This window comes from Vibrio splendidus 12E03 (genome assembly GCF_000272105.2).
GTDB lineage: Bacteria > Pseudomonadota > Gammaproteobacteria > Enterobacterales > Vibrionaceae > Vibrio > Vibrio splendidus_I.
In genome coordinates this window covers 4,029-61,699 of record NZ_AJZD02000207.1, presented here as the reverse complement: position 1 = coordinate 61,699, position 57,671 = coordinate 4,029, and the positions used below count along the sequence as shown (strand labels likewise).

Sequence of the window (57,671 nt, the reverse complement as noted above, 5' to 3'; positions counted from 1 at the left end):
ATAAAAGATGCCCAATCAACTGATTGGGCATCTTTGTATCAATTACTTAAGCTTAAAGACGCTCTTCTAGCCAAGTACGCACAGATTTAAGTGCTTCTGGCAGTGCTTCAACGTCAGTACCGCCCGCTTGAGCCATATCTGGACGACCGCCACCTTTACCGCCAACTTGCTCAGCAACCATCTTAACAAGGTCACCCGCTTTTACTTTGCCGATTAGGTCTTTGGTTACACCAGCAATCAAGCCAACTTTACCGTCTGCTACGTTTGCGATCAGGATGATGCCGCTACCTACTTGGTTTTTAGCATTATCAACCATAGTACGTAGGTTCTTGTTGTCTGCGCCTTCAATTGCAGCAACCAAAACTTTAGTACCAGAGATGTCTTCTACTTTGCCCATGATGTTTGCGCTTTCTGCAGCAGCCATCTTTTCTTTAAGCAGTTGGATTTCTTTCTCTAGAGATTTCGCTTTCTTAGCTGATTCAGCAAGCTTCTCTTCGTAAGCGTTAGCCTGAGCCTCTACTGCATCTAGAGCAGCTTCACCCGTTACCGCTTCAATACGACGAATACCCGCAGCAATACCACCTTCAGAGGTGATCTTGAATAGGCCGATATCACCCGTGTTACTTGCGTGGATACCACCACAAAGCTCAGTAGAGAAATCGCCCATAGATAGAACGCGCACTTCATCATCGTACTTCTCGCCAAACAGTGCCATTGCACCTTTTTCTTTCGCTGACTCGATATCCATGATGTTGGTTTCAATCACGTGGTTCTTACGAACTTGTGTGTTAACCAAGCGCTCTACTTCTTTAATCTGTGCCGGTGTTACCGCTTCAAGGTTAGAGAAGTCAAAACGTAGATTGTCTGGCTTAACTAAAGAACCTTTCTGAGCAACGTGCTCACCTAACACTTCGCGCAATGCAGAGTGAAGTAAGTGCGTTGCAGAGTGGTTTAGTGAAATAGCAGCACGACGCTCAGCGTCAACGGTTGCTTCTACTTTATCGCCCTTAGCAAATACACCTTCTACTAGCTCACCGTGGTGCGCAAATGCGTTACCTAGCTTTTGAGTATCTTGTACTTTGAAAAGACCTGACGCTGTTTTTAGTGTACCAGCATCACCACATTGACCGCCTGACTCAGCGTAGAATGGCGTCTCTTCAAGGATGATGATTGCTTTGTCGCCAGCCGATAGTGAAGATACTTCTTCGCCGTCAACAAATAGCGCAGAGATTTCACCAGCACCTTCAGTTGCTGTGTAACCACAGAACTCAGTGTTGGTGTCTACTTTGATTGTCGCGTTGTAATCAGTGCCGAATTGGCCAGCTTCACGTGCACGCTTACGCTGTGCTTCCATCGCCTTCTCAAAGCCTTCTTCATCGATAGTAAAGTCGCGTTCACGAGCTACATCGTTAGTAAGGTCAGCTGGGAAGCCGTATGTGTCGTAAAGTTTGAAAACTGTTTCGCCGTCAAGCTCTTTGCCTTCAAGTGCGTCTAGTGCGTCATTAAGAATAACCATGCCGCGCTCTAGAGTACGACCAAAATTCTCTTCTTCAATGCGAAGTACTTTTTCAACAAGCTCTTGCTGTTTCTTAAGTTCATCTGCCGCAGAGCCCATCACTTCAGCCAGTACACCCACAAGTTTGTGGAAGAACACGCCTTGTGCGCCAAGCTTGTTACCGTGACGAACTGCACGACGAATAATACGACGTAGAACGTAGCCACGACCTTCGTTTGAAGGCATAACGCCGTCAGCGATTAGGAATGAACAAGAACGGATGTGGTCAGCAATAACGCGTAGCGATTGGTTAGATAGATCGTCATGACCCACAACTTCCGCTGTCGCTTTGATTAGCTTTTGAAATACATCAATTTCGTAGTTAGAGTGAACGCCCTGCATGATTGCAGAAATACGCTCAATACCCATACCTGTATCTACAGCAGGCTTAGGTAGCGGTTCCATTGTACCGTCAGCGTGACGGTTGAACTGCATGAATACGTTGTTCCAGATCTCGATGAAACGGTCACCATCTTCTTCAGGTGTACCAGGACGGCCGCCCCAGATGTGCTCACCGTGATCGTAGAAGATTTCAGTACATGGACCACAAGGACCTGTGTCACCCATCGTCCAGAAGTTATCAGACTCGAACTGTTTACCGCCTTCTTTGTCGCCAATGCGAACGATACGGTCAGCAGGAACACCTACTTTTTTGTTCCAGATATCGAATGCTTCATCATCTGTCTCGTATACCGTTACCAGCAGACGGTCTTTTGGCAGTTGAAGAGTCTCAGTCAGGAATTCCCAAGCAAAGCCAATCGCTTCTTCTTTGAAGTAGTCGCCAAAGCTGAAGTTGCCTAGCATTTCGAAGAACGTGTGGTGACGAGCCGTGAAACCTACGTTTTCAAGGTCATTGTGTTTACCACCCGCACGTACACAACGCTGAGCCGTAGTTGCTCGAGTGTAGGCACGCTTTTCGGCGCCTAAGAAGCAATCTTTGAATTGGTTCATACCTGCGTTAGTAAATAGCAGGGTTGGATCGTTATGTGGAACTAACGATGAACTGTCTACGATTTGGTGTCCTTTGCTCTCAAAGAACTTAAGGAACGCGTTGCGAACCTCATCAGTGCTCATGTACATGCAGCTCTTCCTGAAAATAGTCGAGTTAGAATTTTGCCGTATTGTAGATCATGGTTAAGGCTTCGACTAGTTTTCTTGTAGAAAAGACGCCCTTGGATAGGATTTTAGTTGGAATTAGCGAAAATGAAGAATATTCCACTAGGTTGTACCAAGTAGATATGAAGAAAACCGGTGTGATGAATGTTTATGGGGGAGGCTTCAATCAACTCTGATAAGTAAGAGAACGCACTGGGTATTACTGATTATAGAAGGCTAGCGCTTAGTGCAGATATGATTGAACTCTTCACTATTATTGGCAGAGAACAGATAAAGAAAATCACCTTCCAATTCAATATCATATTGAATCGTAAAACCCTTATACAGCGCCTGATTACGATTGATCATGTCATTCGGGTGTTTATGTCTGAAGTTCACTTCATTAAATACCATCTCTAAATGATTATCTTGCAATGTGTATTTTCCGACAAACACTACCTCTGCCGTTTCGACTGCCCCCTGCTGATTCACAGTTTGAATCCTATCGCTGACAAAAAAATCTTCGTCAGAACTAAATGAGTACAGCATAAATTCATTCAACTCAGAGTACTGCGCATACGATGGCGTAACAAAACCCAAATGTTTGAGGTTACACGCCCACTGACTCCCTCTTAAAGAGATAGGTTGAATGAGTAAGACAATTGTCAGAATCAATGCACCTAACGCTGAAATCATGACAAAAATTGCAGGCTTAGATTTTATCAATGCGTGACACCTTGTATCTGATTTGATTCTCTACTTACCTATCATCCACAGCAAGCATTGGAATTATAAGCGTAGACTGAAACCTGCTTAGGTTCAGCAAAATATTGTAATCCATAAAGTTTCGCCTAATTAGCAGTGAAGCCTTGGTGCCCAAAATTCACCAAGGCCTCTCGCTATGATTAAGCTTTCAGAGCTTCAATAATAGCGTTGTAGTTTGGCTCTTCAGTCACTTCCGAAACCAGTTCGCTGTGTAAAACTACATTATTCGCATCTAGTAGGATAACTGCACGAGCTGACAAGCCAGATAGTGCATGCTCTTCAAACTGTGTACCGAATGCTTTTAACAGCTCTGGATTTTTGAATACCGATAGCTGCTCCACGCCTTCCACACCCTCGCTCTCTTGGTAACGAGCAAGCGCAAATGGTAGATCGGTTGAAACCGTGTATACATCCACTGACTCTGATTTTAGCTCTGCTAGTTCAGAGATCACCTTAGTGCTGCTTGAACATACTGGTGTATCAACGCTTGGGAACAAGTAGATCAGTTTAAAATCAGCTTGTTTTTCTGAAATCGTTAGTGGTGCTAACGATACCGATGTCATTACTGGTGTAGTAAGTACTTCACCTTTTTGTGGGAAGTCACCTGCTAGTGCGATTTTATCGCCCATAAATGTCACTGTGTTCATGTTTATTCCTTTCAATGTAATTCTAAAAATGGCTGTTGTAGCTGACTGTGTTGCTATTATCTAAAGACATTCAAATCGAACATCTCTTATCTATATGTCATTCATAATTTGCACCTGCGAAGTCAGTAAAAACGTTTATTAACCCTCGGGCGCAAATTCAACGCTTAGGCAGCTTCGATTACTTTTCGTATTTGATTGAGGATAGGAACCGCATCGTCGAAACCAACAGAAAGAGAGAAATCAATTTCTTGATCAATATGCTGCTGAGCAACCTTTAGTAAGGTCACCTTGTCGCAGTGTTCAATACTCTTATCTTTATCGGCAAAAATCTTAGTAAGAGACTGAACGACATCCAGTTGAAAGGACTCTATGGAAGTGACGTCCTTATACTCTTGCAACAGCTGATTCACCGATTGAGAGTTTTTCTGTTTAATTTCTGGCATCCTAATTACCTTTAAAACAACGATTAGAAGTCAAGCTATCACCCAAGCTCGAGGCGGCATTACGTTAGCAACCAGCCATCGCTTCCACCACAAACCATTGCCAAACAAAAACATAACCACATAGCTAAATGTAATCTTTATATAACCAATGAGATTTTACAGTTACAGACAGCCCTCCTATGCTTAAAGTACCGCCCGCCAAAATGAACTCCATTTAAATTACTGAGCCCATGAATCAAACGCGTAATATCACCTATTCCGTCACTATTGATACTGAGATAAGGACGCTGACTCACCATCCAGTGGATATCACGGTCAGCATGCGCCCTCTACCATTCAAGGTTCTGTTGTACTTGTTAAAGCACCAAGATAGATGCATTTCGCGAGAGGAGTTATTTGAAGAGTGTTGGCAAGGTGTATTGGTTACCGATCAATCTCTAACCAACACCATTAGTTATATTCGCAAAGTATTCAAAAAATTAGACACCAACGAGCTCGAGCTCAAAACAATCAGTAAGCAAGGTTACTTGTTGGTGATTTCACCAAAGCAACAAGCTCCGCAAGTTGAAGAAATTAAGCCGTTCGCTGAGGCTGAAGTGCAACTTGAATTGGCGAGTGCAGACACTGGCATTGATGACGCAAAGATAAGCCCAGATTTACAACAACCAGTCAGTAATCAAAAAACGAAAACCAAGTTTCCTCGTCAATTTACGTTAAACTTATGTGCCCTGTGGCTGGGCATCATATTAGTCGCCTACTACTCCATTCATTACAACAAAGAACGAGCGCCATTTTTAGATAAAGACAACTACCAGTCCTATGCGTTTGGTAGTGCCACGCTTTATGTTCATGACCAATCAAATACAATCACTGCACCCGAAATGACCTCATACATCAATCACCTCGAGCTATCGCAGTGCAATGTAAAAAATATCTACATTCGTATCACTAATTCAGCTTTCCGAGACAACATCATTTCAATGTATGCTTTTGTTTTTACCAACAATCGAAAGAGTCAAAATATCTTCAAACAGAAGCTAGACGGCCTCAATATTTACCCATCCATTATTAATCCCTTACTGGAGTCCTTTTACTGCAAAGGCAAACCACAGCAATAAGTGATCTTGTCGCTCAAAAAATCAGTGGCTTAGCTTTGAGGGGGTTGCAGATAGCGAACGCCGAAATGAGAAACAGAGGAAGTGCGGTGAATGTGTCTGCCAATAAAAAAGCCCCGCATACAATGCGAGGCTTCAAGTTCTTAGCTAAGAGTAACGATTTAGATTAAAACTCTTCGTTCTCTTCTTCTTTCTCTGCTTCTTTCTCTTCTAAAACAGCAGGAGTCAGTAGCAAGTCACGAAGTTTAGTATCGATCTCTAGAGCAACTTCTGGGTTTTCACGTAGGTATTTACCAGCGTTAGCTTTACCTTGGCCGATCTTATCGCCTTTGTAGCTGTACCAAGCGCCCGCTTTTTCTACTAGCTTATTCTTAACACCTAAGTCGATAAGCTCACCTTCGCGGTTAAAGCCTTTACCGTAAAGGATTTGAGTTTCAGCTTGTTTAAATGGTGCTGCAATCTTGTTCTTAACAACCTTGATACGAGTTTCGTTACCAACAACTTCATCACCATCTTTAATCGCACCAGTACGGCGAATATCAAGACGAACAGATGCGTAGAACTTAAGTGCGTTACCACCTGTTGTTGTTTCTGGGTTACCGAACATCACACCAATCTTCATACGAATTTGGTTAATGAAGATAGCCATACAGTTAGACTGCTTAAGGTTACCCGTCAGCTTACGCATTGCTTGAGAAAGCATACGAGCCTGAAGACCCATGTGGCTATCGCCCATTTCGCCTTCGATTTCTGCTTTTGGTGTTAGTGCTGCTACTGAGTCAATAACAAGAACGTCGATTGCACCTGAACGAGCCAGTGCATCACAGATTTCAAGCGCTTGCTCACCCGTATCTGGTTGAGAAACAAGAAGTGCATCGATATCAACACCAAGCTTTTGAGCATAGATAGGGTCTAGTGCGTGCTCCGCATCAACGAATGCACACGTTTTGCCCACTTTCTGTGCTGCAGCAATAAGCTCAAGCGTTAGCGTTGTTTTACCTGATGATTCAGGACCGTAAACTTCTACGATACGTCCCATCGGTAGGCCACCAGCACCTAGTGCGATATCTAGAGATAGAGAACCTGTAGAAATAGTTTCTACGTCCATTGTGCGGTTATCACCAAGACGCATGATAGAACCTTTACCAAATTGCTTTTCAATCTGACCAAGGGCTGCGGCTAACGCTTTTTGTTTATTCTCGTCCATTTCTATCTCCACATAATCGGTTGTCTCAACAAGCGATCTAGAATCTATTTCTAACCCACATAGGGGTGACTAATTGGCTTTCATTATACTGTTGATTCATACAGTGTCTATACCTGTATGAAAATAATTTGTACAAATGTTACTTACCTTCCATTGATAGGTAATCATAAATAACTTGCAGGGCATGGTGCGTGGCTTGTTGGCGTACTTGTGATCTGTCGCCTGTAAATACATGCGTTTCTACTTTATCCCAGCCATTTAGCGCTTTCCACGCGAAGCATACTGTACCAACAGGCTTATCTTTGGTCGCGCCGCCTGGGCCAGCAATACCACTGATTGATACAGAGATAGTCCCGTTTGAATGTTGCAATGCCCCGCTCGCCATTTCTATTACGACAGGCTCACTCACAGCGCCGAACTCAATTAAGGTTTTAAGTTGTACACCTATCATCTCTTGTTTGGCTTCATTGCTGTACGTAACAAAAGCGCGATCAAACCACCCAGAGCTGCCCGCAATATCGGTGACAGCTGTTGCTACACCGCCGCCAGTGCAAGATTCAGCCGTCACTAACACGTGTTTGTGTTTAGCGAGTAAATGTCCGAGCTGTTCACTAAGGTCTTGAGTCATCTGCATCATCAGCTTCCCTTTATTTACTGTCATATCATTTGGATTCGCATCTTTTCGCATCAGCCGCTTTTCGCACGAAACGCTTTCACGTATCCTAAGCCGCAATAGAAATAAACGAAAGAAGTTAACTGTGAAAGCCGATCAAAAACATACTCCTATGATGCAGCAGTACCTAAAACTGAAAGCAGAAAACCCAGAAATTCTGCTGTTCTACCGCATGGGCGATTTCTACGAGCTTTTCTACGATGATGCTAAAAAAGCTTCTCAACTCCTCGATATTTCACTGACTAAACGCGGTTCATCAAACGGTGAACCTATTCCTATGGCGGGTGTTCCTTACCATGCCGTTGAAGGGTACCTTGCAAAGTTAGTGCAACTTGGTGAATCCGTAGCAATTTGTGAACAGATTGGTAATCCAGCAACTTCAAAAGGCCCTGTTGAGCGAGCTGTTGTACGTATCGTTACACCCGGTACCGTGACCGATGAGGCATTACTTTCTGAGCGCGTTGATAACCTGATTGCTGCCATCTACCATCACAACGGTAAGTTTGGTTACGCGACATTGGATATTACCTCCGGTCGATTCCAACTTTGTGAGCCAGAAACCGAAGAAGCAATGGCCGCAGAACTGCAGAGAACCTCGCCTCGTGAGCTACTGTTCCCTGAAGATTTCGAGCCAGTCAATCTAATGGCAAGCCGTAATGGCAACCGCCGCCGCCCTATATGGGAATTTGAATTAGACACCGCTAAGCAGCAATTGAATAAGCAGTTTGGTACTCGCGATCTGGTTGGCTTTGGCGTAGAAAGCGCGAAACTGGGTCTATGTGCGGCTGGTTGTTTGATCCAATATGTGAAAGATACCCAACGTACTGCCCTTCCACATATCCGTTCTTTGACGATGGATAAGCAAGATCACTCGGTGATCCTTGATGCTGCGACTCGACGCAATCTAGAGATCACGCAAAATCTTGGTGGTGGTACTGATAACACCCTTGCCGAAGTACTTGATCACACTGCGACAGCAATGGGTAGCCGTATGCTTAAGCGCTGGTTACATCAACCAATGCGCAATATCTCTGCACTCGATCAGCGCCTAGATGCGATTGGTGAAATGAAAGATTTGGCTCTATTCACAGAGCTACAGCCAACCTTAAAGCAGATTGGTGATATTGAACGTATTCTTGCTCGGTTAGCACTTCGCTCTGCTCGTCCACGTGATATGGCGCGTCTTCGCCAAGCAATGGAATATTTGCCAGAGCTTGCTGAAACACTGACGCAACTGAAGCACCCATACCTAACTCAACTTGCTCAATATGCTTCTCCTGTGGATGAGGTTTCTGAGCTGCTTGAGCGTGCAATCAAAGAGAACCCACCGGTCGTTATCCGTGACGGTGGTGTGATTGCAGAAGGCTACAATGCCGAGTTAGACGAATGGCGCGACCTTGCAGCAGGCGCAACCGAGTTTCTTGATAAGCTTGAGCAAGAAGAGCGTGAACGTCATGGCATCGACACGCTAAAAGTTGGCTACAACAACGTACATGGTTTCTTCATTCAAGTAAGCCGTGGGCAAAGCCATCTTGTGCCGCCACACTATGTTCGTCGTCAAACGCTGAAAAATGCTGAGCGTTACATCATTCCTGAGCTAAAAGAGCACGAAGACAAAGTACTTAACTCTAAGTCGAAAGCACTCGCTATCGAGAAACAGCTGTGGGAAGAGTTGTTTGACTTACTACTGCCGTATCTAGAGCGCCTACAAAATATCGCCTCTTCAGTATCTCAGCTTGATGTTCTACAGAACTTAGCTGAACGTGCAGACACCCTTGATTACTGTCGTCCAACCATGACAGAGTCTGCTGGTGTACAAATTCAGGCGGGTCGTCACCCCGTAGTTGAACAAGTGATGGACGAACCCTTTATTGCTAACCCTATCGACCTCAACGATCAACGTAAGATGCTGATCATTACAGGCCCAAACATGGGTGGTAAGTCGACCTACATGCGTCAGACCGCACTCATTGCGCTGATGGCTCATATCGGTTGTTATGTTCCAGCAGAAAGCGCGACGATTGGTTCTATCGACCGTATCTTTACTCGTATTGGCGCATCCGATGATTTGGCTTCGGGTCGTTCAACCTTCATGGTTGAGATGACAGAAACCGCAAACATTCTGCACAACGCGACACCAAATAGCCTTGTGCTAATGGACGAAATCGGCCGTGGTACCAGTACTTACGATGGTCTATCACTGGCGTGGGCAAGCGCGGAATGGCTAGCGAATCAGATCAATGCGATGACTCTGTTTGCAACGCACTATTTTGAGCTAACTGAACTGCCGAACCAACTTCCAACGCTGGCCAACGTCCACTTAGACGCAGTAGAACACGGCGACAGCATTGCCTTTATGCACGCAGTTCAAGAAGGCGCGGCAAGTAAATCTTACGGCCTAGCAGTTGCAGGGTTAGCGGGTGTACCAAAAGCAGTGATCAAGAACGCTCGCGCGAAGCTAACACAGCTCGAGGCATTGAGTATTGAGTCTCCGACATCGAAGCCAAGTGGTGTTGATATCGCGAACCAACTTAGCCTGATCCCTGAACCGAGTGAAGTGGAGCAAGCACTAGCGAATGTTGATCCTGATGATCTAACTCCTCGCCAAGCATTAGAAGAACTTTACCGCTTGAAGAAGCTGCTTTAGTTTCTTACCAAGTAGCTTGTTATGGCCGTACTGCTATTTTCATTAGACGGCATGAAATACCAAAGCCACAAACAAAAAAACGCTGACTTAAAGTCAGCGTTTTTATTTGTCTTCTATTTAGAGAAGCATCATCCGTTCAATTAGTCGTTTTCTACGTTGAACAGGTTTTCCATGTTCAGACCTTGCTTGATCAGAATCTCACGTAGACGGCGAAGACCTTCAACTTGGATTTGACGAACTCGCTCACGAGTCAGGCTGATTTCACGGCCAACTTCTTCTAGCGTTGACGGTTCATAGCCTAGTAGTCCAAATCGACGTGCAAGCACTTCTTTCTGCTTCGGATTCAGTTCATCAAGCCAGAATATCAGTGAGTTCTTGATATCGCTATCTTGAGTTGAAACCTCAGGATCTGAATTGTTGATGTCTGGAATAATATCCAACAGTGCTTTCTCACCGTCACCACCAATTGGCGTATCAACAGAGCTCACTCGTTCGTTTAGACGAAGCATCTTACTCACATCACCAACAGGCTTATCTAGCTTAGAAGCAATTTCTTCCGCCGTTGGTTCATGATCAAGTTTTTGTGATAGCTCTCTTGCGGTACGCAGATAGATGTTCAGCTCTTTCACAACATGGATTGGCAAACGGATAGTGCGAGTCTGATTCATTAACGCACGTTCAATGGTTTGACGAATCCACCATGTCGCGTAAGTTGAGAAGCGGAAGCCACGCTCTGGATCAAACTTCTCTACGGCGCGAATTAAACCTAGGTTGCCTTCTTCGATTAGATCGAGAAGTGCAAGGCCGCGGTTGCTATAACGACGTGAAATTTTTACCACCAAACGCAGGTTACTTTCGATCATGCGTTTACGTGCTGCTTCATCACCGCGTAGAGCTCGACGTGCGTATAGCACTTCTTCTTCAGCGGTTAGTAGTGGTGAGAAACCGATTTCGCCTAAGTAGAGTTGAGTGGCATCTAAACTTTTAGACGTAACTTCAACTTCTTCTTTTGCTTCGGTTTTCTTAGTGACTGTTCGTTTTGCTTTTCCAAGAGCTTCCGGTTCCGTGGTTGCTTGGTCAAGATCGAACTCTTCTTTGGTTACTGCATTGCTTATACTCATAACGCCTCCCCCTGGCGAAATTAGCATGACATTACAACTTCATATGTCGCTAAATGACTATGTCACTCCATACAATACGTAATTTTTGCATATTGTATTTAAGGTAAATATCGTTTTGGATTAACGGATTTACCTTGGTAACGAATCTCAAAGTGCAGCCTAACACTGCTGGCTCCAGAACTTCCCATTGTTGCAATCTTCTGCCCTGGTTTCACACTTTGCCCTTCAGATACTAATAGTCGGTCGTTATGCGCGTATGCACTTAAGTAATTATCATTGTGCTTCACAATCACTAGATTGCCGTAGCCTCGTAGTGCATTACCCGAATAAACAACCGTTCCCCCTGCAGTAGATACTATTGGCTGACCTCGCTGTCCTGCTATGTCTATGCCTTTATTTCCTTGTTCGCCTACAGAGAAATTCTTGATTACTCTCCCTTTAGTTGGCCATAACCATTTGGATACTTTATCACTTGTTGGTTTGGTGGACGGTGTAACATTCTGTTTACCTTTAGAACCAACATACTCCTTTGATTTGGATTGTTCAACCTTCTTTGGTGGATCTTTTTTCACCACTTTGGTGGTAGTTTGAGCTGGAGCCGGTTTAGAGTTTTTACTCTTTTGTGGTGTGGTTTTTGGTTTACTTGCCGTAGATGACGTTGTGGATGCGGCGACAGGCGCAGCAACTGCTGCTGCCGCTACCGTTGACTTACCATACGCTGGCGCGTTGTAGCTAGGACGCCATAACTTAAGCTTCTGCCCTGGGTGGATAGTGTAAGGAGCAGACAACTTGTTATAACCGATGAGGTCTTTAACGTCTTTATTGGTGACATAAGCAATGAAGTAAAGGGTGTCGCCTTTTTTAACTTCATAGTAACTGCCACGATAACTACCACGATCAATCGATGAGTAATTCTTGTTTAGGTTTGAAACGGGCGCAGGCGAATTTGCTGCACACCCAACAAGGGCACAGCTAAGCAGTAAAGTACTTCCTTTAAACAACTTCGAACGCATCGACTCTCTATCCACCTACACCAATAGTCTTGTTATTAAGCTAGTTCACCAGGAACAAGAGGTACAAATCTCACCATTTCGATAACACTCGATAAAAATTCATCGCCGTGACGAACGATCTTCAACAGTTGTTGTTCATCATCCCCTACAGGAATCAGTAAACGACCACCATCTTTCAGCTGTTGCAGAAGCGCTTGAGGAATCGACTCTGCAGCAGCGGTAACAATAATCGCATCAAAAGGCGCCTTTGAAGACCACCCTTGCCAACCATCACCGTGCTTAGTTGAAATATTGTAGAAATCGAGTTGCTTCAACCTGCGTTTAGCATCCCATTGTAGCGACTTTATTCTTTCAACCGAATAGACATGATCAACAAGCTGAGCCAATACCGCGGTTTGGTAGCCAGAACCCGTTCCAATCTCCAAAACGCGGCTATCTTGTTGTAACTCAAGCAGCTCTGTCATTTTGGCAACAATGTATGGTTGGGAGATTGTCTGACCCTGTCCGATCGGCAGCGCATTATTGTCATAAGCTTGATGGTACATCGCCTGTGATAAAAAGCTCTCTCTCGGCAGTTGGTAAATAGCATCAAGAACCTTTTGATCTCGGATGCCATTTTCAATCAGAAAAGTAATTAAACGCTCAGCTTGCGGATTACTCACTTACTTCCCCCCTAACCATGTTGCCATCGCGCCCAACGACTCATGCGCCGTCAGATCAACCTGCAACGGTGTTACCGACACAAAGCCATGCTCAATCGCGTAAAAATCGGTGCCTTCACCGGCATCTTGCTCTTTGCCCGGAGGGCCGAGCCAATAGATATCGTGACCACGCGGGTCTTTTTGCTTGATCATATCTTCAGCGTGATGACGAGCACCTAGGCGTGTCACCTGAGTACCAGACAGTTGTTCTAAGGCTAAATCAGGAACGTTCACGTTCAACAAGCGATTGGTCGGGATTGGGTTTGCTAAATGTTGTTCGACAATACGACGAGCAATCGCTGCCGCTGTCTTAAAATGTTTTTTTCCCACCAGAGAAAACGCTACCGATTGAACACCTAGAAAATGCCCTTCCATTGCTGCTGCCACCGTGCCGGAATAAAGCACGTCATCACCCAGGTTAGCACCGTGATTAATGCCCGTTAATACCAGATCAGGCATGTCATTCTTTAGCAGTTCGTTTAACGCAAAATGCACACAGTCGGTCGGTGTTCCTTGTACCGAATAGGTATTTTCAGCAATCTCTTGAACACGCAGAGGCTGTTCTAAAGTTAATGAATTTGACGCACCCGAGCGATTACGGTCAGGGGCAACAATGATAACTTCAGCAAGATCACGTAGCTCATTTGCCAGCTCATGAATACCTTGAGCGTGCACACCATCATCATTGCTGAGTAAAATCTTCATCTTGTATCCTTTCTTTTGTTCCCATGCTAAGCCAAGCCACTTAAATTCCAATATCAAGTGACCCAGCTCCAAGCAGAATCGTTATTGCTCGTAGGTTCTTTCTACGTGTACTTCTTCAACCAACTCTCGAACGATAGCAGTTGCGAAACAACCTGCGTCTAGAGAGAACTTAAGAGTGACATTATCTTCGTTCACTTCCCAAGTTAAATCGGTTGGTTTTAACGATGCTTCACGACGGTCATGACGCATGCGGTTACCGCGAATCAGCGCCATTAGGTCAGGTTCAGAATCAAGATGTTTTTGCTCTAACGCTTGAGACTCATCAGTCGTTGGCAAAGTATTATCGCCAGCCAAAGCAACAGTAACCAATGCAGATCCATTCGCGATGTCTTGGTTTACTGCTTCGATATTGTCCGCTGTTACCGCTAGTTGAGCGCCGTCTTTCATGACAATATCGCCAACCAATGCCGATGCAAACGCATCTTGCTCAATACGGTCTGACAGGATCAGGTTGTAAATCCACGAGCGAGCCGCAGAAAGGTACAAGCTGCGCTTATTCTGGTTACGAGTACGAACGTTATCACGGCCCCAACGACGAGCTTCAGATAAGTTGTTACCTTCATTACCAAAACGCTGAGCACCGAAGTAATTTGGCACACCGACTTGAGCGACTTTTTCCAAACGTTTTACGACATCATCACAGTCTGTTACTTCAGACAAAGTCAGCTCGAATTGGTTGCCAACTAAATCACCCGGACGTAACTTTTTGTTGTGTCGTGCTGTCGCCAAGATCTCAATGCTTGGGTACTGTGCTAAGAAAGCTGAAAAGTCAGGCTCACCTTTTGGTAGGTGTACACTCAACCACTGCTCAGTCACCGCGTGACGGTCTTTTAAACCTGCCCAGCTCACGTCTTTCGACTTAACACCGCAAGCTTTAGCCAGCTCGTTTGCTACGAAGCTCGTGTTTTCACCAGTTTTACGAATACGAACCATTAGGTGCTCGCCTTCACCAGTAAACTCAAAACCCAAGTCTTCATTAACGACAAAGTGTTCGGCTTTTGCTTTTAGTTTTGCTTTCGCAGTTGGTTTACCGTTTAGATAAGCCAATGAAGATAAAATATCTGACATGCTGTTCTTTTCGTGTTGGTGCTTACGCACTTTTAGTAATTAGGACCACCGCTTCACATGCGATGCCCTCTTTGCGACCTGTAAAACCTAAACGCTCTGTGGTCGTCGCTTTTACATTCACATTGCTAATGCTGGTTTCTAGGTCTTGAGCAATAGCTTGGCACATAGAGTCTATATGAGGCGCCATCTTTGGAGCTTGCGCCATGATAGTAATATCAGCATTACCAATCACGTAACCTTGTTCTTTTACTCGACGGTAAACATCTTTCAGTAGTTCACGGCTATCCGCGCCTTTCCATTCGTCATCGGTATCAGGGAAATGACGACCAATATCACCCGCAGCAATCGCACCTAATAGAGCGTCACACAACGCATGAAGGGCTACATCACCGTCTGAGTGGGCAATAAGACCTTGCTCGTAAGGGATGCTTACACCACCAATAATTACAGGGCCTTCACCACCAAACTTATGTACATCAAAGCCATGGCCAATACGAATCATCATTATTCCTTATTCTGACTTAAATAGAACTCAGCAAGCGCTAAATCTTCAGGCTGAGTAATCTTAAAATTATCTGAGCGCCCTGCCACTAAAGCGGGCGATAAACCTTTCCATTCAAAGGCTGAGGCTTCATCAGTAATTGAAGCGCCTTGTTGCAACGCCTCACTTAATACCTTCCACAGAGGCTTTGCTCTGAACATTTGTGGAGTAAGTGCATGCCATAAATCGGCACGCTCAACGGTATGCTCAATCTGCCCTTGGGCACCGCGCTTCATCGTGTCACGCACTGGAGCCGCTAAAATAGCGCCCACATCATGGCTCATTGCACCGGAAATTAGCTTGTCGATATCACTTAGCTGAACACACGGCCTTGCCGCATCGTGAACCATTACCCAATCACTAAGCTGCTGCTCAGCGATATAGTTTAGCGCAGAGAGTACAGAGTCTGCTCGCTCGCTTCCGCCTGACACTCTGATCACTTGCGGGTTCAGGTTGAGTGCTAGATCAGGGTAGTATGGGTCATCATCGCTGATCGCAACGACAATTTGAGCGACTTGTGGGTGAGACAGTAATTTCTCAATGGTGTGCTCTAAAATTGTTTTGCCGTGAATCTTGAGATATTGCTTAGGGCGGTCTGCCTTCATTCGGCTACCGACGCCCGCCGCAGGTACAACGGCAATCACGCTTTGAAGTTGAGTCGACATTAATGGGATTCCTCACCAATGATGCGATAAAACGTTTCACCTTCTTTGACCATTCCAAGTTCATGACGTGCGCGTTCTTCTATCGCGTCTAAGCCTTGGCGTAGATCGTCAATTTCAGCAAACATTTCTGCATTTCGAATATGCAGCTTTTCATTTACTTGCTGTTGAACTTGGATTTCGTTGTTCACACCGTAGTAATCAGAGATACCATTTTTACCGAGCCACAGTGTGTGTTGTAGCCAGCCAAACACTATGAGCAGTACTAAAGCAAAAATTCGCATAACACCTTTCGCCGGTTGAAAAAGAAGGAACTAGAATAAGGCACATATATACCATAATGAGCTTATTGGTGCGAGATATGTGGTGTCAGGGAATCAATAAGTCGGGGAATTATTGTTATTCGAAATCCACAATGAGATTCCCGACTCCCTCCTCCGTCGGTCTCGAGAATGACGGGTAATACAAATCACTGCAGACAAAAAACTCAAAGAGATAGCACCTTCCCTAAGCCACATACTCTCGTCATTCCCAAGAAGGAGGAACGACTGAGTTGGGAATCTATGGAGTCAAAGGTAAATAAGAGATTCCCTATTCCTTCCTTCGTCAGTCTAGGGAATGACGAATTTTAGGCAAAAAAATGCCCCGCATAAGCGAGGCATTTAAAAAGCTTAGATTAACAATTCGCTAGGAATTATTGACCTTTAACTTCTTTAAGACCGTTGTAAGGAGCTTTAGAACCTAGAGCTTCTTCGATACGGATAAGTTGGTTGTACTTAGCAACACGGTCAGAACGGCTCATAGAACCAGTTTTGATTTGACCTGCAGCTGTACCTACCGCTAGATCAGCGATAGTTGCATCTTCAGTTTCGCCAGAACGGTGAGAGATTACTGCAGTGTAGCCAGCGTCTTTAGCCATCTTGATAGCAGCTAGAGTCTCTGTTAGAGAACCGATTTGGTTGAACTTGATAAGGATAGAGTTAGCTACGCCTTTCTCGATACCTTCAGCAAGAATCTTAGTGTTTGTAACGAACAGATCGTCACCAACGATTTGAAGCTTGTCGCCTAGAAGTTCAGTTTGGTGCTTGAAGCCATCCCAATCTGACTCGTCAAGACCGTCTTCGATAGAAACGATTGGGAAGTTGTTCGCTAGCTCAGCTAGGTAGTGGTTGAACTCTTCAGAAGTGAAAGTTTTACCTTCGCCCTTCATGTTGTAGATGCCAGCTTCTTTGTCGAAGAACTCAGATGCTGCACAGTCCATAGCAAGAGTAACGTCTTTACCTAGTTCGTAACCAGCAGCTGCAACAGCTTCTGCGATAACTTCTAGAGCTTCAGCGTTAGATTTAAGGTTAGGAGCGAAACCACCTTCATCACCAACTGCAGTGCTGTAGCCTTTAGACTTAAGAACTTTAGCTAGGTTGTGGAATACTTCAGCGCCGATACGTAGACCTTCTTTAAGAGTTTTAGCGCCAACTGGTTGGATCATGAACTCTTGGATGTCAACGTTGTTATCTGCGTGCTCACCACCGTTGATGATGTTCATCATTGGTAGAGGCATAGAGAACTGACCAGCAGTACCGTTTAGCTCAGCGATGTGCTCGTATAGAGGCATGCCTTTCGCAGCAGCAGCAGCTTTTGCGTTAGCTAGAGATACAGCTAGGATAGCGTTCGCGCCGAACTTAGACTTGTTATCAGTACCGTCTAGGTCAAGCATGATTTGGTCAACGTCAGCTTGTGCTTTAGCGTCAGTACCAACTAGAGCTTCAGCGATTGGGCCGTTTACAGCTTCAATAGCTTTAAGAACACCTTTACCTAGGAAACGTGATTTGTCGCCGTCACGTAGCTCAAGAGCTTCGCGAGAACCAGTAGATGCGCCAGATGGAGCAGCAGCCATACCTACGAAACCGCCTTCTAGGTGTACTTCAGCTTCTACAGTTGGGTTACCACGTGAATCGATGATTTCACGACCTAGAACTTTAACGATCTTAGACATTGAATGTTTCCTTCTCGTTGAATATATAAATGTCAAATTTAAAGGTAGCAGCACAACTTACGCAGCTACCTGTATTCCTTTTTACTTTTCTAACTCGCCGCGCTGGAACTCACCAGCCGCTTTAACGAAACCTGCAAACAATGGGTGACCATCGCGAGGTGTTGAAGTGAACTCTGGGTGGAATTGAGCAGCAACAAACCATGGGTGGTTCGGGTTCTCAATAACTTCAACCAGTTTCTTGTCCGCAGATAGACCCGATACTTTTAGGCCCGCTTTTTCGATTTGTGGACGAAGATTGTTGTTCACTTCGTAACGGTGACGGTGACGTTCATGGATCGTCGCGCTACCGTATAATTCGTAAGCTTTAGTCCCTTTCGCTAGGTGACAAAGCTGTGAACCAAGACGCATTGTGCCGCCTAGGTCAGATGATTCTGTACGCTCTTCAACTTTACCTTCGCCATCAGTCCACTCAGTGATAAGACCAACTACTGGGTACTTAGTTTCAGTACAGAATTCAGAAGAGTGTGCCCCTTCCATTTTCGCAACGTTACGAGCGTACTCGATAAGCGCTACTTGCATACCTAGACAGATACCTAAGTACGGTACTTTGTTTTCACGAGCGTATTGAGCAGCAAGAATCTTACCTTCAACACCACGGTCACCAAAGCCACCAGGAACTAGGATTGCATCTAGGCCTTCTAAAACTTCTACGCCACGAGACTCAACGTCTTGTGAATCTACGTATTTAATATTAACGCTTAGGCGGTTTTTCAAGCCTGCGTGTTTTAGCGCTTCATTTACTGATTTGTATGCATCTGGTAGTTCAATGTACTTACCAACCATACCAATCGTCACTTCACCCGTTGGGTTAGCTTCTTCGTAAATTACTTGTTCCCATTCAGACAGATCTGCTTCTGGAGCTGTGATGCCAAAACGCTTACATACAAGTTCATCAGTGCCTTGAGCTTTAATAAGCTGAGGGATCTTGTAGATAGAGTCAACATCGCGCATAGAAATAACTGCATTTTCTTGCACATTACAGAACAGAGCAATTTTCTTACGCTCGTTCGAAGGAATGTTGCGGTCTGAACGACAAACTAGGATGTCTGGCTGAATACCAATAGACAGCAACTCTTTTACAGAGTGTTGCGTCGGCTTAGTTTTCACTTCGCCCGCAGCTGCTAGGTATGGCACTAGAGTAAGGTGCATGAACATTGCGCGTTCACGGCCTAGTTCTACTGCTAGCTGACGAATCGCTTCCATGAATGGTAGAGATTCGATATCACCAACCGTACCACCAACTTCAACGATCGCGATATCGTGGCCAGCTGCGCAAGAAATTACACGCTCTTTGATAGAGTTAGTGATGTGTGGGATAACCTGAATAGTTGCACCTAGGTAATCACCGCGACGCTCTTTAGCGAGTACGTCTGAGTAAACACGACCTGCAGTGAAGTTGTTACGCTTAGTCATCTTGGTGCGAATGAATCGCTCATAGTGACCAAGGTCAAGGTCTGTTTCAGCGCCATCTTCCGTAACGAACACTTCACCGTGCTGAGTCGGGCTCATAGTGCCTGGATCAACGTTGATGTAAGGGTCAAGCTTCATCATAGTCACTTTAAGACCACGAGCTTCTAAAATAGCCGCAAGAGATGCTGCAGCAATACCTTTACCTAGAGAGGATACAACCCCGCCAGTAACAAAAATGTAATTTGTCGTCATGTTTAACCTGAAATTGGTTGAATGAGGGAAATGGACTACTTCTGGACGGGATGAAAATATACCAGAAGCCCCTTATCGCCACAACGTGAAATCTATCACACTGCTATTTTTTATTTTTTGCTTCAAATCAATTCATGATAAAAGCTTTGGTTATCTTTTCTCCGCCACTTTGACTTCATCCCACATGGAATCAAGCTGTTGTAGTGAAAAATCGGTCAAATTTTTATCTTGCTGACGAACTTTTTGTTCCACCCCTTTAAAGCGACGTGAAAACTTCAGATTGGCTTTGTTCAGCGCCGTTTCTGGATTTTTACCTAAATGTCGCACCAAATTGACCGTCGCAAACAGCAAATCACCCAACTCTTCTTCAACCAAATCTTCGTTAGGTGTAACTTGAAGCGCCTCTTCCAGCACCTCGTCAACTTCCTCTAATACCTTATCCGCGACTGGGCCAATTGAGTCCCAATCAAAGCCAAATTTCGCGACCTGCTTTTGAATCTTTGTAGCACGCGAAAGCGAAGGTAGAGAGTTTGGTATTGAGTCTAGAATACTTTCTTGAGTTTTGCCTGCTTGTGCTTTTTCTTTGGCTTTTTCCGCTTCCCAGTTGGCATTGATTTCTTCATCACTAGCAAACTCGGTATCAGAGAACACATGCGGGTGACGTCGTGTTAGCTTCTCATTGATGCCATCAACCACATCAGAGAACTCAAACAGTCCCTGTTCTTTCGCTAACTGGCTATAGAAGATCACCTGAAACAACAAGTCACCCAACTCTTCTTGTAGATTCGGCCAGTCTTTGTTGTGAATCGCATCCACCACTTCGTAGGTCTCTTCGATAGTATGCGGGACAATTGTTTCAAAATTTTGTTTTAAATCCCAAGGACAGCCACCTTCTGGATCGCGCAGCTTAGTCATGATCTGTTCAAGTTGTTCAATCGGGTGATTCATCGTTTTCTTCCTATTACTGTCTTTGATTTTTAAATTTATAACGTCTTCTAAAACTAAAAGGTACTGATATTAAAAAAGGTGAGCAGCCAAAACCACTCACCTTTGTTGATACTGTCTAATTCTCTAAATTACGCATCTTTCACTAAGCAGTTGTTACTTTAACAAAGCAACAAGCTTTCGCGATTCCTGAGCATAGCTCGCCTATGTGATGGAACAAGAAAGCGCAGTTAACGCAGTAAAAGTGACTAATGCAACGTGAAAGTTAGCCTAGGCGTTTAACCGACATGACATCTTTAATTTGCTCTACTCGACTGGTCACTCGACTCAGAATCTCAATATTGGTCACTTCCAAATCGAAATCCATTACCGATAGCTGACGTTTATAGTCGATGCGGCTCTTCATTGTCGTCACGCTGATCTTCTCGTTCGAGAACAGTGAGGTGATGTCTTTCAGCAAGCCATTACGCTCCAGTGCTTCAACACGCAGCGTTAGGATGTAAGAACCGACGAAGCCATTGCCCCAGACTGTATCAATAATACGTTCTGGTGCGTGCAGGCTTAACTCACTCAACTGTTCACAGTCAGCACGGTGAACTGAGATACCACGACCTTGAGTGATGTAACCTTTAATCACATCACCTGGGATTGGCTGACAGCAACGAGCTAGGTGTGTCATTAAGTTATCAACGCCCTCAACCACTACCGCGTCTTTCTTTGGACGACTCTGTTGTGCTGGTTTGTTTTCCGACTCAAGCAGTTTCTCTAGCGCTTTCTTGTCTTCTTCTTCCGCCGTAGGCTTATTCACCAACGCATTGATGTGATTAACCACTTGGTTAATGCGCAAGTCGCCACTGCCGATACCAGCATAAAGCTCATCTGGCGTGTTGACGTTAAAGCGCCTCAGTGCGTATTGGTCGGCATCTTTTAAGGTTGCACCCACTTTCGCAAGTTCCGCCTCAAGGATGTCTCGACCCGCTTCGAGGTTCTTCTCACGACTTTGCGCGCGGAACCATGCGTTAATCTTCGCGCGAGCACGACCTGAATGAACAAAACCTGTGGTTGGGTTTAACCAATCACGTGATGGGTTCGGTTCTTTCTGAGTAATGATTTCAACCTGATCACCCATCGATAATTTATGAGTGAACGGTACGATACGGCCTGCTACTTTGGCACCGATACAGCGGTGTCCAACCATCGAGTGGATGTGGTAAGCGAAGTCCAGTGGGGTTGCACCCATAGGTAGATCGACCACGTCACCGCGCGGTGTAAAGGCATATACGCGATCATCAAATACTTGGCTACGAACTTCATCCAGCATCTCGCCAGAATCCGACATCTCTTCTTGCCAATCGATAAGTTTACGCAACCAAGTGATTTTCTCGTCGTAACCACTGCGTCCGCTTGAAGCACCTTCTTTGTACTTCCAGTGTGCAGCTACACCCAATTCAGAATCTTCGTGCATTTGCTTGGTACGGATTTGAATCTCAATGGTCTTACCTTCAGGGCCCAGAACCACGGTGTGAATAGACTGGTAACCATTTGGCTTAGGGTTCGCCACGTAGTCATCAAATTCACTTGGTAGATGTTTGTATTTGGTATGAACCACACCTAAGCCGGCATAGCAGTCTTGGAGCTGATCGGCGATGATACGTACCGCACGCACGTCAAAAAGCTCATCGAAGTCCAAGCCTTTCTTTTGCATCTTACGCCAGATACTGTAGATGTGTTTTGGTCGACCGCTGACTTCAGCATTGATGCTTGAACGCTTCATTTCAGCCGTTAAGTCGTCAACGAAATCTTTAATGTATTGTTCACGTACGATGCGACGCTCAGACAGCTGTTTAGCAATCTGCTTGTAAGTGTCTGGCTGTTGGTAGCGGAATGCGTAATCTTCGATTTCCCACTTAAGCTGACCAATACCTAAACGGTTAGCAAGCGGAGCGTAGATGTTAGAACACTCTTTTGCTGCCGCGCGACGCACAGCATCAGGCGCTTTTTTCACCTCAATAAGGTTACAGATTCGTTCAGCGAGTTTGATGACTACGCAGCGGAAGTCGTCGACCATTGCCAGTAACATACGGCGAACGTTATCAACTTGACCCGAGGCAGCACTGCCTTCAAGAGTCACGTTTAACTGGCCTAAGGCCGCCATTTCTTCAACGCCATCGATCAACTTTACGGTTTCTTTACCGTAGCTTTCTTCAAAAGCTTCACGCTCAAAAACGCCGCTTGAGACTACGGGGAAAAGTTGCGCTGCAATTAAAGTGGCACGGTCCATGGACAGCGTAACCAAGATTTCGATCATCTCGCGGCCACGCCAAAGCAAGAGCGACGCTTGCTCGTGATCTTTTAATAGCTCTTCACAGTGACGATAAACTTTGATCAGTTTATTCGAGGTTTTTGCGTCTTGATTCAATGACGCAATCCAACTTTCTAGCTCAAACTGTTCGCTTGGGTTTAAATGTGCGCTTCGTACCGCAACCATCATGCCTTCCTAGTTATTATGTTTTACACCCAATTCAATATGACTAACTGGTTCCAAGTTAGTTCGACCATATTGATATCAGCGCAGGCTTCCCTGCGCCTTTGTGATTCATTTGAAGCCTTGTTTAAGGGCCTCTAAGCCTTGATAAAGAGAGCCATCGATTCGAGATGACTGGTGTGTGGGAACATGTCCAACATACCCAGTTTGGCTAATTGATAGCCTTGTTTTTCTAAGCTCTCAGAATCTCTAGCTAGAGTAGCAGGATTACACGAAACATAAACCACACGCTTCGCTCCTAACGCTGAAATTTGATCAACGATCCCACTCGCTCCCGCACGTGCCGGGTCCAGCAATACTTTATCGAATTTCTCTTTTGCCCAAGGCTGTGAAGATAAGTCTTCTTCAAGGTTAGCTTGGTAAAATTCCGTATTACTTAACTGGTTTAACGCTGCATTAGATGTGGCTTGCTGAACCATTTCATCAACGCCTTCTACACCAACCACAAACGCCGATTGTTGCGCGATAGGCAAACTGAAGTTACCGAGACCACAAAATAGGTCGAGCACTCGCTCATCCGCTTGAGGCTCTAGCCACTCAATCGCTTGAGCCACCATCTGCTGATTCACTTTCTGGTTTACTTGGATAAAGTGGTTTGGCTCAAACGGTAACGTCACGCCAGTTTCGCTATAAGAAGGTGCATCGCCTACTAAACGAACCAACTTATCGGTTTCAGGCATCGAGTACAGCGTAGCGCCTTCTTCTTTTGCTAACGCAATCAGCGCTTGCTCATCTTTTTCAACCAAAGGCTTAAGGTGACGTAGCACCATAACAGGGCCAGTATCGCCCAACACCAATTCAACGTGTCCTAAAGACGTAAGGCTGTTGAAAGTGTTCAGTAAATTTTTCAGTTTTGGAAGCAATACATTAAGGCGAGGATCAAGCACGGCACAGTCGGTGATGTTTTCAATCTGCTTACTCTGCTTCTTACGGAAACCGAATTGAAGCTGCTGTGTCTTCTTATCAACAAATAGGCTGATACGTGCGCGACGTCGATAACCGGTTTCATCACCAATAATAGGTTGTGCAACTTCAGTATTAGCCGTTTGGTATTGGCTCATCAGGTGGGTCAGAGATTGCGATTTATGCTCAACCTGAGAAGAATAACCGAGATGCTGAAGGTGACAACCACCACACTGATTAAAGTGCTTACAAAATGGCTTTAAACGCTGCTCGCTCGGCTTCAACAATTTGATGAGCTTTGCTCGCGAAAACTTACTTTTGCTCTCAGTAAGTTGAATGACCACCTGCTCACCTGGCAATGCGCCATCAATGAAAACCGGTTTATTCTTCTGATAAGCGATGCCAGCGCCATTGTGATCCATTCGTTCAACCAAAACCGATTGATGCTTGGTCTCGAGTTGAGTTTTCTTTTTTGGTTGGAAAAAACGTGCCATTGCTTGTGCCTAATGTATCTTTTAATAAGTAATTGGTATCCAGGACTCACTATTCTGTCTTGGAATCATTGTCGAACGTCACGGCTTTGATTAAGCTTACCGTTCACTTAACCGCCATTGTGTGCGTTATTTTCCCATATCCAGACCTCGATGTAATTAAAGAACATGACCAGATATGGCTTAAGAGCCCGTGTAATTACCTTAACTCTAGCTCCAACCCTGATTATTGGGTTGCTATTGAGTGCATTTTTCTCATTTAACCGCTATCAAGACCTTGAGGGTCAGGTGGTTAACACTGGTACTAGCATCATTGAACCACTTGCGATTGCGAGTGAATCAGGCATGAAGCTCGAAAGTCGAGAGTCTGTTCGTCAGCTTATTAGCTATGCGCATCGAAAGAACTCTAAGCTGGTGCGCAGTATCGCGGTGTTTGATGAACGTCATGAGTTATTTGTAACCTCAAACTTCCACCCCGATTTTGAAAGCCTAACCTATCCCAAAGATAAACCGATCCCGCATTTAAGCTCATCGAATCTGCTCGATAACACGCTGATCCTGCGGACGCCTATCATCGCCGAAGGACAGTACATCAACTCAGCCAACGGTCAATCTCAAGCCAATCAAGCGATCGGCTATATTGCGATTGAGTTAGATCTGTCATCACTTCGATTGCAGCAATATCAAGAAGTATTCTCTGCCTTCTTGGTATTGATTCTCGGGCTTGGTTTATCGGGCGTGTTTGCGTTTCGCTTAATGCACGATGTGACTCAACCGATCACGCACATGAAAAATATGGTCGACCGAATTCGTCGTGGTCACCTAGATGTACGTATCGAAGGTAAGATGCATGGTGAGCTAGACTCACTGAAAAACGGTATCAATGCGATGGCGGTATCGCTATCAGAATATCACGTCGAGATGCAGCACAGTATCGACCAAGCCACATCAGACTTGCGTGAAACCCTTGAGCAACTAGAGATTCAAAACGTTGAGTTAGACATTGCGAAAAAACGCGCTCAAGAAGCGGCTCGTGTTAAATCTGAGTTCTTAGCGAATATGTCTCACGAACTGAGAACGCCTCTGAACGGTGTGATTGGCTTTACTCGTCAGATGCTCAAGACTCACCTATCGAACAGTCAAACCGATTACCTGCAAACCATTGAACGTTCGGCAAATAACCTGCTTAGCATCATCAACGATATCTTGGACTTCTCGAAACTTGAAGCCGGTAAATTAGCGCTAGAGAACATTCCATTTGAGTTCCAAGCCAGCCTTGAAGAGGTAGTAAACCTTCAAGCAACCAATGCTCATGAGAAAGGTCTAGAGCTGACACTGAAGATCGATCCTAAAGTGCCGCCAGGCGTGGTGGGTGATCCACTGCGTATTCAACAAATCCTGACTAACCTAGTGGGTAACTCAATTAAGTTTACCGAGCGCGGCAACATTGATATCAGCGTTGAGCTTCGCTCACAAAGCGAAGACAACATCGAGCTACAATTCATGGTTCGCGATACGGGTATTGGTATTTCTGAGCGTCAACAAGCTCAGCTGTTCCAAGCCTTCAGCCAAGCCGACGCAAGTATCTCTCGTCGTTATGGTGGTACAGGCTTAGGTCTGGTTATCACCCAAAAACTGGTCAGCCAAATGGGCGGAGAGATCAGCCTAACCAGTCGTCTGCACCAAGGTTCCACCTTCTGGTTCACCTTGAGACTATCAACGACTGATATGCCGATGACTGAGCTGATTGAGACTCAGTGTCTGCAAGACAAACAACTGCTGCTTATCGAGCCAAACATGCAAGCGGCATCGATTACTCAGCAAATCCTAACTCAAGAAGGCTTAGTGGTAACGTATCGTTCGGTGATGCCAGACGAGACCACCTCGTATGACTACGTTCTGCTTAACCTAGCCGCCAACCAAGAATATCAATTTGATACCGTGAGTGGTTGGGCGATAGGTGCGAAGAAGATTGCTCAAAACGTGATTATTGGTACACCAAGTACCGAGCTAGCGTTAGGTGAGCAACTAATGAAAGAGGTCGATGTTCAGTGCATCACTAAACCTCTTTCTCGTAAGAAGTTACTGCAAACTCTGGTATCGAATCAGGCACCAACCTTGATTGCACCAGCGATTGAGACACATTCAGAAGAGAAGCTTCCGCTTACGGTATTGGCGGTCGACGACAACCCAGCCAACCTAAAACTGATCACCGCACTGCTCAAAGAGCGAGTAGAAACCGTCATCAGTTGTACCAGTGGTCAGCAGGCGATAGACAAAGCGACAGAGACGCCATTTGACATCATCTTCATGGATATTCAAATGCCACAGATGGACGGTGTGACCGCTTGTCAGAACATCAAAAAACTGGCGAACAATGCGAACACGCCTGTAATTGCCGTGACTGCACATGCAATGATTGGCGAACGAGATCGACTGCTTGAAGCGGGCATGGATGACTACCTAACCAAACCGATTGAAGAGCATGTTTTACAACAGGTTCTGATTCATTGGAGCTCGACCTCTGAGGTTGAGCACATCGAAAAAATAGATCCAGACCACCCAGCGGTCTCTGCTGAAGTCGACAACGCTCCGGTGTCAGAAACTGAAGTCAGCGTGCACACAAACATCATCATTGATTGGCAAGCTGCGATGAAACAAGCCGCCAATAAAGAAGACCTCGCACGCGATATGTTGCAAATGCTCGTAGACTTTATTCCAGAGGTGTATGAGGCAGCAGACAAAGCGATAGAAGACAGTGACTACCCAGTTGAAGAGCTGATACACATCATCCACAAGATGCATGGCAGCAGCTCGTACAGTGGCGTACCAAGACTAAAATCGGTCTGTGCGACGATAGAGAAGGAGCTGCGTTCAGGCACTTCTGTTGAGGACATTGAACCGGAGCTGTTTGAGCTTCAAGATGAGCTAGATAAGGTTCAAGCGACGGCCATTCACTACTTGAAACCAACCAGTGAATAGATTGATTTAGCCTCAATTTCAAGGAAATAAAAAAGCAGAGCGTAATAAGCTCTGCTTTTTTGTTTGTTCTATTTACTCAGTAGTTAATGAACATCAGGATGAGTAGCGATTACGACTCAAAGAGTACCGTCGCCACGGCGTAATGACGCTCATCTGAAATAGTCAGGTGAATCGATGTTGTGCCACTCGCTTGTGCAATCTCTAAAGCTTTATTGTGTAAGCACAGCACCGGCTTACCATGCTCATCATTTGATATTTCAAAATCATGGAAGGTGACACCCTTAGCAATGCCCGTGCCCAGCGCTTTTGATGCTGCTTCTTTGGCAGCAAAACGTTTAGCAAGATAGCGACCTTTTTGCTTGAGCTGCTGAAAAACTTCAAACTCAGATTCCGTAAGAATACGCTGAGCAAATGCCTCACCACTTCGTGATAATGCCTTTTCAACACGCTCAATTTCTGCGATATCTGTACCTAGTCCAACAACAGCCATGCTTACCCTACTACCAAACTTCTATCTATTAACTTTATCGATTCTACTGATTAACCGCTTAACGCTTACTGCTAAACTAATGACTAGTTAAAGGACTAAGCGTTGTTGCGTGCTGTTTCCATCACGGCTTTCATGTCTGCAACGGCTTTGTTCAAACCATCAAACACTGCGCGTCCCATGATCGAGTGACCGATGTTCAGCTCGTAGATCTCAGGAAGAGCCGCAATCGGTGCGACGTTGTGGTAAGTCAGACCATGACCCGCATTGACTGTGATACCAAGATCGTCCGCGTAGCTTGCGCCTGCAGCAATCTTTTTCAGCTCGTCTTGTTGATCTTCTTCTGTTTTAGCATCGGCATAATGGCCAGTGTGCAGTTCAATGAACGGTGCGCCACACGCTTTTGCTGCGTCAATTTGCTCACGGTCAGCATCGATAAACAGAGATACTTTAATGCCAGCAGCAGACAGTTTTTCCGTCGCCGCTTTGATCTTTTCAAGTTGACCAACCACGTCCAAGCCACCTTCAGTGGTTAGCTCTTCACGTTTTTCAGGAACCAGACAAACAAACTCAGGATTAGTAGCGAGGGCAATTTGAACCATCTCATCCGTTACTGCCATCTCCAAATTCATACGAGTCTGAAGTGTTTCAGCCAGAATACGTACATCGCGGTCAACGATATGACGACGGTCTTCACGCAGGTGAACAGTAATGCCGTCAGCACCCGCACGTTCAGCAATTTCAGCTGCGTGTACTGGATCTGGGTATTTAGTACCACGTGCATTACGTAGTGTTGCAATATGGTCGATATTAACGCCTAAAAGGATTGAGCTCATTTTCCAATACTCCGTGCTCTAGAGAGGGCTATTGTTGGCATAAATAGCTCTCTACTTTTTAATGGTTTGCCGCCAAGATACGGCTTTAAGGCTATGCGTGTAAAGCGTTTTGCCGCTTTTAACTGCTCTTTAGTGATAAACCTACGTTCACTGATTGCGATAAGTTCATCGCCCATAAAAGTCAGGTTGTCTCGACGCACCGAAGCGATGAAACCTTTCTGCTCTCGATAGCGATAAGTCATGCTCGGATCGATCGCTTCGCCAGTACCCGCGCAGTGTAAAAAGTCGACGCCATAACCCATAGCGGATAATAGAGCCAGCTCAAAGCGGCGCAGTGCTGGCTCAGGATTATCATTATGCGCCAGCTCTGTTAAAGCATGAAGATAGTCGTGAAAAAGTGCAGGCATCGGTACTTCCGCCATCAATACGCGACCGATAAGCTCGTTCACGTACATGCCTGAATACAGATTAATACCGGCGAGAGGAAGCCCCAAGCTGATGGGTTCAGCTTGGCGTAAGGTTTTCATCGAACCATTACCAGACCACTTAAGCAGTAGCGGCGTAAAAGGTTGTAATGCACCTTTCAAATTAGAACGCTTGCTGCGAGCGCCTTTAGACATCAACGTCACCCGACCGAACTCTTCGCTGAAGACGTCCAAGATCAGGCTCGACTCACTGTATGGTCGACGGTGCAACACAAAGCATCGCTGTAACCCTTCGCTCAATCACTCACCCTTATTACAGATACAAAAAGAGAGAGTGCGAACTCTCTCTTGGATTTATCTTCAGTTCAACTTTCTTAATCTCAGAAAGTGACGTTCAATATATTATAGATCGTCGATGTAGCCTAACGAGCGAAGTGCACGCTCATCATCAGCCCAACCAGATTTAACCTTGACCCAAGTCTCTAGGTAAACCTTACGGCCGAACAGCTCTTCCATATCGATACGCGCTTCACGACCAATAGTTTTGATCTTCTCGCCCGCTTTACCAATCACCATTTTCTTCTGACCTGTACGCTCAACAAGAATCAGTGCATTGATATGGAAGCCATCGTTATCAGGGTTGTAATCAAAACGCTCGATCTCAACCGTTACTGAATAAGGTAGCTCGTCACCCGTAAAACGCATCAGCTTTTCACGGATAATTTCAGACGCCATAAAACGTTGCGAGCGATCAGTCACGTACTCTTCAGGGAAGTGGTGTGTCGCTTTAGGTAAATGCTCACGTACGTGCTTACGCAGTACATCAATGTTTTTACCTTGCTTCGCTGAGATTGGCACAACATCAATGAAGTCCATCTTCTTAGAGACTTCCATCATGTGTTGCATTACGTTAGTACGATCTTGAACGTTATCTACTTTGTTGATGCAAAGTACAACTGGGAAGTCAGTCTTCTTCAGTTTGTTCAGAACCATCTCATCATCGTCAGTCCAGTGTGTACCATCGACAAGGAAGAATACTAGGTTTACATCACTCAGTGAGCTGTTCGCTGCACGGTTCATCAAACGGTTGATTGCACGCTTTTCTTCAATATGAAGTCCAGGAGTATCAACGAAGATCGCTTGGTAATCACCCTCAGTTTCAACGCCCATAATACGGTGACGTGTCGTCTGTGGTTTACGTGATGTAATAGAGATCTTCTGACCCAGAATATGGTTCAGAAGCGTCGACTTACCTACATTTGGGCGACCGACAATAGCGATGAAGCCACAGTGTTGGTTTTCCGGTAGGCCTGTTTGTTTGCTATCAGATGAAAAGAATGCATCGATATCGAAATCTTGGTTGTTATCAGACATTGCTTAGTTGCTCTAATGCTGTTTCAGCAGCCGCTTGTTCTGCCTTGCGGCGGCTAGTGCCTTTACCGATAACAGGTTTATCCACACCTGCCACTTCACACTCAACCGTAAATTCTTGGTTGTGTGCTTCACCTTTAATATTAGTCACTGTGTAGACAGGTAGAGGATTTCTTCGACCTTGTAAAAACTCTTGAAGACGAGTCTTCGGATCTTTTTGAGATACTCCAGGCTGAATTGCATCTAGGCGAGATTGGTACCAGCTTAAAATAATGCTGCGAACCGTCTCGGTATCACTATCCAAATAGATAGCACCGATGATCGCTTCAACAGCATCCGCTAGAATAGAATCACGACGGAAACCGCCACTCTTCAACTCACCTGGACCTAATTTTAAGTAATCTCCTAGTTCGAATTCACGACCTAGTTCTGCCAATGTATGACCACGTACTAATGTTGCGCGCATGCGGCTCATATCACCTTCGTTTACCTTAGGAAAACGGTGGTATAGATCATCAGCGATAACAAAACTTAAAATTGAATCGCCCAGAAACTCAAGACGTTCGTTATGTTTACCTGCGGCGCTGCGGTGAGTCAGCGCCAAGTGGATAAGATCGGCATCATTGAACTGATAGCCAATCTTTCTCTCTAGTTTATCAATTGGAGAATTCATGCTCTCTCGATGTGTTAATTGATCGATTAATGAATCCCACCGATGCGATTAAAACGCACACCAGTAGGAATCCATGTTGGAAGTACACTGTCTGAACCACGTTCGAATTCGAAACTGATCCAAATAGCAACAGCCTTACCAACAAGGTTTGCTTCAGGGACAAAGCCCCAGTAACGGCTATCAGCACTGTTGTCACGGTTATCACCCATCACAAAGTATTGGCCTTCTGGAACGACCCATTCGTTAACACCAGGACGAGGCTGATACGATTGCACACGATTACGACGCAATGGGTTAACTAAGATTTGGTGCTCTACATCTCCAAGCTGTTCATTCAGTTGAATCAGAGGCACACCATCTTGAATAAATTGGCTTTCTTCAACATTACTTAATTTCACTGGTTTACAGCTACTTGTACCTTTCGCCTGGATACAGATCTCTTTACGACTGCTGTAACGAATAGTATCACCTGGCAAACCGACAACACGCTTGATGTAGTCAATGTTTGGCTGAGGCGGGTACTTAAATACGATTGAATCACCACGTTCTGGCTTGCCTGTTTCTACCAATTGAGTGCGCCATACTGGGTCTTTTAAACCATACGCGTACTTCTCTACCAAGATGAAATCACCAACCAAAAGCGTTGGCATCATCGAGCCAGATGGGATTTGAAACGGTTCGTAGATGAACGAACGCAAGATCAAAACAAATGCAATTACCGGGAAAATGGACACGCTATTCTCTACCCACCAAGGCTGAGCCGTAACTTTTGCGCTGGTTTCAGCGTCTAGACCATTCGTTTGTGCTTCCACATCAGCAAGCTTCTGCTGGCGCTTCTTCGCCCACACAAACTTTTCCAATGCCCATACAATGCCGGTCACTAGAGTTACGATCACTAAGATAAGCGAAAATGTATTAGCCATTGATATCCCTTAAATTTCATTTCTTTAAAAATAACGAAAGTGAAAGAATAGCGAGCTACCCTTTCACTTTCAATTATTCGTTTAACGCTGGATAAAGTTAATCTTTGCCAACGTGAAGAATTGCTAAGAATGCTTCTTGAGGCAGCTCTACGTTACCGATCTGCTTCATACGCTTCTTACCTTCTTTCTGTTTCTTCAGAAGTTTCTTCTTACGACTCACGTCACCACCGTAACATTTCGCGATTACGTTCTTACGCAGTTGTTTAACTGTAGAACGAGCGATGATGTGGTTACCGATAGCCGCTTGAATCGCGATATCAAACATTTGACGAGGGATGAACTCTTTCATCTTCTCTACAAGCTGACGACCACGAGTTTGCGATTGATCTTTGTGTGTAATCATCGCAAGTGCATCAACCGTGTCACCGTTTAGAAGTACGTCTACACGAACCATGCTTGATGCTTCAAAGCGTTGGAAGTTGTAATCCAGTGATGCGTAACCACGAGACGTTGATTTCAGACGGTCGAAGAAGTCCAGTACTACCTCAGCCATTGGAATATCGTATACAACCGCTACTTGGTTGCCGTGATAAATCATATCAACCTGAACACCACGCTTCTCAACACACAGTGTGATTACGTTACCTAGGTAGTCAGAAGGTACTAAGATATTACAGCGTGCAATTGGCTCGCGAATCTCGTTGATATCATTGATAGCTGGCAGCTTAGCTGGGCTATCAACATACAGCTGAGTACCGTCTGTTTTTTCAACTTCGTATACTACGGTTGGTGCTGTTGTGATTAGGTCTAGGTCGTATTCACGCTCTAGACGCTCTTGGATGATCTCCATGTGAAGCATACCCAAGAAGCCACAACGGAAACCGAAACCAAGTGCTGCTGAGTTCTCTGGTTCGTAGAATAGAGAAGCATCGTTCAGACTTAGTTTACCTAACGCATCACGGAAGTTTTCGTAATCATCAGATGATACTGGAAACAGACCCGCGTATACCTGTGGTTTTACTTTTTTAAAGCCTGGTAGCGCTTTTTCACAGCCGTTTTTAGCCAGTGTTAGCGTATCACCAACCGGTGCACCTAGGATGTCTTTGATACCACAAACAACCCAACCTACTTCACCAGTATTTAGTTCAGTAGTATCTACCTGTTTCGGTGTGAAGATACCTAGACGGTCAACACCCCAAACTTGGTCTGTCGACATTACTTTAATCTTGTCGTTCTTCTTCAGTGTACCGTTCTTGATACGAACCAAAGAAACTACGCCAAGGTAGTTATCAAACCAAGAGTCAATGATCAAAGCTTGAAGAGGCGCTTCAGGATCACCCTCCGGTGGTGGAATAGCCGTTACGATGTTTTCTAGTACATCATCAACACCTAAACCTGTTTTCGCAGAACAGCGAGTCGCTTCCATCGCATCGATACCAACGATTTCCTCGATCTCTTCAGCAACACGTTCTGGTTCAGCTGCAGGTAAGTCAATCTTGTTCAAGATTGGCACTACTTCCAGTTCCATTTCGATTGCTGTGTAACAGTTTGCTAGAGTTTGTGCTTCAACACCTTGACCAGCATCCACTACAAGTAGTGCACCTTCACAAGCCGCTAGAGAACGAGATACTTCGTAAGAGAAGTCTACGTGTCCAGGAGTGTCGATAAAGTTAAGTTGGTAAGTTTCACCATCTTTAGCTTTGTAATCTAAAGTCACACTCTGCGCTTTAATTGTAATACCACGCTCGCGTTCTATATCCATAGAATCGAGGACTTGAGCTGCCATCTCACGTTCACTTAATCCTCCACAAACTTGGATTAAGCGGTCAGAAAGGGTCGACTTACCGTGGTCGATGTGGGCGATAATCGAAAAATTACGAATGTGCTTCATAGGCTTGGTGTGACTAAACTCTTTGAATAGGGATAATAAGAAAGCCGCAACGCGTCCAATCTACACTCAGCATTGGTGGCGGCATTTCAATCAAGTTGGCAGATTCTACCCAATTTAAGGGCAAGAAGCATCATAAATTAGACGAGAGACTCACCTAGGATTCGAATCAAGACGACTTCTTGCTTGGATTTGTCTTCCATTGGTTTGGCTAGCCGCTTCGCTAAGGCAATACCACCAGCGGTAAATAGTGCAGCACAGAGTATAACAATGCCCTCGCCCCCTTGAAGTAAGGGTTGCAACAAGAGTTGTCCAAAACCAGCACCAATCATCAACATGAAAAGTGGGATCAGATAAACGATCGCCGCCGACTGAAGTAGGCTTTTTTCTGGAAAGCCAATTTCTACGATTTGTCCTGCTTTGACTAAGCTTTTGGTTTTAAGCTGCCAAAACAAAGATTTATTACCCACAGCTTTAGTCACAATACCTGTTCCGCAGCTTTTTTGAGAAGAACAACTGCTGCAACTGGTTTGTTGCTCGCTGCTCAGTTGAACAAAATATTGCTTACCTTTTTGTTCAACCGAGCTAACGGTCGCCAGCGCGGTCATCATTGCGCTGGTTCCAATTTATTAAACGTAACTGATTGAGCAATACGTTTGGCGGTTGCTGGCGGAATATCACCAACCACAGAAATTTCTTTATCGCCAATCACTAAGCTGTGTAAGGTTCTGCGTCCTTGACGTACCAATTGCCCTTTCAATGAATGTTCGTCTTTATCGGCGATATAAACCGAAAAGCTAAACAATCCATCACTGAAAAGCTGACTTTCAACCATTTTATCGGTCCCAGCCATTTGATAGCGGCTAAGCTCTTTTGACTTAAACCCTTCAGGAATCCAAGACGCTTGCCAGTTAGTTTCACTCACTAAGCCTTCCGGTAATGATAAGACTTTCGGCAATTGAGCTTGGTTTAAGCCTCCCATTGCTTCGGCAATCTTATCGTTCACCACGTAAGAGATCGTACGGTACTGTTCAAGCACTTCGCCATCACGATCCAAAAGGTCGGCACGCAAAGGAAGGCTCGTTTTTTCGTCTACCCAAACCACGTAAGAATAACGAAGGCCATCTTTCGGTACGACGCGCAGAACTTGAGTGGTGCTGCCCGCTTCACGAGAGCGCCCAACTTTCACAAAGTCGTAGTACTGATTCAGGGATTCGATATCTCGATTAATCATCGGGATAACAGGGGCAACCATACTGCCAGACTGAATCGTAAATGGTTCAGTACCTGGTTCGATGTAGCTCACTTCATTGCCACGTCGAATGACTTCACGAACTGGGCCGCTTAGGTAAACAAGGTGTGCAAGTTGTTGGTCGTCGTTAACTGCATGGCGATAAACAAGAGGTTCAATACTGCTCTTCTTTATCAAAATGTAGGAAAGTTCGTAATTTAGCTGCTGACTGGCCTCGTTCATTTGATGTAACAAGGCCTTTGCAGTGGTTTCCTCTGCAAAGGCTGTTGGAGACATCAAGCTGAACAGTGTCAGTGCACTGACCAGGATTTTCTTCATTCAATGTCCGATTCTAGATGTGCATCTTGCATTGGCGATGCATCACTGTTTAATCTTAGCTGCAGCTCATAATCTTCTAGCATTGCATGAACACGTTTACGCTGCTCTTGCAAGTTAGCTTCAGATGCAGGCTTCTCAACAGAGTCACGCGTTAAGCTTACTGGTTCCGCAGAACCCGCAAATGGAATCGTCTGGAGTACAGGCAATTGCTCTGGTGCTGCAGGATCGTTACCGCCATATTGTTGAACACCCAATACAACTGCTAATGAAACACAGGCTGCCACAGCAACTTGTCCAAACTGTTGTAACCACGCAGGAAGCTGACGCTTCGCTTGTTGCGGCTTCGGCTGCTCTTCAATTGGAGCAACAGTAGGTTCAACATTCACTTGGTGCAGGTTCGACATTGAACCATGTGCAGGCTCGTTCTCAAGCGCTGCTGCTACACTGTTAGCAATGTTCCACTCTGGAGTTTCTGGCGCATCCCCACGCATAACATCACCAATTAAATGGTAACTCTGCCAGGTATCCATGCTTTCTTGATCAGATTCGAGATCTACAATGAGAGCTTTATCGATCGTTTCACCATCCATGAGTGCCGAAAGCTTTTCTTTATCAGCCATTATTTTCACCATAATTATTACAAGTTCTAGCGTTGTAAAAGAGGTTTAATTTTCTTTTCCACCGCTTCACGAGCTCGGAAAATACGCGAACGTACGGTTCCTACAGGGCAATCCATTACTTCTGCAATCTCTTCGTAGCTCAAACCTTCGAGCTCACGCAACGTCATTGCAGTTTTTAAATCTTCTGGTAGCGCTTCAATCGCTCCAAAAACGACTTGTTTCAATTCTTTTGACAGCGTTAAGTTCTCAGGGTTCGATATTTCTTTTAACGCGCTGCCTGTTTCGTAATATTCTGCATCTTCTGCATCTACATCTGTTGCTGGCGGCCTACGGCTCTGGGCAACGATATGGTTTTTAGCGGTGTTCACGGCAATTCGGTACAACCATGTATAGAAGGCACTCTCGCCACGAAAGTTAGGTATCGCGCGGTAAGCTTTAATAAAAGCTTCTTGTGCTACATCAGGTACATCACCGGAATTATTCACGTATCGAGAGATAAGATTACAAACTTTGTTTTGATACTTAACCACTAGTAAGTTAAATGCCTGCTTATCTCCACTCTGAACTCGCTCAATCAACACTTGATCGGTTAGCTGCTCGTTCATTCGAGCGGGTACTCCTATTGTTATAACCCTCACCTTCACAGATATGGGTACTAATTATGCGAAATGTAGTATTGACACCACCGTCTACAAGAGCACTATTGTGACTAAGCCAAATACCGAAAGTTCCAACTTTCTTAAAATTATTTGCCATTATTGTTTCACAATGTGATGTAATAAAAATAGCTATCCCTATCAATTTGGGGAAACTTGAGCAAAAGCAATGGTATTGAGCAATTAAATATTTCTAGATAGCTGTCTATATATTGATTTTGCATAGCGTTTAAGGATGACTCTGGAGAGATTATAACAGTCTTACCCAAACTCCTAAAACAAGACAAAGTCAATTGAGAGTGGACAACTCGACTATAGCCCGGGATTTAATAAGTTTTATGAACGCAAACCGTGAACATCAGTGTGATGTATTAGTGGTAGGAAGTGGTGCGGCAGGCTTGTCATTAGCCTTACGCGTAGCAGAACATGCAAAAGTAATTGTATTAAGCAAAGGACCACGCAGCGAAGGATCGACGTATTACGCACAAGGTGGTATCGCCGCGGTGTTCGATGAGTCAGACAGTATTGAGTCTCATGTAGAAGATACTCAAATTGCTGGGGCTGGGTTATGCGAAGAAGATACAGTTCAATTCATTGCTGAAAATGCGAAAGAGTGTGTGCAATGGCTGATTGATGGTGGTGTTCCATTTGATAAAGATGAAAACAGCACCGAAGGCCAACCAAAATATCACCTCACTCGTGAGGGTGGCCACAGTCACCGCAGAATTCTGCACGCTGCCGATGCAACGGGCATGGCGATGCAAACCTCACTACAAGATAACGTCAACAACCACCCAAATATCGAGATCTTCGAGCGCCACAATGCGCTGGATTTGATCACTGAAGATAAGATTGGTGGTTCAAAAGACAAGGTGATCGGTGCCTACATTTGGAACCGTAACCAAGAACACGTTGAAACCGTGCGCGCTAAATTTGTTGTATTAGCAACAGGCGGCGCTTCAAAGGTTTACCAATACACCTCTAACCCAGATGTCTCCTCAGGTGATGGTATTGCTATCGCTTGGCGTGCAGGTTGTCGTGTGGCAAATCTTGAGTTCAATCAGTTCCACCCAACTTGTTTATTCCACCCAGAAGCGCGTAACTTCCTACTGACGGAAGCACTGCGTGGTGAAGGTGCTTACTTGCGCCGCCCAGATGGTTCTCGTTTTATGAAGGACTTCGATGAGCGCGGTGAGCTGGCTCCACGTGATGTGGTTGCTCGGGCAATTGACTTCGAAATGAAGCGCTTGGGTGCCGACTGCATGTATGTTGATATCAGCCACAAGCCTGAAGAATTCATCACAACGCACTTCCCAATGATCCATACTCGCTTGATGGACTTGGGCATCGATATGACCAAAGAGCCAATCCCTATCGTACCAGCTGCTCACTACACTTGTGGTGGTGTAATGGTTAATAAGCAAGGTCAAACCGACCTGACTAACTTGTATGCGATTGGCGAAGTGAGCTATACCGGCTTACACGGTGCAAACCGTATGGCTTCTAACTCACTGCTTGAGTGTGTGGTTTACGCATGGGCAGCAGCAAAAGATATCGTTGAGAACATCGACCAATCTCAATTGTGTGCTGAACTGCCTGCATGGGATGAAAGCCAAGTAACCAACAGTGATGAAGAAGTTATCATTCAGCACAACTGGCACGAGCTACGTCTATTCATGTGGGATTACATGGGCATTGTTCGAACGGATAAGCGCCTTGAACGTGCACTACGCCGTATTCAGATGTTGCAGCAAGAGACTCATGAGTACTACAGCTACTTCAAAGTTTCGAATAACCTATTAGAACTGCGTAACTTGCTACAAGTGGCTGAGCTAATGGTTCGCTGTGCAATGCAACGTAAAGAGAGCCGCGGCCTTCACTACACGTTGGACTATCCAGAGCTTGCAGAAGACAGCGGCCCAACGATTCTTACGCCAGAGAAGCGCCAATCATAATTATGGGTTAAGCGTGCTTAGCTAATTAGTCATCAGCGAAAAGTAATTAAACGAAAGGGAGCCGAGTGCTCCCTTTTCTTTTGTCTAATGCTTTCTTTTATCTAATACTTTGGCTGACCTAGCACGCTCGTTGTAAGTTCGCCAGAAAGTGACGATATTCATTCTCGCAACAGCTGTCGCGCCAAAGCAATACCGAGTGCCCACACTCAAACTGCAATTTAACAAAGAACTGCGCCCAGACCTTATCCACGGACTTTAGAATATAACGTCGGTCATTCAATCGGATCTCACCATCTTCTTTATAATCAAAACGGCCATGAGCACTATTCAAAATCAGATGGTTGGTTTTAAACAGATGGATCAGCAGTGCTAAACAATAAAGGCTGGCGGCAAGTGGAATAGAAGACAGGACGATGAAAAACAAAAGGCACCCGAAAACAGTGCCTTTTGCGAATAATGCGGAATACGAAGGGTTAAGCTGGAGCTTAACGAACCTTGCTGAGGTTGTGTGCGACAATTTTATCAACCATTGATGCATGACCTAGGTTTTCACTGCGTCCGTGTCCCATTACCCAAGTAAACAAATCTGGGTCATCACACTCTAGTAGAGAAACAAACTCGCGCTGTTCCTGCTCTTGCAATGAATCAAAACACTCTTCAAAAAATGGCATGATGACTACATCAAGTTCTAACATGCCGCGACGGCAACCCCATTTAATTCGTGCTTTCTGCTCTGCAGTGTACATTGGCTATCCTCACCTATAATTTTTCTTTCTCGGAGTGTAACAAGTCATACGCTCTGCAACTACTATGTGAGTCACAGTCCCTATCTAAGCTCACAAAAAAACCTAGGCTGACAAAGAAACAGAACCGGATTAACATAGAGCCAAATAAAATTCTTAGGAAAGATAAAATGGATTGGAAAAACACATTTCAGCCACTCGCTCATACACAAAATGAATCGCTTCCAGAACTGATGATGACACACGTGTCAGACTGGAGTGCAATCACCATGATAGGCGATGACAAAAAGTCGTACCTGCAAGGTCAAGTAACGTGCGACGTGGTGACTCTTCCTAATGATGAATCCACATTAGGCGCGCACTGTGATGCAAAAGGAAAAGTATGGAGTATCTTTCGTTTGTTCCACCACAACGGTGGCTACGCACTCATGCAACCTAAATCTGCGATTGAAGTCGAGCTCGTTGAAATCAAAAAGTACGCCGTGTTCTCTAAGGTCGATATCGAGCAAACGTCTGACGTTGTCATCGGTGTGATGGGTACGTCTGCAAATCAATACATTGATTCGATTTCAGAAAGCCAAGGTAATGTGCGTGCGATTTCTGGCGGTACGGCCGTTTTAGTATCAGACAACCGCTGGGCTTTACTTGTGACAGAAGAAGCTGCAGAAGCTTTAGTCACCAACAGCTCTGCTGAGAAAGTATCGGAATCGCTTTGGCAGTATCATGAAATTCTTGATGCTCAACCGAACCTATCAAAAGCAGAGCAAAACGAACATATTCCTCAAGCGCTTAACCTGCAAGCGATTGGTGGTATCAGCTTTTCAAAAGGCTGCTACACAGGTCAAGAAACGGTTGCTCGTGCCAAGTACCGCGGTATGAACAAGCGTGAGATGCGCATTGTTTCTGGTCCGACAGCAGAAGCACTGTCTCTAGAGAACCCTATTGAACTAGAGCGTAGCGTGGGTGAAAACTGGCGTGGTACTGGTCGACTGCTCAACGTCTATCAATTTGCTGATAATCAAGCGATTGGCCTAATGGTGCTACCAAACAACCTGGATGATGATGTTCAGCTTCGATTGGCTGCGCAACCTGATCAAACATGGAATATCCTGCCATTGCCGTACAGCCTTGACGACGAGTAACCACGTGGAAACGCTGATTACACAATGGCTGGATCAACAGCAGGTGAATTATCGCCTGCTGATGCAAAGCAAGCCAACCACCAGCATCGAAGAAACCGCACAAGAGCGAGGCATCGACGCCTCTCAAATGGTGAAGTGCATCCTGCTCAAGGATATGGGCAACCAGTATGCGTTAGCCTGTACATCTGGCGATCGCTCTGTCGACCCCAAGAAAGTACGCTCGGTACTGAATTGTCGTCGAATGACCTGCGTGTCGCTCGCTGATGTTGAAGCGATCACTGGCTTTAAAGTGGGTTGTGTGGGTCCGCTCGCTCTAAAGAAACACATGCCGATCATTTTTGATCCTTCCATTCAGAACAACTCGACCATTACCATTAGCTCGGGTGATCGAATGGCTGGCGTTGCGTTGGATCTCAATGATCTTATGGCGCTATGTGCTCCGACCGTCGCTGACATCAGTCGATAATCACTTCGATCAGATCATGCTTCGCAAACTTCATTTAAGTATTTCATTGAGTACATTTTTAGTGTGAACTTCGTCATAAGAAGAACACACCCCTAATAAATAGTTACTCAAAATAAAAGCATAAGTAGTCACAAGGTTAAATTTGCGTTATTGTAAATTTACTGACTAGCTATTAAGCAAATCAGTACAAGTGAATCCACTGAGTAACATCAGTATCCACTTTTGTGTAATGCATCTGTGACTATTCGCCCGTTTTAGACGGGCTTTTTTTTGTCCAAAATTTACAATTTGATTACACAAACAAAAAAATCCCGCCTATTCTTATACTTGTAACATTATCACTGCTTAATACGAACAGGAAAGTTCACGGTAGTTCACTACTCAGTATTATTTTGGGGAGGAGCTCACGTAAAAATAGATGTTTACTGAAGAAAGTGCTTAGAACAGCACAAATATCTAATTAACGTCAACTCTACTGCATATTACTCCATGCTTATCACAATTATTATCTCGGAGTTTTTCTATAATATGCAGGCTAGGTAAATATAAGGATAATTAAGAATGAGACTGTTTAAGCGCTATACACCGAGTATGATTGCTAAACATGTAAGTCGACTTTTCAAAGGACGAATCTACATTTACGGCGTCGGAAAATTTGAGTTTGATAACGGTAAGCTAGTGCTACCAGACCGAGCAGAAAAACGTCACTTTCAAACAGTGAAAGAAATAAATAGTGAAATCATGAAACTGCGCTGCGCGTACGCATGACCTGATTACCTACAGAATTAAAAACAAAAAGGGTTGGCATTATGCCAACCCTTTTTTCGTATCAATGATGATTCGATAAATCACCAGAACACTATGTCACTATCGATGAGTCACTGGACGCTTAGCTAAATCAGGAAGATTGCCAGATAAACCCAGTGCGCGCTTCATGATCTCATCTTTCGCACCCGGTAATTGACCTGCTAGCTTCATACCGATACCACGAATCAGCTTCTTAGCTGGGTTATCGCCTTCAAACAGGTCTTTAAAGCCCTGCATTGAAGCAATCATTTTCGCCGCCTCTGCTTTTCTCCAGCGCTCGTAGCCGCGAAGATTACGCTTGGTGCCAATGTCCTCACCCGCAGTCCATAGCTTTAACAGCTCTTGTGCTAAGCTTGCTGCGTCTAATAGGCCAAGGTTAACGCCCTGCCCCGCTAATGGATGAATGGTATGAGCAGCATCACCAACCAAAGCCACACGCTCTACCGCAAAGTCACGTGCATAACGCATGCGTAGTGGGAATGCAAAACGGTCACCAACCACTTCGCATAATCCAAGCTTTGAGTCGAACTCTGCCGTTAGCTGCTTATTAAAATCAGTATCCGACATGGATACCAACTTCTCGGCACGATTTGGTTCCGTAGACCAAACAATCGAGCTCATGTGGCTTGGTTGCATTGGTAGAAATGCCAATGGGCCTTGAGGTGTGAATATTTGACGAGCAACGCTGTGGTGCGGCTCTGTGGTTTTGATGTTCGCGACAATCGCACTGTGTCCGTAATCCCAATGTGTTAATGGGATATCTTGCTGCTTACGAACCCAAGAGTTTGCGCCGTCTGCTCCAACAACTAACTTAGCTGTCAGTGCTTGACCATTGTCCAATGTTAACCAAGCTTCACTTTCACCAATCGCCATCGTTTTACACGTTGCGGGCATATACAGGCTGACGTTGTCTTGCTTCTTAACCTGATCAAGCAGCGCTAATTGAATCACACGGTTTTCAACGATATGACCCAAGTTCGGCTGAGCCAAGCGTGTCGAGTCAAACTCAATACGGGCAAAGCTGTCTTGCTCCCACACTTCCATCGCTTGATACGGTGCTGCACGTCTTTGTTCGATACCTTGCCATGCACCTAGGTTGCGAAGAATCACTTCACTAGAACGACTCAACGCGGATACACGTACGTCAGGCAGCTCACTAAGCCCTTCGCTGGGAGCTCTACCTTCAATGACAGCAATTCTTAGGTCACTGTCTTTCAGGGCAGCAGCAAGCGCTAAGCCAACCATGCCACCACCAACAATCGCGATATCAACACTTTGCATCATTATTTATTACCTTATCTTTCTACTAGGCCAAGCGTATGACGCAAAAGTGGACCTTTAAGTGGTGGAAGGTTATCTATTACGGCTAACCCAAGATTACGCCCAATGCGAGCGGTCATAAAATCGTTTGAGAACAGGTGAACTAGGCTTGAAGTCAACGTGATCGTTGCGTCTCTATCTTGTTCTCTACGTTTTCTAAAGTTAACAAGACCACGGTAACGACCCACATCATCCAACTGAGTACACAACTCTTCTGCCAAGGAAGCCACGTCTCGGATACCTAGGTTAAAGCCTTGCCCCGCAATGGGGTGAAGCGTTTGAGCAGCATTACCAACAATGGCAAATCGATGAGAGATATTTTGCTGTCGGTGACGAAGAATCAGTGGATAGCTCGCACGCTTGCCGACTTTCTCTAATCGGCCAAGTCGCCAACCAAAATCGCTCTGAAGCTGCTCAAGGAATTCGTCGTCGTTAAAAGCCATAACTTTATCGACTTGCTCCGGCGGTAAACACCAAACCAGAGACAAACGGTTATCACTCATCGGCAATAGAGCGACTGGCCCATGATGGGTAAAACGCTCAAATGCGCGACCTTGATGGGGTTCGCTCGCCACGATATTGGCAATCATAGCAACCTGTTCAAAGTCATGTTCATTCAGTGGGATATTGAGTTGCTGACAACAGGTTGAGATTGCACCGTCAGCCGCAACCAGTAACTTAGTCGTTATGGTTTGCCCACTGTTGAGTTCGATAGTCGTCAGTGACTCACTGCGCTCAATTTTCGCTACCGAGTCCGGACACAGCATCGTAATTGCCGCTTCTGATTCCAGCTTCTGCTGATAGATTCGACCTACATCTGCTAACTCGACCACATAGCCAAGCGCATCTACAGCCAGTTCTTCACTGTAGATATCCGTCATTCCAGCATGCCCACGATCTGATACATGAATATCTTTAATCGGGGTCGCGACAGGAGCAATAGATTGCCACAAGTGCAGAGAGTCAAGGATCTGTACCGTGCCGTAAGACAAAGCGATCGAACGAGAATCAAACCCAGGGTGAGCTTGATGATCAACCTGATAAGGCTCAACGACCGCAATCGACAACGAACCTTGGCTTAGGTGATTCAAAGCAAGAGCCAGAGTTGCCCCCGCCATTGCGCCACCAGCAATTACAACATCATATTGAGCCATCATAACCTCAAACCGACAAACGATTAGTGAATGGTTGGCGCCGCATCTTCAGATGGGCGAGCACCAAATTCAGCATGAATCGTTAATGCACACGCTTTTACGTGCTCAATAACGTGTTCTAGAAGTTGTGCTTGCTCTTCCAGATCATCTTCTTCGTCAATGCCTAGCTTCGCCATCTCTTCAAGATCAGCCAATGCTTCTTTCGTACCTTCAGATGCTTTGTTCAATTGAGCGCCAACAAGACCTAATCCAGAGATGAAATGGTTAATCCAATCAGACACACCATCAGCAAGATCAAACACGCTCGCGCTTGCATCTTCATCTGGCAGTAACATAGACAGTTCCATGCCTGAGCCTGTGATTTCACTGGTTGTGACTTTTAGTGTTGCTTCCGCTAGCGTTAGCGCGCGATCTGGCCAGCCCATACCTTCATTGGTGTAATCGAAGATCAGTGGTTGCCAGCTTTTATCTGCAAGGTTTAAGCCTCCGCTTAACATACCCGTTAATAAACCATGCATCTCAGCAGGGGTTACGGCTAGACTTGCCGATTGAAGTTCAGTCGCAACCGTTAGGTAGTCAGGTAAAGTAGTTTCGCTCATCAGATAGCTCGCTCAGTTATTCTTTATATCGATAGTATAATCGTACCACTTCACCCCAATTCTGGTAAGCATCGATCCCCAGCAATTGAAGGATGACTGACTATCAATTGTTCAATTTGCTGAATTACTGTGTGCTCAAGCTCTCATTTACAAACAGTCACTCTGAAAAGCTTGAATCTTAATAGCGGTTTACCTATAGTTTCTCCCTCAGAGGAGATTGCTTCCTCATCGGTACTTGCACTTTTTCTTTCTCAAAAAATGGCGAAGGGCAACAGCCTTAAAATAGCGCGTTAAAGAGTTCATCCATCATGAGTAATCAAGCGGTAGACGTTGAAATATTAGGAAAACTGACTCGAGTGAATTGTCCACCAGGGCAAGAAGAGTCATTGATTGCAGCGGCGGCCGATCTTGATAATCGATTGAAAGAGATGGCTGAACGTACTAAGGTAACCAATGAAGTGAAGCTGCTAACGATCGCAGCTCTGAATATTTGTTATGAGCTACAAACCAAGAAGTTTGAAGCAAACGACGAACAAAACGCACTGACCGAGCGAATGGAACAGCTCACGACATCACTTTCAGATGTCCTCAGTAAAGTTAAGCACGGACAGCAATAGCGTACACAAAATTTACCCTGGAGTGTTTGTCAGAGGATTCACGTCCCCGAGCCGATAAGCAATCCCTAAGGGTTAGTACTTGAGTGCTATTGAGCATGCTCGGTCCGCCGAGAAGCCTACGGTAATCATTGCTGATCCGCCTTGAACTCGCTGGTTCAAGGGCCATCTATTCTCAACGGCACTTTGGGGTATCCCTTCTTATGAAGACGCTCACACGCAGCGAATTTCGCAAACAGATCCGTATCAAGCGCAATGCCTTATCTGGCGACCAACAAACTCAATCCGGTATAGACTTAGTTAAGCAGTGTTCTCAACTCAATGAGATTCAGTCTGCTCAGCATATCGCTCTTTATATTTCCATTGATGGCGAACTCGATACCCAGCCTTTAATCGAATGGTTATGGGCGCAAGGTAAGCAAACCTATTTACCAGTATTGCACCCCTTCTCTGCCGGACACTTGCTGTTTCTGCACTACTCGCCAACAACACCGACGGTCTTGAATAAATACGGTATTGTCGAACCTCAGCTCAATCAGATGCTGGTTAAACCTTGCCAGCAACTCGACCTTATTCTTACGCCCCTTGTCGGCTTTGACTCTCAAGGGCATCGCTTAGGCATGGGCGGCGGATATTACGATCGCACCTTGGCGAAGTGGTTCGAGACGGGCAATGGCGCAACACCTATTGGCCTTGCTCACGATTGCCAACATGTCGATCGCTTACCAATTGAAGGTTGGGACATTCCGTTACCTCAAATCGTGACTCCGAGTAAAACTTGGCAATGGGAAAACAACCATTAAAGCGCTATAATCGCGCCGCAAACGTTAACCTCGATATAGAAACGTTAACTCAATATCTAAACGTTAACTTCATCATTACGCAAACGATCAATTCAAAGCGCAAGACCTTATTCAGGAGAATGGCATGACTCAAGATGAAATGAAAAAAGCAGCTGGCTGGGCAGCACTTCAATATGTTGAAGAAGGCAGCATTGTAGGTGTAGGTACTGGCTCTACAGTAAATCACTTCATCGACGCACTAGGCACAATGAAAGACAAAATCAAAGGTGCGGTTTCAAGCTCTGTTGCTTCAACGCAACGACTAGAAGAGCTAGAGATCAAAGTGTATGAGTGTAACGATGTCGCTAAGCTAGACATCTATGTTGATGGCGCAGATGAAATCAACCCAACTCGCGACATGATCAAAGGCGGCGGTGCTGCTCTGACTCGTGAAAAAATCGTAGCGGCTATCTCTGATAAGTTTGTGTGTATTGTTGACGGCACTAAAGCAGTTGATGTGTTGGGTAAATTCCCACTACCTGTTGAAGTGATTCCAATGGCGCGTTCATACGTTGCACGTGAACTAGTAAAGCTTGGTGGTGACCCGGTTTACCGCGAAGGTTGCACAACCGATAACGGCAACATGATCCTAGACGTGTACGGCATGGCGATCGAAAACCCGAAACAACTAGAAGATATCATCAATGGTATTGCTGGTGTGGTAACGGTTGGTCTGTTCGCTCACCGTGGTGCTGATGTGGTTATCACTGGCACGCCAGAAGGTGCAAAAATCGAAGAATAAATAATAGAAGATTGAGTTTTTCTGTTACTTCATTACATACGGTGCCCAAGGGCGCCGTTTTTTTTGCTTTATACCTGTAAAATTATGTCTTATTCCGTAATTTTCTTACCCAAAACATTTTTTTTTTGTTACTTTATTGTTCAGAAGACGCACAGGGAAAACGTTTGTCTCCTAACAAAGTGGTGAATTTGTTCCCCTTTCAGCCATTTTGTAGCACGTGCGCCGCATTTGCCCAACCTTTCCATTTTAAGGACGAGAACAATGGCCAAAGTTTCACTGGAAAAAGAAAAAATAAAAATTCTACTTCTAGAAGGTCTTCACCCTTCTTCTGTAGAAGTACTGCAAGCTGCTGGTTACACAAATATTGAGTACCACAAAGGCTCGCTACCGGAAGATGAACTTCTTGAAGCAGTTAAAGATGCTCACTTCATTGGTATCCGTTCTCGCACAAACATCTCCCAAGAAGTGATTGATGCGGCTGAAAAACTGGTTGCAGTTGGTTGTTTCTGTATTGGTACTAACCAAGTCAACCTTCAAGCGGCAGCAAAGCGCGGCATCCCTGTGTTCAACGCACCATTCTCAAACACTCGAAGTGTTGCTGAGCTAGTTCTTGGTCAGGTTCTATTGCTACTTCGTGGCATTCCAGAAAAGAACGCTCTTGCGCACCGTGGTATTTGGAAAAAGAGTGCAGACAACTCTTACGAAGCTCGTGGTAAGCGTTTAGGTATTATTGGTTACGGTCACATTGGTACTCAACTGGGTATTATTGCGGAAAACCTTGGTATGCGCGTTTACTTCTACGATATCGAAAACAAGCTGTCTTTAGGTAATGCAACGCAAGTTCATACCATGACCGAACTGTTGAATAAGTGTGATGTGATCTCTTTGCACGTCCCTGAAACCAACGAAACTAAGAACATGATGGGTAAAGAAGAGTTCGAGCGCATGAAGCCTGGCTCTATCTTTATCAACGCAGCACGTGGCACAGTGGTAGACATTCCAGCTCTGTGTGGCGCTCTAGATTCTGGTCACCTTGCAGGTGCAGCGATCGACGTTTTCCCAACTGAACCAAAAACCAATGCTGACCCATTTGAGTCACCATTGATGCAGTTCGACAACGTGATTCTGACACCTCACGTAGGTGGTTCAACTCAGGAAGCGCAAGAGAACATCGGTGTTGAAGTGGCTGGCAAGCTAGCGAAATACTCAGATAACGGCTCTACGCTATCAAGTGTTAACTTCCCAGAAGTATCTCTACCACTACACATGGGCACGTCTCGTTTGCTGCACATTCACGAAAACCGCCCAGGTATCCTAACGCAGATCAACACCATCTTCGCTGAAGAAGGCATCAACATCGCGGGTCAGTATCTACAGACTGCGGCTGATATGGGTTATGTAGTTATCGATGTAGAAGCGGATCGTTCACAAGAAGCACTGCTAAAACTGAAAGAGATCGAAGGCACAATCCGTGCTCGTCTACTTCACTAATCATCGAACTTGATATTAGTAAAAACAAAAAGGCTCTCATTATGAGAGCCTTTTTAGTATTTGGCCTATCGTAGGTAATTAGATCACCATGATCCAAAAGCCTCTATCGCGCTATCTTATTCTTCGATCTGGTAGATCACATTAACACGATCGCGAATGGTGATCGTTGAGTCTTCATAAGAGTTCGACTCTGTTCTCGCATCCATCGCCATTGAACGCATTAACACAGGCTGAGAAGATTGTGCGTTGTAATCAACACGCCAAACATCACCTAGCTCACGCTCAAAACCACTCGCTAATGATTTCGCTTTCGAGCGCGCATCCTTGATGGCTTCTAAGCGCGCTTGCTCTTGATACTTAGCTTGATCACGAACTTGAAGCTGAATGTTGTCGATCTGATTAATGCCTTCTCCAATCGCAATATCCATGTACTCATTAAGATTAGCTAGCTCGTTCACTTGAACAGTCACATTACGTGAAGCTCGGTAGCCGACCAATTCTGGTTTGCCATCTTTTGGATAGTGATATTGAGGAGATAGGTACAGGTTAGAGCTGTGTACACTCGCCTCTTCAACACCGGCTTGATGCAGTTTATTGAGGAAGCCAGTCACCACTTTATCAACGGTATTCTTAGCTTGTTCAGCAGTCATCGTCGATTCCACGACTCTCACAGAGAATGTCGCCATATCTGGTGTCGCGATCACTTCACCGTAGCCCGTCGTTGAAATATGCGGGAAGGATGGAGAGTCTGCCAATGATGGAAAACTCACAGCACTCAACGCCGCAGTAAGAGTAAGAGACGTTGCTAACATCTTTGGTACAAGCTTCATTAGGTATGACCTATGCTAAACAAATGTACTTTCATCATAGAGCAATTTATCGTTTAGCCAATCCAGAGCACGCACTTCTAACAGAACTTTGACGCTGAAAAAATCAACAGCTTACTGAGGCAAGTGATTGTGAGCAAAACCTAATATCGCTTGAGATATCTCTTTGAGTACCCCACTTTCTAGCTGCCAGTGGTGCCAATAGATGCGATAAGACAACAAAAAGCCGGGCGTAATATCAATCAACGCACCGGACTCTAGCTCATCGATGATCTGCAATCGAGGGATCAAGCAATAGGCCACACCTGACAACGCTAAACGCACAAATGCCTCTGAGCTGCCGACCGTGTGATTGATCACGCTGTCCCTTGGTACATTAAAATGGTCATGCAGAAACTTCTTATGCAGATCATCGTATTGGTCATAAGAAACCGCTGGTGCCTTGCTTAATGTGGCGTAGTTTACGCCTTCAGAAAAATATCGCTGATGGAAGTCAGGGCTCGCCACACACACATAATCCATCCTGCCAAGATAGTCAGCACTGCAACCGGGGATCGCTTGAGACTCTAAACTGATCGCACCAGCCACCTCACCGCTTTTAATCTTATCAATGGTTCTCGCCTCACCATGAATCGCGAGGTTCAGTTCCACTTGGCGAGACTTCATCACATCCGATAATGCAGGCAACAACCATGTCGCTAAACTATCTGCATTGGTAGCGATAGAGATTGATAAGGGTTGCGCACTATCTTCATTCATCAACTCAGGCACCAGTTCATGCTCTAACAAACGAACACGGCGATACAAACCCAATAACTTTTTCCCCGCAGGGGTTGGCCTAGGCGGGTTTTCTCTCACTAAAGCAGGCTGAGCTAACCACTTTTCTAGCTGTTTGATGCGTTGAGACACCGCAGACTGGGAGATATATAACTGCTCCGCAGCCCTTTCAAAGCTACGTTGTTTCACCACTGCATCCAGTGCTTCTATCCACTTATAATCCAATCCACGCATCAATTTGCTTCCTTTTTAAGCTAACTCAACTACACATTAGCAACTCTAATAATAGATTAAAATCATTAATTATACTTATTTAAAGGGTCGGAGTATCTTCGCCATATAGCACGTAAATATCGTTAAATAAGTGGAGGTTAAAATGAGTTTTTGGGTTTTATTACAAGGTTTTGGTCTAGGGGCAAGCATGATTATCCCTATTGGCGCTCAGAATGCGTACGTCCTAAATCAAGGGATAAAGCGCAACCACCATTTAACCACCGCGACAATCTGTAGCCTGCTCGATACCCTGTTTATCTCATTGGGTATCTTTGGTGGCGGTGCAATTTTGTCACAAAATGAATTGCTACTCACCTCGGTGACATTAGGCGGCATCGCTTTTCTAACCGTGTATGGTTTGTTATCACTGCGCAGCGCCTTTAAAGCGCCCTCTAGCGAGGAGTCAAAAGGAGAGATACTGGCTCGTGGTAAGCGCACCGTTATTTTGGGCGCCTTGGCGGTGACAGTATTAAACCCACACCTCTATTTGGATACCGTGGTGATTCTTGGATCGATTGGCGGGCAGTTTGAAGGTAACGACAGAATTGCGTTTGCTATGGGGACCATCTTGGCTTCGTTCGTCTGGTTTTATTCTTTGTCATTGGGCGCAGCAAAGCTAGGTCCAACACTATCTAAACCGAATGTTAAGAAAGGCATTGATATCGCAGTAGCAACCATGATGTTCGCAATTGCTGCAGTGCTTACCAATGGACTGATTGAGCAATACTGGTAATCACTTAAAGAACAGAGGTTACCAACCAAGCCAGAGATGACATTAGTAACTCATTCATATAATGAGTTACGCTAAAATGACTCGAATTTTACTGTTCAGTTCACTCAACGCAGCTTCAAGGCTTGGTTCAGGTTGGCTCAAGTGATTTATTAAGGTCATGAAATAGCTATCCATAATCAATGGCATTTTTTCAGAAATAGATGCATCGACATAAATCGTCTGAAACAATGCCTGATCAAAGGTGCGGTAATAGTCTAGATCCCAAATGACCTCTTTGAGTAACGCTCGACTTAACTCAACATTATCAAAATAATAGCGGTAGTAGTGTTCAATCAGCGAGATACCGACATCCACAGCACATTTATCTTGCTCTGCCGCTAACACCTCCTGACCAATCTTTTCCAACTGCGATAGCATCCCTTCTCGAAGGATCGTCAGCTTGGTTTCAAAATGACTAAACACCGTGCCATCTGCCACACCCGCATGACGAGCGATCTGTCGAGTTGTGGTGTTGTCATAACCATTTTCCCCAAACAACTTCCAAGCAGACGCTAAGATCTTCTGTTTCGTTATCTCTCTCTTACTCACGAAAATACACCCTTCTCAAATCAAGCTTGATCATACTCTTAGTGCTCTAATTTGACAAATTGAGCGCGCTCATTTTAATTTGGAGATACGGACATGATGAATTTATTAAACCGATTAGGACAAGTGCTTATTTTTCTGCCCACGATCTTTTGCTTCTCTTACCTACTTCGACCACTACTGATGATGATTCTAATTCCTGGCGGTTTATGTTTATTGGCTATTTTGGGAGGACAAGAAGTAAGAAAGCCCTTGTATACGATGCTGAAAACATCGTTATGGCCAACGTCGAGTAGAACGCGAAATAGGGATATACAAAGAAAAGAAGCGAAGCAGTAACAACAACTAACGAGTAAGAGGAATCATATTGAAAACAACAAAAAAGGCGGACAACCTAAGTTATCCGCCTTTCCTTATAAAAGCTTATAGTTATAAAAACTAACTAGAAATTAAGCTTCTACTTTATTCATGTGTACATCCATTTGCGGGAATGGAATTTCGATACCTTCTTTATCCAAGCCTTCTTTGATTGCTTGCATCAGGTCGAAGTAAACATTCCAGTACTCTGCAGTGCTAACCCATGGACGAACCACGAAGTTAACTGAAGAGTCAGCAAGTGTGTGAACACCCACTTGAACGCCAGGTTCTTTCAACACGCGCTCATCAGATTCACAGATCTTAGTCAGAAGTTCTTTGGTCTTTTGTAGATCAGCACCGTAAGAAACACCGATCATTAGGTCGATACGACGTGTATCATGACGTGAGTAGTTCGTGATTGGGCTACCGATAACGCTGCCGTTTGGTACCACAACCATTTTGTTGTCAGGTGTTGTTAGAACAGTTTGGAAGATTTGAATTGAATCAACTGACCCCGCTACACCACCGATTTCCACGTAGTCACCAGACTTAAATGGACGGAACGCAACGATAAGTACACCAGCAGCAAAGTTAGATAGTGAGCCTTGTAGAGCCAGACCGATAGCTAAACCAGCTGCACCAATTACAGCAACGACAGATGCTGTTTGAACACCTAAGCGACCAAGAGCTGCAATTAGAACAATAACAAATAACAAGTAACGAACTAAGCCATGGATAAACTCGATAACCGCTCGGTCCATTTTCTTCTTCTGAAGAACCTTAGACACGCTATTCGCTACTGCTTTAACGATTAAGTTACCAATAAATAGAATAACGAGCGCAGAAATAATGTTTACACCGTATTGAATAAACAAATCTGAGTTATCCGTTAACCATTGTTCTGCATTTGAAAGACCATCCACAAGCGGGGTCTCAATCGTTGTAGAACTCTCAGCCATAATGTGCATCCTCTATGTAATATGCTATGAGCTAAACTGCCTTAAGCCAAATCTACCAAACACAAAGCAAACAGTTTAATTCCTGTTAAGTCATTGTGTTAAAAGTAAATTAAAGCCAAGTCCTTTTTTATAAACTGAACCAAGTCCAGTTTTTCGGCACGATATCCTATCTTTGACAGATTGCAAAGTCATATTTATGTAAGCTTTTGAAATAATAAAACTTACTGATAAACACAAATACCGATAACTAAAAGACTACGAAATTTATTCACCGCACGCTAGGTTTTTCACATAATTAATACAAGTTTTTATCAGACATAAAAAAACCCGCTCAATGAGCGGGTTTTTAAAACTTAAAGAGTACTTAATTCAAAGAATTATAGTACGTCGATAGCGTTAAGGTCAGCAAATGCTTTCTCAAGACGAGTAACCATTGAAGCTTGACCAGCACGTAGCCATACGCGTGGATCGTAGAACTTCTTGTTTGGTTGGTCTTCGCCTTTAGGGTTACCGATTTGGCCTTGTAGGTAATCGAAGTTTTCAGCTGAGTAAGTACGGATACCGTCCCAAGTTGCCCACTGTGTATCAGTATCGATGTTCATTTTGATAACACCGTAGCCGATAGACTCTTGGATTTCTTCTTCAGAAGAACCAGAACCACCGTGGAATACGAAGTTTAGAGCGTTAGGTGCGATACCGAACTTCTCTGCACAGTATGCTTGAGAGTCACGTAGGATAGTTGGAGTAAGTACAACGTTACCAGCTTGGTAAACACCGTGTACGTTACCGAAAGAAGCCGCAATAGTGAAACGAGGGCTAACTGCGTTTAGAACTTCGTAAGCGTAAGCTACATCTTCAGGAGAAGTGTAAAGCTCAGATGCGTCCATATCAGAGTTATCAACGCCGTCTTCTTCACCACCAGTACAACCTAGTTCGATTTCTAGCGTCATGTTCATTTTAGCCATGCGCTCTAGGTACTTAGCACATGTTTCGATGTTCTCTTCTAGAGACTCTTCAGAAAGATCGATCATGTGAGAAGAGAAAAGAGGCTTACCAGTTTGTGCGAAGAACTCTTCACCAGCGTCTAGTAAACCGTCGATCCATGGAAGAAGTTTCTTAGCAGCGTGGTCAGTGTGCAGGATAACTGGAACACCGTAAGACTCAGCAACAGCGTGTACGTATTTTGCACCAGCAACAGCACCAAGGATTTGTGCGCCTTGACCTTCAAGTTTAACGCCTTTACCAGCGAAGAAACCAGCACCGCCGTTAGAGAACTGAACAACAACAGGAGCTTTAACTTTAGCTGCTGCTTCTAGAACACCGTTGATTGAATCAGTGTTAACAACGTTTACAGCAGGAAGTGCAAACTTGTTCTCTTTTGCGATTTCAAATACTTTCTGTACGTCATCGCCAGAAATTACACCAGGTTTTACAAAATCGAAGATCTTAGACATGGAAATAGTCCTATTTATTCTATCGTTTTAAGATTAAAAAACTTAAGTTCAAAAACTTGCAATCGTTTGCTCACAACTTGCGCCATTCTAGCAAAAAAATGTGATATGCAGCAAACGTTAAAAGGCGAGATTCACATCTCGCCTTTCTAAATCAATTATGCTTTAGCACGCTCTTCAAGCATTGCTACTGCAGGAAGTACTTTACCTTCAACGAATTCAAGGAAAGCGCCACCGCCAGTAGAGATGTAAGAAACATCAGCTTTGATACCGAACTTGTCGATAGCAGCTAGCGTGTCACCACCGCCTGCTACAGAGAAACCTGCAGACTCAGCGATTGCTTTAGAGATACCAGCTGTACCCGCTTCGAAGTTCTTGAATTCGAATACGCCTACAGGGCCATTCCAAAGGATAGTTTTAGCGTTGCCGATAATTTCAGCTAGTGCCGCAGTTGAATCTGGACCAAGGTCGAAGATCATGTCGTCATCTTGAACTTCAGAAACGTGCTTGATTTCAGCTTCTGCGTTTTCGTCGAATGCTTTAGCACATGCAACGTCAGTCGCTACTGGGATAGCACACTCTTTCATTAGCTTCTGAGCCGTTTCAACTAGGTCAGCTTCGTATAGAGACTTACCTACGTTGTGGCCTTCAGCAGCGATGAATGTGTTCGCGATACCACCACCAACAACAAGTTGGTCAGCGATTTTAGATAGAGACTCAAGAACTGTTAGCTTAGTCGATACTTTAGAACCACCAACGATAGCAACTAGCGGACGCTCTGGGTTATCCATTGCTTTGCCAAGAGCTTCAAGCTCAGCAGCAAGAAGAGGACCAGCACATGCTACAGGAGCGTGAGTACCAACACCGTGAGTAGATGCTTGTGCACGGTGAGCTGTACCGAATGCGTCCATCACGAAGATGTCACATAGCGCAGCGTACTGCTTAGAAAGTGCTTCTTCGTTCTTCTTCTCACCTTCGTTGAAACGAACGTTTTCAAGAACAACCAGTTCACCAGCGTTTAGCTCTAGGCCGTTTAGGTAATCTTTAGCTAGTTTAACTTCGCAATCTAGTGCGTCGTTTAGGTAGTTAACTACAGGAGCTAGAGAGAACTCTTCGTTGTATTCGCCTTCAGTAGGACGACCAAGGTGAGAAGTAACCATTACTTTTGCACCAGCTTCTAGGCAAAGCTTGATAGTTGGTAGAGATGCTAGGATACGTGCATCTGAAGTTACTTTACCGTCTTTTACTGGTACGTTTAGGTCAGCACGGATAAATACGCGTTTACCTGCAAGTTCCAGGTCAGTCATCTTGATCACAGACATGATTTGTCCTCTCAAATTTAAATAAAAATAAAGTTTTGGAAACTCAGCAACCCTGCTAAGCCTATAAATTATTCAACTGGTAATTTTTCAACTACTAGTAATATGTGGACACTTAGTATTTATTTCAAGCTAAAAAATAAATAATCCGCACATTTGCTTCTAGGTCTTACTTCTTGCCTTCAGAAGCTTGCATTGCAAGAACCGTATCCAGCATTCGGTTCGCAAAGCCCCATTCATTGTCACACCACACTAGCATTTTTACTAAGTGGCCGTTGCTCACTCGAGTTTGTGAACCATCAACGATTGCGCTATGGGGATCGTGATTAAAGTCGATGGAAACGAGCGGCGCTTCAGTATAGTCAACTATATTGTGTAATGTACACTGGGACGCATTAACAATGGTTTGATTTACGTCATTAACTTTCACATTTGTATTAATTGTGACACTTAAATCCATCGCTGTTACGTTTACCGTTGGTACACGCACAGATATCGCTTCGAACTTGTTAGAAAATTTCGGGAAGATTCTTTCAATACCTTTATGCAATTTGGTATCGACGGGAATGATGGATTGGCTCGCAGCTCGAGTACGGCGAAGGTCGCTGTGGTACGCATCAATCACTTGCTGATCATTCATTGAAGAGTGAATCGTTGTGATGGTACCGGACTCGATGCCAAAGGCGTCATCAAGAACCTTAATGATAGGAACAATACAGTTGGTGGTGCATGAACCGTTGGAAACGATTCGATGGTCGGCCTCGATGGTGTCGTGATTCACGCCATAGATAATGGTGTTATCAAGGTCGTTCGCACCAGGATGTGAAAACAGCACCTTTTTCGCCCCAGCAGCAATATGCGCTAGGCCGTCAGCTCGGCAACCGTAAACACCGGTACAATCGAGTACAATATCCACCTCAAGGTCACGCCAAGGCAACAACTCGATATCAGCAAGGTGCAAGATACGAATCGTGTCGAAGTCACCTTTATCTTCCGCACCAATGCCATGATGGACATAGATGTGCTCTTGGTCGTTGGAGATCTTCTTACCGAAGCGGCCGTGACTGGTGTCGTACTGCAATAGGTGAGCCATAGCGTCAGGCTGAGCAAGCTCATTGACAGCTACCACTTTGATTTGTTGGCTTTTGCCACTTTCATAGACAGCGCGCAATACATTACGCCCTATTCGTCCAAATCCATTTATCGCGACTTTTAGCATAGTTCCGTACATCTAACCAAAATTTCGTGCAACAGATGATAACTGAATCCTACCCAAAAGGCATTACTTGAATACCTCAGTCTACTTAGGACAGGTTGATCTGCTACTTCTAAAGATGAGTCTAGGAGAAAACAAATCCCAGATACAAAAAACCGAGCTCAGCGCTCGGTTTTTTCCTTCATTTAACTGTTAGCACAAGGCCATCAGTCAATGATTAAGCAAGAAGCTCTTTCGCTGTGTTTACTACA

General features: G+C 44.9%; 54 protein-coding genes and 1 other RNA gene. 13 read left to right on the top strand and 42 right to left on the bottom strand.

From position 1 onward, the window contains the following. Nucleotides 1-52 precede the first annotated feature (52 nt). From alaS to A142_RS14095, 4 genes are all read right to left on the bottom strand, one after another. The gene (gene alaS / locus A142_RS14110; RefSeq protein ID WP_019826334.1) at nucleotides 53-2,635 is read right to left on the bottom strand and encodes an alanine--tRNA ligase; all 2,583 of its coding nucleotides are present in this window, start codon (nucleotides 2,633-2,635) and stop codon (nucleotides 53-55) included. A gap of 252 nt (nucleotides 2,636-2,887) precedes the next feature. Next, nucleotides 2,888-3,376: a hypothetical protein gene (locus A142_RS14105; protein WP_019826331.1), complete on the bottom strand. Its 489-nt coding sequence runs from the start codon at nucleotides 3,374-3,376 to the stop codon at nucleotides 2,888-2,890. 179 nt (nucleotides 3,377-3,555) lie between these two features. Beyond that, nucleotides 3,556-4,062 carry a thiol peroxidase gene (tpx, locus tag A142_RS14100; RefSeq protein WP_019826330.1) on the bottom strand — a complete coding sequence of 169 codons (507 nt, stop codon included), beginning with the start codon at nucleotides 4,060-4,062 and terminating at the stop codon, nucleotides 3,556-3,558. Between the two features lie 164 nt (nucleotides 4,063-4,226). Further along, nucleotides 4,227-4,505, bottom strand: coding sequence for a hypothetical protein (locus tag A142_RS14095; protein WP_019826329.1), 279 nt, complete (start codon nucleotides 4,503-4,505; stop codon nucleotides 4,227-4,229). 230 nt (nucleotides 4,506-4,735) lie between these two features. Here A142_RS14095 and A142_RS14090 point away from each other — a divergent pair, with 230 nt between their 5' ends. Continuing rightward, a complete protein-coding gene (locus tag A142_RS14090; protein ID WP_029405723.1) occupies nucleotides 4,736-5,623 on the top strand; it encodes a winged helix-turn-helix domain-containing protein in 888 nt (295 codons plus the stop codon). 163 nt (nucleotides 5,624-5,786) lie between these two features. Here the strand turns inward: A142_RS14090 and recA are convergent, their stop codons facing one another. Continuing rightward, nucleotides 5,787-6,827 (bottom strand): recombinase RecA, encoded by a 1,041-nt coding sequence (gene recA / locus A142_RS14085; protein WP_029405722.1) that lies wholly within the window; start codon nucleotides 6,825-6,827, stop codon nucleotides 5,787-5,789. Between the two features lie 139 nt (nucleotides 6,828-6,966). Continuing rightward, the gene (gene pncC, locus A142_RS14080; protein WP_029405721.1) at nucleotides 6,967-7,461 is read right to left on the bottom strand and encodes a nicotinamide-nucleotide amidase; all 495 of its coding nucleotides are present in this window, start codon (nucleotides 7,459-7,461) and stop codon (nucleotides 6,967-6,969) included. Nucleotides 7,462-7,585: 124 nt separating this feature from the next. On the opposite strand from pncC, the gene mutS reads away from it, so the two are divergent. Next, complete coding sequence (gene mutS / locus A142_RS14075; protein WP_019826322.1) at nucleotides 7,586-10,147, top strand: DNA mismatch repair protein MutS; 2,562 nt, start codon at nucleotides 7,586-7,588, stop codon at nucleotides 10,145-10,147. Nucleotides 10,148-10,287: 140 nt separating this feature from the next. On the opposite strand, the gene rpoS is transcribed toward mutS, so the two are convergent. The 13 genes from rpoS to rlmD all read right to left on the bottom strand — a co-directional run bounded on the left by rpoS (nucleotide 10,288) and on the right by rlmD (nucleotide 24,620). Beyond that, nucleotides 10,288-11,268: an RNA polymerase sigma factor RpoS gene (rpoS, locus tag A142_RS14070; RefSeq protein WP_017059027.1), complete on the bottom strand. Its 981-nt coding sequence runs from the start codon at nucleotides 11,266-11,268 to the stop codon at nucleotides 10,288-10,290. Nucleotides 11,269-11,366: 98 nt separating this feature from the next. Beyond that, nucleotides 11,367-12,281, bottom strand: a complete 915-nt coding sequence (gene nlpD / locus A142_RS14065) for a murein hydrolase activator NlpD (RefSeq protein ID WP_029405720.1) — start codon at nucleotides 12,279-12,281, stop codon at nucleotides 11,367-11,369. Between the two features lie 35 nt (nucleotides 12,282-12,316). Next, complete coding sequence (locus A142_RS14060) at nucleotides 12,317-12,943, bottom strand: protein-L-isoaspartate(D-aspartate) O-methyltransferase (protein ID WP_019826319.1); 627 nt, start codon at nucleotides 12,941-12,943, stop codon at nucleotides 12,317-12,319. After that, on the bottom strand, nucleotides 12,944-13,687 hold the full coding sequence (gene surE, locus A142_RS14055; RefSeq protein WP_029405719.1) for a 5'/3'-nucleotidase SurE: 744 nt from the start codon (nucleotides 13,685-13,687) through the stop codon (nucleotides 12,944-12,946). An 81-nt stretch (nucleotides 13,688-13,768) separates the two neighbouring features. After that, a complete protein-coding gene (truD, locus tag A142_RS14050; RefSeq protein ID WP_029405718.1) occupies nucleotides 13,769-14,815 on the bottom strand; it encodes a tRNA pseudouridine(13) synthase TruD in 1,047 nt (348 codons plus the stop codon). Nucleotides 14,816-14,837: 22 nt separating this feature from the next. Further along, a complete protein-coding gene (gene ispF, locus A142_RS14045; RefSeq protein ID WP_004739053.1) occupies nucleotides 14,838-15,317 on the bottom strand; it encodes a 2-C-methyl-D-erythritol 2,4-cyclodiphosphate synthase in 480 nt (159 codons plus the stop codon). A gap of 2 nt (nucleotides 15,318-15,319) precedes the next feature. Then, nucleotides 15,320-16,021 (bottom strand): 2-C-methyl-D-erythritol 4-phosphate cytidylyltransferase, encoded by a 702-nt coding sequence (gene ispD, locus A142_RS14040; protein ID WP_019826314.1) that lies wholly within the window; start codon nucleotides 16,019-16,021, stop codon nucleotides 15,320-15,322. Further along, entirely contained in the window at nucleotides 16,021-16,302 is a 282-nt protein-coding gene (gene ftsB / locus A142_RS14035; RefSeq protein ID WP_010435786.1) for a cell division protein FtsB, read from the bottom strand. The genes ispD and ftsB overlap by 1 nt, the downstream gene beginning before the upstream one ends. Before the next feature lie 410 nt (nucleotides 16,303-16,712). After that, nucleotides 16,713-18,011, bottom strand: a complete 1,299-nt coding sequence (eno, locus tag A142_RS14030) for a phosphopyruvate hydratase (protein ID WP_017059033.1) — start codon at nucleotides 18,009-18,011, stop codon at nucleotides 16,713-16,715. An 81-nt stretch (nucleotides 18,012-18,092) separates the two neighbouring features. Then, nucleotides 18,093-19,733 carry a CTP synthase gene (locus tag A142_RS14025; protein WP_019826311.1) on the bottom strand — a complete coding sequence of 547 codons (1,641 nt, stop codon included), beginning with the start codon at nucleotides 19,731-19,733 and terminating at the stop codon, nucleotides 18,093-18,095. A 150-nt stretch (nucleotides 19,734-19,883) separates the two neighbouring features. After that, nucleotides 19,884-20,681 (bottom strand): nucleoside triphosphate pyrophosphohydrolase, encoded by a 798-nt coding sequence (gene mazG / locus A142_RS14020; RefSeq protein WP_029405717.1) that lies wholly within the window; start codon nucleotides 20,679-20,681, stop codon nucleotides 19,884-19,886. 262 nt (nucleotides 20,682-20,943) lie between these two features. Continuing rightward, nucleotides 20,944-23,166: a GTP diphosphokinase gene (relA, locus tag A142_RS14015; RefSeq protein WP_029405716.1), complete on the bottom strand. Its 2,223-nt coding sequence runs from the start codon at nucleotides 23,164-23,166 to the stop codon at nucleotides 20,944-20,946. A gap of 134 nt (nucleotides 23,167-23,300) precedes the next feature. Then, complete coding sequence (gene rlmD, locus A142_RS14010) at nucleotides 23,301-24,620, bottom strand: 23S rRNA (uracil(1939)-C(5))-methyltransferase RlmD (RefSeq protein WP_019826307.1); 1,320 nt, start codon at nucleotides 24,618-24,620, stop codon at nucleotides 23,301-23,303. Nucleotides 24,621-24,785: 165 nt separating this feature from the next. On the opposite strand from rlmD, the gene barA reads away from it, so the two are divergent. Next, nucleotides 24,786-27,599: a two-component sensor histidine kinase BarA gene (gene barA / locus A142_RS14005; RefSeq protein WP_019826305.1), complete on the top strand. Its 2,814-nt coding sequence runs from the start codon at nucleotides 24,786-24,788 to the stop codon at nucleotides 27,597-27,599. 109 nt (nucleotides 27,600-27,708) lie between these two features. On the opposite strand, the gene acpS is transcribed toward barA, so the two are convergent. The 11 genes from acpS to rpoE all read right to left on the bottom strand — a co-directional run bounded on the left by acpS (nucleotide 27,709) and on the right by rpoE (nucleotide 36,997). After that, nucleotides 27,709-28,089, bottom strand: coding sequence for a holo-ACP synthase (acpS, locus tag A142_RS14000; RefSeq protein WP_019826303.1), 381 nt, complete (start codon nucleotides 28,087-28,089; stop codon nucleotides 27,709-27,711). 95 nt (nucleotides 28,090-28,184) lie between these two features. Then, the gene (gene pdxJ, locus A142_RS13995; RefSeq protein WP_019826301.1) at nucleotides 28,185-28,922 is read right to left on the bottom strand and encodes a pyridoxine 5'-phosphate synthase; all 738 of its coding nucleotides are present in this window, start codon (nucleotides 28,920-28,922) and stop codon (nucleotides 28,185-28,187) included. After that, the gene (gene recO / locus A142_RS13990; RefSeq protein WP_019826299.1) at nucleotides 28,919-29,647 is read right to left on the bottom strand and encodes a DNA repair protein RecO; all 729 of its coding nucleotides are present in this window, start codon (nucleotides 29,645-29,647) and stop codon (nucleotides 28,919-28,921) included. Before recO ends, pdxJ begins: the two co-directional genes overlap by 4 nt. A 102-nt stretch (nucleotides 29,648-29,749) precedes the next feature. Continuing rightward, nucleotides 29,750-30,721 carry a GTPase Era gene (gene era, locus A142_RS13985; RefSeq protein WP_017629580.1) on the bottom strand — a complete coding sequence of 324 codons (972 nt, stop codon included), beginning with the start codon at nucleotides 30,719-30,721 and terminating at the stop codon, nucleotides 29,750-29,752. After that, nucleotides 30,714-31,391 carry a ribonuclease III gene (gene rnc, locus A142_RS13980; RefSeq protein WP_019826297.1) on the bottom strand — a complete coding sequence of 226 codons (678 nt, stop codon included), beginning with the start codon at nucleotides 31,389-31,391 and terminating at the stop codon, nucleotides 30,714-30,716. Before rnc ends, era begins: the two co-directional genes overlap by 8 nt. A 26-nt stretch (nucleotides 31,392-31,417) precedes the next feature. Beyond that, nucleotides 31,418-32,314 carry a signal peptidase I gene (gene lepB / locus A142_RS13975; RefSeq protein ID WP_019826295.1) on the bottom strand — a complete coding sequence of 299 codons (897 nt, stop codon included), beginning with the start codon at nucleotides 32,312-32,314 and terminating at the stop codon, nucleotides 31,418-31,420. A 97-nt stretch (nucleotides 32,315-32,411) separates the two neighbouring features. Next, nucleotides 32,412-34,205, bottom strand: a complete 1,794-nt coding sequence (gene lepA, locus A142_RS13970; RefSeq protein ID WP_019826293.1) for a translation elongation factor 4 — start codon at nucleotides 34,203-34,205, stop codon at nucleotides 32,412-32,414. A gap of 137 nt (nucleotides 34,206-34,342) precedes the next feature. After that, complete coding sequence (locus A142_RS13965; protein ID WP_019826290.1) at nucleotides 34,343-34,813, bottom strand: SoxR reducing system RseC family protein; 471 nt, start codon at nucleotides 34,811-34,813, stop codon at nucleotides 34,343-34,345. Further along, complete coding sequence (rseB, locus tag A142_RS13960; protein WP_019826288.1) at nucleotides 34,810-35,772, bottom strand: sigma-E factor regulatory protein RseB; 963 nt, start codon at nucleotides 35,770-35,772, stop codon at nucleotides 34,810-34,812. The genes A142_RS13965 and rseB overlap by 4 nt, the downstream gene beginning before the upstream one ends. Beyond that, complete coding sequence (locus A142_RS13955; RefSeq protein ID WP_029405715.1) at nucleotides 35,769-36,392, bottom strand: sigma-E factor negative regulatory protein; 624 nt, start codon at nucleotides 36,390-36,392, stop codon at nucleotides 35,769-35,771. The genes rseB and A142_RS13955 overlap by 4 nt, the downstream gene beginning before the upstream one ends. Before the next feature lie 26 nt (nucleotides 36,393-36,418). Then, on the bottom strand, nucleotides 36,419-36,997 hold the full coding sequence (gene rpoE, locus A142_RS13950) for an RNA polymerase sigma factor RpoE (RefSeq protein ID WP_008223963.1): 579 nt from the start codon (nucleotides 36,995-36,997) through the stop codon (nucleotides 36,419-36,421). Between the two features lie 389 nt (nucleotides 36,998-37,386). Between rpoE and nadB the strand changes: the two genes are divergently transcribed. Beyond that, nucleotides 37,387-39,003 (top strand): L-aspartate oxidase, encoded by a 1,617-nt coding sequence (nadB, locus tag A142_RS13945; RefSeq protein WP_019826282.1) that lies wholly within the window; start codon nucleotides 37,387-37,389, stop codon nucleotides 39,001-39,003. Between the two features lie 118 nt (nucleotides 39,004-39,121). Here nadB and A142_RS24400 read toward each other — a convergent pair whose 3' ends face one another. Both A142_RS24400 and A142_RS13940 read right to left on the bottom strand, forming a co-directional pair. Beyond that, entirely contained in the window at nucleotides 39,122-39,541 is a 420-nt protein-coding gene (locus A142_RS24400; protein ID WP_347230496.1) for a protein YgfX, read from the bottom strand. After that, nucleotides 39,489-39,749 carry a succinate dehydrogenase assembly factor 2 gene (locus tag A142_RS13940; protein WP_004735374.1) on the bottom strand — a complete coding sequence of 87 codons (261 nt, stop codon included), beginning with the start codon at nucleotides 39,747-39,749 and terminating at the stop codon, nucleotides 39,489-39,491. Before A142_RS13940 ends, A142_RS24400 begins: the two co-directional genes overlap by 53 nt. 167 nt (nucleotides 39,750-39,916) lie before the next feature. Between A142_RS13940 and ygfZ the strand changes: the two genes are divergently transcribed. From ygfZ to A142_RS13925, 3 genes are all read left to right on the top strand, one after another. Further along, nucleotides 39,917-40,888, top strand: coding sequence for a tRNA-modifying protein YgfZ (ygfZ, locus tag A142_RS13935; RefSeq protein WP_019826280.1), 972 nt, complete (start codon nucleotides 39,917-39,919; stop codon nucleotides 40,886-40,888). A 4-nt stretch (nucleotides 40,889-40,892) separates the two neighbouring features. Then, entirely contained in the window at nucleotides 40,893-41,354 is a 462-nt protein-coding gene (locus A142_RS13930; protein ID WP_029405714.1) for an aminoacyl-tRNA deacylase, read from the top strand. A 561-nt stretch (nucleotides 41,355-41,915) separates the two neighbouring features. After that, entirely contained in the window at nucleotides 41,916-42,122 is a 207-nt protein-coding gene (locus A142_RS13925; protein ID WP_009847660.1) for a DUF1107 domain-containing protein, read from the top strand. A gap of 99 nt (nucleotides 42,123-42,221) precedes the next feature. On the opposite strand, the gene A142_RS13920 is transcribed toward A142_RS13925, so the two are convergent. The 3 genes from A142_RS13920 to A142_RS13910 are packed head-to-tail and all read right to left on the bottom strand — an operon-like array spanning nucleotide 42,222 to nucleotide 45,234. Beyond that, the gene (locus A142_RS13920; RefSeq protein ID WP_019826275.1) at nucleotides 42,222-43,445 is read right to left on the bottom strand and encodes an FAD-dependent 2-octaprenylphenol hydroxylase; all 1,224 of its coding nucleotides are present in this window, start codon (nucleotides 43,443-43,445) and stop codon (nucleotides 42,222-42,224) included. An 11-nt stretch (nucleotides 43,446-43,456) separates the two neighbouring features. Continuing rightward, on the bottom strand, nucleotides 43,457-44,635 hold the full coding sequence (gene ubiH, locus A142_RS13915; protein WP_019826274.1) for a 2-octaprenyl-6-methoxyphenyl hydroxylase: 1,179 nt from the start codon (nucleotides 44,633-44,635) through the stop codon (nucleotides 43,457-43,459). A 23-nt stretch (nucleotides 44,636-44,658) separates the two neighbouring features. Further along, nucleotides 44,659-45,234: a YecA family protein gene (locus A142_RS13910; protein WP_019826273.1), complete on the bottom strand. Its 576-nt coding sequence runs from the start codon at nucleotides 45,232-45,234 to the stop codon at nucleotides 44,659-44,661. Nucleotides 45,235-45,542: 308 nt separating this feature from the next. Between A142_RS13910 and zapA the strand changes: the two genes are divergently transcribed. The 5 genes from zapA to serA all read left to right on the top strand — a co-directional run bounded on the left by zapA (nucleotide 45,543) and on the right by serA (nucleotide 48,923). Further along, nucleotides 45,543-45,851 (top strand): cell division protein ZapA, encoded by a 309-nt coding sequence (gene zapA, locus A142_RS13905; protein ID WP_004735366.1) that lies wholly within the window; start codon nucleotides 45,543-45,545, stop codon nucleotides 45,849-45,851. Between the two features lie 11 nt (nucleotides 45,852-45,862). Next, nucleotides 45,863-46,045: non-coding RNA, 6S RNA (ssrS, locus tag A142_RS13900), on the top strand. 6 nt (nucleotides 46,046-46,051) lie between these two features. Then, on the top strand, nucleotides 46,052-46,651 hold the full coding sequence (locus A142_RS13895) for a 5-formyltetrahydrofolate cyclo-ligase (protein ID WP_019826269.1): 600 nt from the start codon (nucleotides 46,052-46,054) through the stop codon (nucleotides 46,649-46,651). 124 nt (nucleotides 46,652-46,775) lie between these two features. Next, nucleotides 46,776-47,432, top strand: a complete 657-nt coding sequence (rpiA, locus tag A142_RS13890; RefSeq protein WP_017629565.1) for a ribose-5-phosphate isomerase RpiA — start codon at nucleotides 46,776-46,778, stop codon at nucleotides 47,430-47,432. A 261-nt stretch (nucleotides 47,433-47,693) separates the two neighbouring features. Beyond that, nucleotides 47,694-48,923: a phosphoglycerate dehydrogenase gene (serA, locus tag A142_RS13885; protein WP_019826267.1), complete on the top strand. Its 1,230-nt coding sequence runs from the start codon at nucleotides 47,694-47,696 to the stop codon at nucleotides 48,921-48,923. A 116-nt stretch (nucleotides 48,924-49,039) separates the two neighbouring features. Here serA and A142_RS13880 read toward each other — a convergent pair whose 3' ends face one another. Next, nucleotides 49,040-49,753 carry an oxidative stress defense protein gene (locus A142_RS13880; RefSeq protein WP_019826265.1) on the bottom strand — a complete coding sequence of 238 codons (714 nt, stop codon included), beginning with the start codon at nucleotides 49,751-49,753 and terminating at the stop codon, nucleotides 49,040-49,042. A 111-nt stretch (nucleotides 49,754-49,864) separates the two neighbouring features. Beyond that, entirely contained in the window at nucleotides 49,865-50,761 is an 897-nt protein-coding gene (locus A142_RS13875) for a LysR family transcriptional regulator ArgP (protein WP_029405713.1), read from the bottom strand. 142 nt (nucleotides 50,762-50,903) lie between these two features. Between A142_RS13875 and A142_RS13870 the strand changes: the two genes are divergently transcribed. After that, complete coding sequence (locus A142_RS13870; RefSeq protein WP_017629563.1) at nucleotides 50,904-51,533, top strand: LysE/ArgO family amino acid transporter; 630 nt, start codon at nucleotides 50,904-50,906, stop codon at nucleotides 51,531-51,533. 66 nt (nucleotides 51,534-51,599) lie between these two features. Here the strand turns inward: A142_RS13870 and A142_RS13865 are convergent, their stop codons facing one another. The 5 genes from A142_RS13865 to epd all read right to left on the bottom strand — a co-directional run bounded on the left by A142_RS13865 (nucleotide 51,600) and on the right by epd (nucleotide 57,423). Further along, on the bottom strand, nucleotides 51,600-52,121 hold the full coding sequence (locus tag A142_RS13865) for a TetR/AcrR family transcriptional regulator (RefSeq protein WP_019826261.1): 522 nt from the start codon (nucleotides 52,119-52,121) through the stop codon (nucleotides 51,600-51,602). 446 nt (nucleotides 52,122-52,567) lie between these two features. Then, nucleotides 52,568-53,434 (bottom strand): small-conductance mechanosensitive channel MscS, encoded by an 867-nt coding sequence (mscS, locus tag A142_RS13860; RefSeq protein ID WP_029405712.1) that lies wholly within the window; start codon nucleotides 53,432-53,434, stop codon nucleotides 52,568-52,570. Nucleotides 53,435-53,811: 377 nt separating this feature from the next. Continuing rightward, entirely contained in the window at nucleotides 53,812-54,888 is a 1,077-nt protein-coding gene (fbaA, locus tag A142_RS13855; protein WP_019826255.1) for a class II fructose-bisphosphate aldolase, read from the bottom strand. Nucleotides 54,889-55,043: 155 nt separating this feature from the next. Next, on the bottom strand, nucleotides 55,044-56,207 hold the full coding sequence (locus tag A142_RS13850; RefSeq protein ID WP_017068708.1) for a phosphoglycerate kinase: 1,164 nt from the start codon (nucleotides 56,205-56,207) through the stop codon (nucleotides 55,044-55,046). 166 nt (nucleotides 56,208-56,373) lie between these two features. Then, nucleotides 56,374-57,423: an erythrose-4-phosphate dehydrogenase gene (gene epd, locus A142_RS13845; protein ID WP_032545610.1), complete on the bottom strand. Its 1,050-nt coding sequence runs from the start codon at nucleotides 57,421-57,423 to the stop codon at nucleotides 56,374-56,376. Nucleotides 57,424-57,671: the final 248 nt, after the last annotated feature.

Excerpts from the sequence above, each read along its gene's own strand:
- alaS (WP_019826334.1), bottom strand. The coding sequence starts at position 2,635 with ATGTACATGAGCACTGATGAGGTTCGCAACGCGTTCCTTAAGTTCTTT.
- tpx (WP_019826330.1), bottom strand. The coding sequence starts at position 4,062 with ATGAACACAGTGACATTTATGGGCGATAAAATCGCACTAGCAGGTGAC.
- A142_RS14095 (WP_019826329.1), bottom strand. The coding sequence starts at position 4,505 with ATGCCAGAAATTAAACAGAAAAACTCTCAATCGGTGAATCAGCTGTTG.
- A142_RS14090 (WP_029405723.1), top strand. The coding sequence starts at position 4,736 with ATGAATCAAACGCGTAATATCACCTATTCCGTCACTATTGATACTGAG.
- recA (WP_029405722.1), bottom strand. The coding sequence starts at position 6,827 with ATGGACGAGAATAAACAAAAAGCGTTAGCCGCAGCCCTTGGTCAGATT.
- pncC (WP_029405721.1), bottom strand. The coding sequence starts at position 7,461 with ATGCAGATGACTCAAGACCTTAGTGAACAGCTCGGACATTTACTCGCT.
- rpoS (WP_017059027.1), bottom strand. The coding sequence starts at position 11,268 with ATGAGTATAAGCAATGCAGTAACCAAAGAAGAGTTCGATCTTGACCAA.
- nlpD (WP_029405720.1), bottom strand. The coding sequence starts at position 12,281 with ATGCGTTCGAAGTTGTTTAAAGGAAGTACTTTACTGCTTAGCTGTGCC.
- surE (WP_029405719.1), bottom strand. The coding sequence starts at position 13,687 with ATGAAGATTTTACTCAGCAATGATGATGGTGTGCACGCTCAAGGTATT.
- truD (WP_029405718.1), bottom strand. The coding sequence starts at position 14,815 with ATGTCAGATATTTTATCTTCATTGGCTTATCTAAACGGTAAACCAACT.
- ispF (WP_004739053.1), bottom strand. The coding sequence starts at position 15,317 with ATGATTCGTATTGGCCATGGCTTTGATGTACATAAGTTTGGTGGTGAA.
- ispD (WP_019826314.1), bottom strand. The coding sequence starts at position 16,021 with ATGTCGACTCAACTTCAAAGCGTGATTGCCGTTGTACCTGCGGCGGGC.
- ftsB (WP_010435786.1), bottom strand. The coding sequence starts at position 16,302 with ATGCGAATTTTTGCTTTAGTACTGCTCATAGTGTTTGGCTGGCTACAA.
- eno (WP_017059033.1), bottom strand. The coding sequence starts at position 18,011 with ATGTCTAAGATCGTTAAAGTTCTAGGTCGTGAAATCATCGATTCACGT.
- A142_RS14025 (WP_019826311.1), bottom strand. The coding sequence starts at position 19,733 with ATGACGACAAATTACATTTTTGTTACTGGCGGGGTTGTATCCTCTCTA.
- mazG (WP_029405717.1), bottom strand. The coding sequence starts at position 20,681 with ATGAATCACCCGATTGAACAACTTGAACAGATCATGACTAAGCTGCGC.
- relA (WP_029405716.1), bottom strand. The coding sequence starts at position 23,166 with ATGGTTGCGGTACGAAGCGCACATTTAAACCCAAGCGAACAGTTTGAG.
- rlmD (WP_019826307.1), bottom strand. The coding sequence starts at position 24,620 with ATGGCACGTTTTTTCCAACCAAAAAAGAAAACTCAACTCGAGACCAAG.
- barA (WP_019826305.1), top strand. The coding sequence starts at position 24,786 with ATGACCAGATATGGCTTAAGAGCCCGTGTAATTACCTTAACTCTAGCT.
- acpS (WP_019826303.1), bottom strand. The coding sequence starts at position 28,089 with ATGGCTGTTGTTGGACTAGGTACAGATATCGCAGAAATTGAGCGTGTT.
- pdxJ (WP_019826301.1), bottom strand. The coding sequence starts at position 28,922 with ATGAGCTCAATCCTTTTAGGCGTTAATATCGACCATATTGCAACACTA.
- era (WP_017629580.1), bottom strand. The coding sequence starts at position 30,721 with ATGTCTGATAACAACCAAGATTTCGATATCGATGCATTCTTTTCATCT.
- rnc (WP_019826297.1), bottom strand. The coding sequence starts at position 31,391 with ATGAATTCTCCAATTGATAAACTAGAGAGAAAGATTGGCTATCAGTTC.
- lepB (WP_019826295.1), bottom strand. The coding sequence starts at position 32,314 with ATGGCTAATACATTTTCGCTTATCTTAGTGATCGTAACTCTAGTGACC.
- lepA (WP_019826293.1), bottom strand. The coding sequence starts at position 34,205 with ATGAAGCACATTCGTAATTTTTCGATTATCGCCCACATCGACCACGGT.
- A142_RS13965 (WP_019826290.1), bottom strand. The coding sequence starts at position 34,813 with ATGATGACCGCGCTGGCGACCGTTAGCTCGGTTGAACAAAAAGGTAAG.
- rseB (WP_019826288.1), bottom strand. The coding sequence starts at position 35,772 with ATGAAGAAAATCCTGGTCAGTGCACTGACACTGTTCAGCTTGATGTCT.
- A142_RS13955 (WP_029405715.1), bottom strand. The coding sequence starts at position 36,392 with ATGGCTGATAAAGAAAAGCTTTCGGCACTCATGGATGGTGAAACGATC.
- rpoE (WP_008223963.1), bottom strand. The coding sequence starts at position 36,997 with ATGAACGAGCAGCTAACCGATCAAGTGTTGATTGAGCGAGTTCAGAGT.
- nadB (WP_019826282.1), top strand. The coding sequence starts at position 37,387 with ATGAACGCAAACCGTGAACATCAGTGTGATGTATTAGTGGTAGGAAGT.
- A142_RS24400 (WP_347230496.1), bottom strand. The coding sequence starts at position 39,541 with ATGCATCAATGGTTGATAAAATTGTCGCACACAACCTCAGCAAGGTTC.
- A142_RS13940 (WP_004735374.1), bottom strand. The coding sequence starts at position 39,749 with ATGTACACTGCAGAGCAGAAAGCACGAATTAAATGGGGTTGCCGTCGC.
- ygfZ (WP_019826280.1), top strand. The coding sequence starts at position 39,917 with ATGGATTGGAAAAACACATTTCAGCCACTCGCTCATACACAAAATGAA.
- A142_RS13925 (WP_009847660.1), top strand. The coding sequence starts at position 41,916 with ATGAGACTGTTTAAGCGCTATACACCGAGTATGATTGCTAAACATGTA.
- A142_RS13920 (WP_019826275.1), bottom strand. The coding sequence starts at position 43,445 with ATGATGCAAAGTGTTGATATCGCGATTGTTGGTGGTGGCATGGTTGGC.
- ubiH (WP_019826274.1), bottom strand. The coding sequence starts at position 44,635 with ATGGCTCAATATGATGTTGTAATTGCTGGTGGCGCAATGGCGGGGGCA.
- A142_RS13910 (WP_019826273.1), bottom strand. The coding sequence starts at position 45,234 with ATGAGCGAAACTACTTTACCTGACTACCTAACGGTTGCGACTGAACTT.
- zapA (WP_004735366.1), top strand. The coding sequence starts at position 45,543 with ATGAGTAATCAAGCGGTAGACGTTGAAATATTAGGAAAACTGACTCGA.
- A142_RS13895 (WP_019826269.1), top strand. The coding sequence starts at position 46,052 with ATGAAGACGCTCACACGCAGCGAATTTCGCAAACAGATCCGTATCAAG.
- rpiA (WP_017629565.1), top strand. The coding sequence starts at position 46,776 with ATGACTCAAGATGAAATGAAAAAAGCAGCTGGCTGGGCAGCACTTCAA.
- serA (WP_019826267.1), top strand. The coding sequence starts at position 47,694 with ATGGCCAAAGTTTCACTGGAAAAAGAAAAAATAAAAATTCTACTTCTA.
- A142_RS13880 (WP_019826265.1), bottom strand. The coding sequence starts at position 49,753 with ATGAAGCTTGTACCAAAGATGTTAGCAACGTCTCTTACTCTTACTGCG.
- A142_RS13875 (WP_029405713.1), bottom strand. The coding sequence starts at position 50,761 with ATGCGTGGATTGGATTATAAGTGGATAGAAGCACTGGATGCAGTGGTG.
- A142_RS13870 (WP_017629563.1), top strand. The coding sequence starts at position 50,904 with ATGAGTTTTTGGGTTTTATTACAAGGTTTTGGTCTAGGGGCAAGCATG.
- mscS (WP_029405712.1), bottom strand. The coding sequence starts at position 53,434 with ATGGCTGAGAGTTCTACAACGATTGAGACCCCGCTTGTGGATGGTCTT.
- fbaA (WP_019826255.1), bottom strand. The coding sequence starts at position 54,888 with ATGTCTAAGATCTTCGATTTTGTAAAACCTGGTGTAATTTCTGGCGAT.
- A142_RS13850 (WP_017068708.1), bottom strand. The coding sequence starts at position 56,207 with ATGTCTGTGATCAAGATGACTGACCTGGAACTTGCAGGTAAACGCGTA.
- epd (WP_032545610.1), bottom strand. The coding sequence starts at position 57,423 with ATGCTAAAAGTCGCGATAAATGGATTTGGACGAATAGGGCGTAATGTA.